41 protein-coding genes and 1 pseudogene (2 of these 42 only partly in view) are annotated in these 57,671 nt (G+C 61.1%); 21 read left to right on the top strand and 21 right to left on the bottom strand.

Features of this window, described 5'->3' with window-relative positions:
• Positions 1 to 640 carry the end of an ABC transporter substrate-binding protein gene (locus AC6H1L_RS21460; RefSeq protein ID WP_497599491.1) on the top strand. 1,166 nt of this gene lie to the left of the window's left edge, so only the last 640 of its 1,806 coding nucleotides appear in the window; its start codon lies off the left edge, out of view; its stop codon occupies positions 638 to 640.
• A 146-nt stretch (positions 641 to 786) separates the two neighbouring features.
• Positions 787 to 2,727, top strand: a complete 1,941-nt coding sequence (locus tag AC6H1L_RS21455) for a methyl-accepting chemotaxis protein (protein ID WP_497599490.1) — start codon at positions 787 to 789, stop codon at positions 2,725 to 2,727.
• Between the two features lie 108 nt (positions 2,728 to 2,835).
• On the opposite strand, the gene AC6H1L_RS21450 is transcribed toward AC6H1L_RS21455, so the two are convergent.
• Together AC6H1L_RS21450 and AC6H1L_RS21445 are read right to left on the bottom strand one after the other, a co-directional pair.
• On the bottom strand, positions 2,836 to 4,407 hold the full coding sequence (locus AC6H1L_RS21450) for a glycoside hydrolase family 43 protein (protein WP_497599489.1): 1,572 nt from the start codon (positions 4,405 to 4,407) through the stop codon (positions 2,836 to 2,838).
• Positions 4,408 to 4,484: 77 nt separating this feature from the next.
• Positions 4,485 to 6,752 (bottom strand): glycoside hydrolase family 3 N-terminal domain-containing protein, encoded by a 2,268-nt coding sequence (locus AC6H1L_RS21445; RefSeq protein ID WP_497599488.1) that lies wholly within the window; start codon positions 6,750 to 6,752, stop codon positions 4,485 to 4,487.
• A 342-nt stretch (positions 6,753 to 7,094) separates the two neighbouring features.
• On the opposite strand from AC6H1L_RS21445, the gene AC6H1L_RS21440 reads away from it, so the two are divergent.
• From AC6H1L_RS21440 to AC6H1L_RS21420, 5 genes are all read left to right on the top strand, one after another.
• The gene (locus AC6H1L_RS21440; protein WP_497599487.1) at positions 7,095 to 8,858 is read left to right on the top strand and encodes a hypothetical protein; all 1,764 of its coding nucleotides are present in this window, start codon (positions 7,095 to 7,097) and stop codon (positions 8,856 to 8,858) included.
• 136 nt (positions 8,859 to 8,994) lie between these two features.
• Positions 8,995 to 10,197, top strand: a complete 1,203-nt coding sequence (locus AC6H1L_RS21435) for a hypothetical protein (RefSeq protein ID WP_497599486.1) — start codon at positions 8,995 to 8,997, stop codon at positions 10,195 to 10,197.
• Between the two features lie 230 nt (positions 10,198 to 10,427).
• The gene (locus AC6H1L_RS21430; RefSeq protein WP_497599485.1) at positions 10,428 to 11,645 is read left to right on the top strand and encodes a helix-turn-helix transcriptional regulator; all 1,218 of its coding nucleotides are present in this window, start codon (positions 10,428 to 10,430) and stop codon (positions 11,643 to 11,645) included.
• Positions 11,646 to 12,262: 617 nt separating this feature from the next.
• Positions 12,263 to 13,387, top strand: a complete 1,125-nt coding sequence (locus AC6H1L_RS21425; protein ID WP_497599484.1) for a mannosyl-3-phosphoglycerate synthase — start codon at positions 12,263 to 12,265, stop codon at positions 13,385 to 13,387.
• A 189-nt stretch (positions 13,388 to 13,576) separates the two neighbouring features.
• Positions 13,577 to 14,668 carry a zinc-dependent alcohol dehydrogenase gene (locus AC6H1L_RS21420; protein ID WP_497599483.1) on the top strand — a complete coding sequence of 364 codons (1,092 nt, stop codon included), beginning with the start codon at positions 13,577 to 13,579 and terminating at the stop codon, positions 14,666 to 14,668.
• Positions 14,669 to 14,711: 43 nt separating this feature from the next.
• Here AC6H1L_RS21420 and AC6H1L_RS21415 read toward each other — a convergent pair.
• Positions 14,712 to 15,329, bottom strand: a pseudogene (locus AC6H1L_RS21415) (TetR/AcrR family transcriptional regulator); the annotation flags it as partial.
• Between the two features lie 470 nt (positions 15,330 to 15,799).
• Between AC6H1L_RS21415 and AC6H1L_RS21410 the strand changes: the two are divergent.
• The 3 genes from AC6H1L_RS21410 (at position 15,800) to AC6H1L_RS21400 (ending at position 20,602) form a co-directional block, all read left to right on the top strand.
• Positions 15,800 to 17,206 (top strand): solute carrier family 23 protein, encoded by a 1,407-nt coding sequence (locus AC6H1L_RS21410; RefSeq protein ID WP_497599482.1) that lies wholly within the window; start codon positions 15,800 to 15,802, stop codon positions 17,204 to 17,206.
• Positions 17,207 to 17,448: 242 nt separating this feature from the next.
• Positions 17,449 to 18,423, top strand: coding sequence for a threonine ammonia-lyase (locus AC6H1L_RS21405; protein ID WP_497599481.1), 975 nt, complete (start codon positions 17,449 to 17,451; stop codon positions 18,421 to 18,423).
• A 301-nt stretch (positions 18,424 to 18,724) separates the two neighbouring features.
• Positions 18,725 to 20,602 carry a glycosyltransferase family protein gene (locus AC6H1L_RS21400; RefSeq protein WP_497599480.1) on the top strand — a complete coding sequence of 626 codons (1,878 nt, stop codon included), beginning with the start codon at positions 18,725 to 18,727 and terminating at the stop codon, positions 20,600 to 20,602.
• A gap of 127 nt (positions 20,603 to 20,729) precedes the next feature.
• Here the strand turns inward: AC6H1L_RS21400 and AC6H1L_RS21395 are convergent, their stop codons facing one another.
• The 4 genes from AC6H1L_RS21395 to AC6H1L_RS21380 form a co-directional block, all read right to left on the bottom strand.
• Positions 20,730 to 21,866: a 3-keto-alpha-glucoside-1,2-lyase-like domain-containing protein gene (locus tag AC6H1L_RS21395; protein WP_497599479.1), complete on the bottom strand. Its 1,137-nt coding sequence runs from the start codon at positions 21,864 to 21,866 to the stop codon at positions 20,730 to 20,732.
• A gap of 189 nt (positions 21,867 to 22,055) precedes the next feature.
• On the bottom strand, positions 22,056 to 24,458 hold the full coding sequence (gene cutA, locus AC6H1L_RS21390; protein WP_497599478.1) for an aerobic carbon-monoxide dehydrogenase large subunit: 2,403 nt from the start codon (positions 24,456 to 24,458) through the stop codon (positions 22,056 to 22,058).
• A 6-nt stretch (positions 24,459 to 24,464) separates the two neighbouring features.
• The gene (locus tag AC6H1L_RS21385; RefSeq protein ID WP_497599477.1) at positions 24,465 to 25,004 is read right to left on the bottom strand and encodes a (2Fe-2S)-binding protein; all 540 of its coding nucleotides are present in this window, start codon (positions 25,002 to 25,004) and stop codon (positions 24,465 to 24,467) included.
• Positions 25,005 to 25,377: 373 nt separating this feature from the next.
• Positions 25,378 to 26,268, bottom strand: coding sequence for an FAD binding domain-containing protein (locus AC6H1L_RS21380; RefSeq protein ID WP_497599476.1), 891 nt, complete (start codon positions 26,266 to 26,268; stop codon positions 25,378 to 25,380).
• Positions 26,269 to 26,835: 567 nt separating this feature from the next.
• Between AC6H1L_RS21380 and AC6H1L_RS21375 the strand changes: the two genes are divergently transcribed.
• Positions 26,836 to 27,846 carry a lipase family protein gene (locus AC6H1L_RS21375; protein WP_497599475.1) on the top strand — a complete coding sequence of 337 codons (1,011 nt, stop codon included), beginning with the start codon at positions 26,836 to 26,838 and terminating at the stop codon, positions 27,844 to 27,846.
• A 77-nt stretch (positions 27,847 to 27,923) separates the two neighbouring features.
• Here the strand turns inward: AC6H1L_RS21375 and rsmG are convergent, their stop codons facing one another.
• From rsmG to AC6H1L_RS21360, 3 genes are all read right to left on the bottom strand, one after another.
• The gene (gene rsmG, locus AC6H1L_RS21370) at positions 27,924 to 28,679 is read right to left on the bottom strand and encodes a 16S rRNA (guanine(527)-N(7))-methyltransferase RsmG (RefSeq protein ID WP_497599474.1); all 756 of its coding nucleotides are present in this window, start codon (positions 28,677 to 28,679) and stop codon (positions 27,924 to 27,926) included.
• Positions 28,679 to 30,766 carry a vWA domain-containing protein gene (locus tag AC6H1L_RS21365; protein WP_497599473.1) on the bottom strand — a complete coding sequence of 696 codons (2,088 nt, stop codon included), beginning with the start codon at positions 30,764 to 30,766 and terminating at the stop codon, positions 28,679 to 28,681. The genes rsmG and AC6H1L_RS21365 overlap by 1 nt, the downstream gene beginning before the upstream one ends.
• Before the next feature lie 132 nt (positions 30,767 to 30,898).
• A complete protein-coding gene (locus AC6H1L_RS21360; protein WP_497599472.1) occupies positions 30,899 to 32,302 on the bottom strand; it encodes a sigma 54-interacting transcriptional regulator in 1,404 nt (467 codons plus the stop codon).
• 628 nt (positions 32,303 to 32,930) lie between these two features.
• On the opposite strand from AC6H1L_RS21360, the gene AC6H1L_RS21355 reads away from it, so the two are divergent.
• The 4 genes from AC6H1L_RS21355 (at position 32,931) to AC6H1L_RS21340 (ending at position 36,372) form a co-directional block, all read left to right on the top strand.
• On the top strand, positions 32,931 to 34,673 hold the full coding sequence (locus AC6H1L_RS21355) for an APC family permease (protein WP_497599471.1): 1,743 nt from the start codon (positions 32,931 to 32,933) through the stop codon (positions 34,671 to 34,673).
• Positions 34,670 to 34,966 carry a hypothetical protein gene (locus AC6H1L_RS21350; RefSeq protein ID WP_497599470.1) on the top strand — a complete coding sequence of 99 codons (297 nt, stop codon included), beginning with the start codon at positions 34,670 to 34,672 and terminating at the stop codon, positions 34,964 to 34,966. Before AC6H1L_RS21355 ends, AC6H1L_RS21350 begins: the two co-directional genes overlap by 4 nt.
• On the top strand, positions 34,963 to 35,682 hold the full coding sequence (locus AC6H1L_RS21345) for a universal stress protein (RefSeq protein ID WP_497599469.1): 720 nt from the start codon (positions 34,963 to 34,965) through the stop codon (positions 35,680 to 35,682). The genes AC6H1L_RS21350 and AC6H1L_RS21345 overlap by 4 nt, the downstream gene beginning before the upstream one ends.
• A gap of 219 nt (positions 35,683 to 35,901) precedes the next feature.
• Positions 35,902 to 36,372: a hypothetical protein gene (locus tag AC6H1L_RS21340; protein WP_497599468.1), complete on the top strand. Its 471-nt coding sequence runs from the start codon at positions 35,902 to 35,904 to the stop codon at positions 36,370 to 36,372.
• Positions 36,373 to 36,664: 292 nt separating this feature from the next.
• On the opposite strand, the gene AC6H1L_RS21335 is transcribed toward AC6H1L_RS21340, so the two are convergent.
• Positions 36,665 to 37,450 (bottom strand): response regulator transcription factor, encoded by a 786-nt coding sequence (locus AC6H1L_RS21335; RefSeq protein WP_497599467.1) that lies wholly within the window; start codon positions 37,448 to 37,450, stop codon positions 36,665 to 36,667.
• Positions 37,447 to 39,330 (bottom strand): ATP-binding protein, encoded by a 1,884-nt coding sequence (locus AC6H1L_RS21330; RefSeq protein WP_497599466.1) that lies wholly within the window; start codon positions 39,328 to 39,330, stop codon positions 37,447 to 37,449. Before AC6H1L_RS21330 ends, AC6H1L_RS21335 begins: the two co-directional genes overlap by 4 nt.
• 350 nt (positions 39,331 to 39,680) lie before the next feature.
• Here AC6H1L_RS21330 and AC6H1L_RS21325 point away from each other — a divergent pair, with 350 nt between their 5' ends.
• Positions 39,681 to 39,812 carry a hypothetical protein gene (locus AC6H1L_RS21325; protein ID WP_497599465.1) on the top strand — a complete coding sequence of 44 codons (132 nt, stop codon included), beginning with the start codon at positions 39,681 to 39,683 and terminating at the stop codon, positions 39,810 to 39,812.
• A 99-nt stretch (positions 39,813 to 39,911) separates the two neighbouring features.
• On the opposite strand, the gene AC6H1L_RS21320 is transcribed toward AC6H1L_RS21325, so the two are convergent.
• Positions 39,912 to 40,214, bottom strand: coding sequence for a GlsB/YeaQ/YmgE family stress response membrane protein (locus AC6H1L_RS21320; RefSeq protein ID WP_497599464.1), 303 nt, complete (start codon positions 40,212 to 40,214; stop codon positions 39,912 to 39,914).
• 269 nt (positions 40,215 to 40,483) lie between these two features.
• On the opposite strand from AC6H1L_RS21320, the gene AC6H1L_RS21315 reads away from it, so the two are divergent.
• Both AC6H1L_RS21315 and AC6H1L_RS21310 read left to right on the top strand, forming a co-directional pair.
• Complete coding sequence (locus AC6H1L_RS21315) at positions 40,484 to 41,824, top strand: TolB family protein (RefSeq protein WP_497599463.1); 1,341 nt, start codon at positions 40,484 to 40,486, stop codon at positions 41,822 to 41,824.
• Between the two features lie 78 nt (positions 41,825 to 41,902).
• Positions 41,903 to 42,085: a hypothetical protein gene (locus AC6H1L_RS21310; RefSeq protein ID WP_497599462.1), complete on the top strand. Its 183-nt coding sequence runs from the start codon at positions 41,903 to 41,905 to the stop codon at positions 42,083 to 42,085.
• Between the two features lie 219 nt (positions 42,086 to 42,304).
• Here AC6H1L_RS21310 and coaE read toward each other — a convergent pair whose 3' ends face one another.
• Positions 42,305 to 42,913 carry a dephospho-CoA kinase gene (coaE, locus tag AC6H1L_RS21305; RefSeq protein ID WP_497599461.1) on the bottom strand — a complete coding sequence of 203 codons (609 nt, stop codon included), beginning with the start codon at positions 42,911 to 42,913 and terminating at the stop codon, positions 42,305 to 42,307.
• Positions 42,914 to 43,134: 221 nt separating this feature from the next.
• Between coaE and AC6H1L_RS21300 the strand changes: the two genes are divergently transcribed.
• Entirely contained in the window at positions 43,135 to 45,006 is a 1,872-nt protein-coding gene (locus tag AC6H1L_RS21300; protein WP_497599460.1) for a tetratricopeptide repeat protein, read from the top strand.
• A 31-nt stretch (positions 45,007 to 45,037) separates the two neighbouring features.
• On the opposite strand, the gene AC6H1L_RS21295 is transcribed toward AC6H1L_RS21300, so the two are convergent.
• Positions 45,038 to 47,041 (bottom strand): ABC-F family ATP-binding cassette domain-containing protein, encoded by a 2,004-nt coding sequence (locus AC6H1L_RS21295; protein WP_497599459.1) that lies wholly within the window; start codon positions 47,039 to 47,041, stop codon positions 45,038 to 45,040.
• 1,234 nt (positions 47,042 to 48,275) lie between these two features.
• On the opposite strand from AC6H1L_RS21295, the gene AC6H1L_RS21290 reads away from it, so the two are divergent.
• On the top strand, positions 48,276 to 48,935 hold the full coding sequence (locus AC6H1L_RS21290) for an orotate phosphoribosyltransferase (protein ID WP_052889045.1): 660 nt from the start codon (positions 48,276 to 48,278) through the stop codon (positions 48,933 to 48,935).
• 134 nt (positions 48,936 to 49,069) lie between these two features.
• Here AC6H1L_RS21290 and AC6H1L_RS21285 read toward each other — a convergent pair whose 3' ends face one another.
• The 3 genes from AC6H1L_RS21285 to AC6H1L_RS21275 all read right to left on the bottom strand — a co-directional run bounded on the left by AC6H1L_RS21285 (position 49,070) and on the right by AC6H1L_RS21275 (position 52,305).
• On the bottom strand, positions 49,070 to 49,909 hold the full coding sequence (locus AC6H1L_RS21285) for a slipin family protein (RefSeq protein ID WP_497599458.1): 840 nt from the start codon (positions 49,907 to 49,909) through the stop codon (positions 49,070 to 49,072).
• Positions 49,888 to 51,333: an NfeD family protein gene (locus AC6H1L_RS21280; RefSeq protein WP_497599457.1), complete on the bottom strand. Its 1,446-nt coding sequence runs from the start codon at positions 51,331 to 51,333 to the stop codon at positions 49,888 to 49,890. Before AC6H1L_RS21280 ends, AC6H1L_RS21285 begins: the two co-directional genes overlap by 22 nt.
• Positions 51,334 to 51,804: 471 nt before the next feature.
• Positions 51,805 to 52,305, bottom strand: coding sequence for a redoxin domain-containing protein (locus AC6H1L_RS21275; protein WP_497599456.1), 501 nt, complete (start codon positions 52,303 to 52,305; stop codon positions 51,805 to 51,807).
• A gap of 443 nt (positions 52,306 to 52,748) precedes the next feature.
• Here AC6H1L_RS21275 and AC6H1L_RS21270 point away from each other — a divergent pair, with 443 nt between their 5' ends.
• The gene (locus tag AC6H1L_RS21270) at positions 52,749 to 54,227 is read left to right on the top strand and encodes a glycosyltransferase 87 family protein (protein ID WP_497599455.1); all 1,479 of its coding nucleotides are present in this window, start codon (positions 52,749 to 52,751) and stop codon (positions 54,225 to 54,227) included.
• Positions 54,228 to 54,356: 129 nt separating this feature from the next.
• On the opposite strand, the gene AC6H1L_RS21265 is transcribed toward AC6H1L_RS21270, so the two are convergent.
• The 3 genes from AC6H1L_RS21265 to ftsH all read right to left on the bottom strand — a co-directional run.
• Complete coding sequence (locus tag AC6H1L_RS21265; RefSeq protein WP_497599454.1) at positions 54,357 to 54,836, bottom strand: Hsp20/alpha crystallin family protein; 480 nt, start codon at positions 54,834 to 54,836, stop codon at positions 54,357 to 54,359.
• 235 nt (positions 54,837 to 55,071) lie between these two features.
• Positions 55,072 to 55,764, bottom strand: a complete 693-nt coding sequence (locus AC6H1L_RS21260; protein ID WP_497599453.1) for a metallophosphoesterase — start codon at positions 55,762 to 55,764, stop codon at positions 55,072 to 55,074.
• Positions 55,765 to 55,993: 229 nt separating this feature from the next.
• On the bottom strand, positions 55,994 to 57,671 hold the 3' portion of the coding sequence (gene ftsH, locus AC6H1L_RS21255) for an ATP-dependent zinc metalloprotease FtsH (RefSeq protein WP_497599452.1). The gene runs 410 nt beyond the window's last position; only the last 1,678 of its 2,088 coding nucleotides appear in the window; its start codon lies off the right edge, out of view; it ends in the stop codon at positions 55,994 to 55,996.

The raw sequence follows: 57,671 nt of genomic DNA, 5'->3' as shown, positions 1-57,671 counted from the left end.
TTCGCTCACCTTCCAGGTCGATCGGGCCCGCGCCATCCGCCTGTTAGAAGCCGCGGGCTTCGTGCGCGGGAGCGACGGCTTCTTTATGGATCGCGAGGGCCGACGTCTGGCCTTCACGATGGAGGTCGTCTCCGGCTGGACCGACTGGGAGAAGGATTGTCAGCTCATGGCCAAGGATCTGGCCGCGATCGGCATCTCGGTCTCGGTCAAGGCCCTGTCGCTCAACAGCTACCTCTCCGATCTGCAACTGGGGAACTTTGAAAGCGCGATCTCGTGGACCAATAGCGGCCCTTCTCCCTACTATTTGTACGATGCCCTGCTCGATAGTGCGAATACGGCCCCGATCGGCAAGACAGCCCCTTCGAATTGGGAGCGCTGGAGCGATCCCACGACCGATCAGCTGCTGGCCCAGTATGCCCACTCGACCGATCCTGCCGTGCAGCAACAAGCGCTCTATGGTCTGCAGCGCATTATGGTGGAGCAGTTGCCTTCGATCCCCCTGCTCTATAGCGTCAACTGGTACGAGTATACGACGGCGCGCTTTGTGGGCTGGCCTGATGAGCACAATCCCTATGCTGTGCCGTCTCCCTATAGCTATCCCGATAATGAGCAGGTGGCGCTCTCGCTGCATCATGTCTGAGCGGTCCAAGCGGTCCCTGGTGCCGCTCAGCCGCCCTCTTGTGGGCTGAGTGGATGATGCATGCCTCAGGCAGGAAGGCAGAAAGGAAAGCAAGCATACATGCAGCGCAGGTCTCAAGAAGGAAGCAGGAAGGGAATGTGAGTAGCATGGTTTCGATGCGATGGATTACCCAGGCGCCTATTGTGCGGCGCCTCTTCCTGGCGGCAATCCTGGTCGCCGTCATTCCGGGCATCATCCTCTGGCTGCTCGGGCATGCCTATATCGATGCCCTTAATAGCCGCAGCGAGGCCGTCCAGGTCAGTACCGATGCGGTCCATGTGGCCACCACCCAGTTGGCAAACCTGCAGCATATGCATGCTGATTTGATCGCCCTGCAGGCTCAGACCTTCGTCTCAACCAATATCGCTGGGGCTCCCAGTACTGATCTGGCGGCCTTGCGTCAGCGTCTGTCTGCGGAGATCAAGGCGCTGGAGGCCAACTTTGCTGAGGGGATCGCCAGCTACCAGCGTAACTATGAGTTGGCTACTTCCCCTCAGATGTCCCCCATCCGTAGTTTGCTAGAGAGCGAGAGCAGTACGCGCGGCCTCGCCAGCGACCAACAGCAGACGCTGCGGCGCATCCTTTCAGGCGAGTGGGAGCGCTACCGACAGGCACAGGATCGCGAGCTGGCAGCGTTGCAGTCCTCCCGCTCAACCAGTCAGACAACCCAATTGCTGCAGCAGGCCAATAGCGCCTATACCCCCCTGGAAAATGATTGGAAACATATCGTGGACCTGACCGAGACTGTGGGGGACAAGGTGGTCGAGGTGACCGCTCCCCAGGTCACGCAGACAGCGATTGAGATCGCGCTGGCAGCGCTCTTGATTGCCGCCGTGGTCTTGCTGGTCGGGACCTTTGTCTACTGGACGATCGCTCGCCCCTTGGGGCAATTGGCTCGCCTGACGCGTCGTATCGCTCGCGGCGACACGAGCGTCCGGGCCCCGGTCACGGGCCGCGATGAGATTGCTCTGGTGGCCCGCTCACTCAATGCGATGCTCGATCACATGGTACATCTCATACAGGAGATCCAGGAACAGCGTAATACGCTGCAAAAGCAGATTGAAGCGCTGGTGAGCGATGTTAGCGGGGTGAGCCAGGGAAACTTGAGCGGACGCGCGCGTATGACCGGTGGGACACTGCAAATTATTGCCAATGCCTTTAACTATATGTTGGCTGAGCTGAGCAGCCTGGTGATGCGTGTCAAAGGGGCAGCGCGCGAGGTGGCCATCTCGACGACGGTGGTGGTCGATGCGTTGGCGCGCCTGGTGGAGACTGGTGACCAGCAGTTGCAGCAGATCGCCCGCGCGACACGCGAGATCGAGCATATCGCGGCTTCTAGCCGCCATATCGCCGATCGCGCCAATATGCTGCAGTCGAGTACTCATGAGTCTCTCCAGCATGTTCGCCAGGGGCGACAGGCTGTCCAGCAGGTGCTTGAAGGATTGAAGCGTATCTATGAAAATGTGCAGGCAACCGCGACCAAAGTTGAGAAGCTCGACGAGCATTCACGCGCTATTAACAGCACTGCTGAGGTAATTTCAGCCATTGTTGAGCAGACGAACCGCCTGGCCCAGGACGCGGCGACTCTGGTGGCCTACGAGGGAGAATCTGTGCGGGGTTTCAGCGCTGTCGCGGCAGATATCCAGCGCCTGGCCGAGCGCGCGAATGGCCAGGCGCGCTCGATCGTGCAGATCGTCGAGGGGGTGCGTCAGGATATCAGCGCCGTGACCAGCTCGATGCGCACTACTGAGCAAGAGAGTGCTTTTGGAGCTGAGCGGGCGCAGGAGGCCGGGGCCGCTCTGGAAACTATCTCGGCGGCGGTGGAGCTGCAAGCGCGCGAGATCGAGCGCATCACCGATATGGTGGCCCGCCAGTTGCAGGCGTTTACCTCGATTGTTCAGATCATGCAGCGTCTCTCGCAGGCCACTCGCCAGATGAACGTAAGTACCCGTCAGGCGTCACAGCACGTGGAGACGCTGGCGCAGCGCGTCGAGTACCTGCGCCGCTCGGTCGAAATCTTTCGCCTGCGAGAGGGCAGTACGGCCTGACATCGCTGGGCTGGCCAGCAGTTCAGGCAGAAAGACGGGTCAGGCGCTGCCGAAAGCCCGGCCCTGGTGTTGGCCAGAGCTGGACTTTCGGCAGACCAGCCAGAGCGGCTATGGCGAGAGGCTCTCAGGCTCTGGCCGGTACTCGAACCAGTCAAAGTCGGCGGACACGCTGGCCGCTTCCCCATTGGTCGTTGCATAGAGGGCAAAGTAGACGCCGGTGAAGCCACCGGCCACCTCTGTAGCAAGATAGCGCGCCTCGCCGCGCGCCACCTCATGGGGTTCGCCGTCGTCCAGCGCGTACGAGAAGAGGTAGAGCGCAGTGGCTCCCCTGACAGGCTGCCTTGGTTGGATGGCCCTGACGCTGAGAGTGACCGGGCCGGCCTCCACCTGCTCGCGGGCGACAATAGCCATCAGGCTGCCGATGCGTCGGCGCACAATCACGCAGCGCCTGCCCTCCTGGCGAGTGAGCGCAATTTCATAGTGGTGGCGCGCATTCATCCAGACCACCAGGCCGGCTTCCTGTCCATCGGTCTGCGGATCAAATTCAAGCCGGGCCGCCGCTGTGCATTGAGCGTGCTCCTGCCTCCGGCCAATAAAAGTCACGCCGCTTCCTTGATCGAGCGTCGCTGCGCCACCGATCAGGCGAAGGAAGCCGGGGCGGGCCGTAAGCGACCAGCTTCCAGGCTGTGGCCAGCGTAGGAAGTTCCAGTCGAGGCCGAGCGTAGGCTGATCGAAGTCATCGCGAGCGGCAGAAGGAGGCCAGGGCACCGGGGGAAGCCGTGGTCCCTCAAAGGTTAGCGGGATCTGGCCATTCTCGCCAACGTGAGGCCAACCGCTGGCATCCCAGGCCACCGGAGCCAGAAAGGTTTCTCGCCCCAAGTGATGCAGCCTGGTGGAAGGCTGTGGTCTGATCCCCAGGCAGACCAGCCACCAACTGCCATCGTGGGCCTGGACCAGATCCGCATGACCGGTGGCCTGAATCGGATGGAAGAGACTGCGATGGCTCAGAATAGGATTATGCGGACAGGCCTCCCACGGCCCCCACGGTGTTGGACCCCGGGCCAGGGTCTCCATGTGACCATACTCGGTTCCACCCTCAGCAATCATGAGGTAATAGTGGCCAGCGATCTTGTAGAGATGCGGACCTTCGGGATAGGCCCCGCCAGTTCCGTTCCAGATGAGGCGTGGCTCCGTCAACAGCTTTCCTGTGACTGGGTCGATCTGGCTCTGTTGAATACCGAACCCCTGGTCGGCTGTGCTCGTGAGATAGACAGCCCCATCTTCATCAAAGAAGAGCGACGGATCGATGCCTCCCTGCTCAAGCCAGATCGGATCGGACCAGGGCCCGCGCGGATCGCTGGCCGTGACATAAAAGTTACAGCGACCTCCTCTCTCCTCGTACAGATCCATATTGGTTGTGATCAGATAGAAGGTGCCCTGATGAAAGCGGATGGTCGGCGCGAAGATGCCAAGTGATGGCTCGCTCCTCGGCAATGGAAGCTGCTCGGGACGCGTGAGACAGTAGCCAATCTGTCGCCAGTGCACAAGGTCACGACTGTGGAAGATTGGCACACCTGGAACATATTCGAAGGAGCTGGTGACAAGATAATAGTCCTCTCCAACGCGGCAAATGCTGGGATCAGGGTGGAACCCGGGCAGAATCGGATTCGTGACCTGCATGGTTCCCACAACTCCTCTCACTCATACAAAGCGATGCGAGTTGACAGCACACCGGATCGCTCGGCTTCGCGCCCGGGCTAGCCTTCCTGGACTTGAAACTCCGCGTGCAAGGAGGCCTGAGATGAGCCGCCTACCCAGACATCAAAGACGGAGGCGTCGAGTACGTAGGCTCCCGCCGCAGCACTCCAGTAGCGCCTGGCCTCCGGTCCGACGATGAAGCGGAGCGTACGCTCCTCTCCTGGCTCCAAGCTCACGCGCTCAAAGGCTTTCAGTTCACGTACAGGACGGGCGGCCCGCCCGTAGCGCTGGTGCAGATAGAGCTGAGCTACTTCTTCGACTGGGCGCGCTGAGCGATTGCGCAGGAGGACGCTCACCTCCAGCGTCTCTTGTAAGCCGATGGTAGTGGCGCTGAGCCGCAGATCGCTGTACTCCACCTCCCCATAGCTGAGGCCGAAGCCGAAAGGATAGAGGGGGGTGCTCTCCTCCTCCCAGTAGCGCAGGCCGCTGGTCTGGGGCTGGTGCGAACGCAGATGCGCGTAAATCAACGGCACCTGTCCCACACTACGCGGCCAGCTCACCGGCAATTTTCCACCGGGGGCCACCTCTCCAAAGAGCAGCCTGGCCACTGCATGGCCTCCCTCGCTGCCTGGATGCCAGGCTACCAGAATAGCTGCCGTCCGCTCAACCACGCGGCGCAAGTCCAGAGGCCGGCCACACAGGAGCACCAAGACCACGGGGGTTCCAGTAGCCGCCACAGCTTCCAGCAGCTCTAACTGACGGCCCGGCAAATCAAGCGTCGAGCGCGAGGCCGCTTCTCCACTCATATCGGAGGCTTCACCCAGGACCAGCACCGCCACATCGGCAGCTCGCGCGAGTGCTACGGCTCGCGCGAATTCGGCCTGCTCGTCGAACGTTGCCCCAGCGGACGGCGAGGCCCCAGAGATAAGCTGGTCGAGGGCGGCAAAGGGCGAAGGAATGGGGCGCGTTGGTAAAGGCACGCCGGGAGCATAGTCGACCTGCAGCGTGGCCCCAGCCGCCTGACGCAACCCCTCCAGGATGGTGACCGTACTCGCCAGGTCTGGCACAAAGACCCAGGGACCGAGCGTGGCCCGCTGATCCGTCGCCAGCGGTCCAAGCACGGCCAGCCGTCGCAGCTTCGTCCGGTCAAGGGGCAAGATGCCTGTGTTGCGTAGCAACACCGCCGAGCGCTCAGCGGCCAGACGGGCCAGTTCACGGTGAGCCGGGGCCTGCAGCACCGCTTGCGCCTGGGCCTCGTCGACATAGGGCCGCTCAAAAAGACCCAGGCGGATCTTGAGCGCCAGTACACGCCTTACTGCCTCATCAAGCAGCTGCTCATCCAGCAGACCGGAGCGCACGGCTTCTGGCAGCGCTGTAAAGGCCGCTGGACGCGCCTGCGGACCAGATTCGCCAGCGAACTGAATGCCCAGCGCCATTTCCATATCCAGACCGGCCTGCACTGCCCGCAGGGCCGCATCGCGATCATCGCGCGTCAGGCCGTGCGTGGTCAGATCGATGACGGCATTGGCGTCACTGACAACGAACCCCCGGAAACCTAGCTCTTTCCGCAGTATGTCGGTGAGCAGACGGCGATCGGCGGCTGCTGGTACGCCGTTGATCCCCACATAGGAACTCATGATGTTTTCGGCGCCCGCTTCAACAGCCGCGGCAAAAGGAGGGAGATAGACATTGCGCAGCTCGTTCTCAGAGAGATTGACCTCGTCGTAGTCGCGTCCCCCCAGCGCGGCCCCGTAACCGACGAAGTGCTTGGGGCCTGCTGCAATACGCCCAGGTGCCCCAATTCCCTCGCCCTGGAACCCACGCACATGGGCAGCGGCCAGGCGCGCTCCCAGATAGGGATCTTCACCAGCGCCCTCGACGATGCGCCCCCAGCGAGGATCACGGGCGATATCCACCATCGGCGCAAAGGCCCAGTGAATACCGACGGCGCGGGCCTCGCGTGCAGCCACCGTCTGCACCTGCTCAACAAGCTGGGGGTCCCAGGAAGCGGCCAGGCCGAGCGGCACAGGAAAGATGGTGCGCAGGCCGTGAATGACATCGAAGCCAAAGAGCAGCGGTATCCCAAGGCGGCTTTCTTCGACAGCCAGCCGCTGCAGACGATTGGTCTGCGCTGGATCGGCGACAAAGAGCAGGCTGCCTACTCGCCCCGCTCGAATCTCCTCCTCCACGAAGCTTGTCTGGGTGGTGAAACCCGGGAAGTAAAAATACTGTGTCAGTTGTCCCACCTTTTCCTCAAGGGTCATCGAGGCCAGTAAACTGTTAAGTCGCAGCTGTAGCTGTTCGGCATGGCGTTCGATTTGGCTCATCGTTGGCGCGTTCTCCTCCGTCATTAGCCTTGCTATGCAACAGTATAGCTGAACTACCCCGCCAAAATCGCGTCGTTTCCTTCCGGGCCGTCTTAGCGGTTCACGCCTCAGCTCCAGGCCCTTATTACTCAGCTCAGCTGAGAGCAGGAGAGGCCTGGGGAGAGAAAGAAGGCAGGCTGAGGCCAGTATCTTTCGTTCAATCGTCTAGGCGCCAGAGGCCAAGTCGTCTAGAATAATGAGGAAATCAGGGCAGAGAGTGGCTGGACAAAAACCTGCCTGCCTTTTGCCGGACCAGGCGTTTTTCACCGCTTACCGGGGGAAGCAATGGCCTCCTTCTCGATCTTGCGCACGCAGTCGCACAGTATAGCTCGTCAGGCCGCTGCGCCGGTGCTCATTGTCAGCCTGCTCGGGCTACGCCTGGGTTTTAGCCTCGCTGGCTGGCCAGGCACCGACAGCGAAGAAGGCACAATGGGCCTGATGGCTCTCCATATCGCCCGCGGGCAGGACTGGCCTATTTTCTACTACGGGCAAAACTATATGGGGGCTGGAGAGGCCTACGTGGCCGCCATCTTTTTCCGCCTCTTTGGCGCCTCTCTCCTTTCACTGCGCCTCGCGATGCTCCTCTTCCTACTTCTTTTTGCTCTCGCCAGCTATCAGCTCGCCTATCTGCTGTATGGACGCACGGTAGCCCTCTGCTCACTGGCGCTACTCGCACTAGCGCCACGCTATGTGCTGACACCTGAGATGCGCGCCGTCGGTGGAGCGGTGGAGACGCTGGCTTTCGGCTCGCTGGCTATGCTGCTGGCGACATGGCTAGCCCTGGCGTCCCCGGAGGCAGAAGAGCGCTCGTCGTCTACGACGCGGCTGCTGGCCTTCTTTGCCTGGGGGGTCGTAGCTGGCCTCGGCCTCTGGAGTCATTGGCTCGTCGTACCTTATCTCTGCTGTTCTCTGATCTTGCAGGCCCTCTTCTGCTGGCGCGAGTGGCTGCGGAGCCCGGCTCTGCTGCTGCTAGTGGCCGGCCTAGCGCTCGGGGCTTTCCCGTTGATTCTCTACAATCTCCATGCTCCTCCAGGTCAGGACTCGCTCAGCGTTTTTCTGGCCCTCTATAGCCAGAACCGCTATCCGGGCATTCCTCCGAGCGGGCTCTGGCTCTGGCTCAAGAAGTTGGCCGGCACCTTTCTCTACAGCCTTCCTCTGGCCACCGGGATGGCTCCAATTTGCCCGCTGGAAGCCCTGCCGTTTTATGGCTGGCACCCCGGTCAGAGTCTTGGCTGCGCCGCTCTCTATGGCGGCTGGAGCCTCGGCTATCTCTGCTTGTTCGCCAGCGCTCTGATCCTGACCCTCGGCTCCCTGGGCAAGCGGTGGCTGCGCTCCAGGGAGGCCACCAGAGATGCTGGCACTGCTGCCTGTGAGACCCCCCCTTCCCGGAGGATGCTGGCGCTGCAGAGCAGTCGCCTGCTCCTGTTACTGGCAGGAGGTATGACATTGCTGGCTTACACAGTCAGTCTGACAGCAGCTCAGCGCCCCCAAAGCACACGCTATCTCGTGGGGCTGCTGATCATCACTCCAGCCCTCATCTGGCCTTTGCTGCGCGCCCTGCGGCGCCTCGAGCACAGTCCTGGCAGCCTCCCCCTTTCGCGGGTCCGCGGCCTGTCCTGGCGCGGGCTCACTCAGCGCTGGCTGGCGGGGGCGGCCCTGGTGCTCATTTTCCTGGCCTTTCTTGGGGGCACGCTCGCCAACCTTGGTCAGATCGCCGGCGCGGCTCACCGCCAGCAACAGTACATCGCCCTGGCGGCCACGCTTGAGCGCTGGGGCATTCGCCATGTCTATTCCGGCTACTGGATTTGCGACCGCCTGACCTTCGTCAGCCAGGAGCAGGTGATCTGCGCCACTATCAACCAGTGGCTCGCCCGCAATGAGCTGGTGCGCTATCCTCCCTACTATCAGGAGGTCAGAGCCGATCCTTGGGCCGCCTACCTCTTCAGCGATGCCCAAAACGGTGAGTTTCCTTTATTGAGCGACCAGGCCCGGGCTTTAGCTGCCCGCCACTATCGGCGTGTGAACCTCCCTGGCTTTGTGCTCTATCTGCGCCAGGGGTACCCTTGACCAGGCCGCCTCTGCCTGCGTCTGCCCCAGCCCGCCAGTCGCTCTCCCCCCTCGTCCTTTTTGACAGGGGGGCTGCTTTTCGTGAGCGAAATGGAGTATCATTAGAGGAAGAGAGGTCATAACGAAAGGCAGACGCATGCAGCGAATTAGCAAGATTCTAGCCGTTAGCCTTTTGCTTCTCCTCTTCACTTTTGCCTCATTTGCGGCGGGGAATACGACGCTGCGCGCCGCCCCGCAGCCAGCCAGCGCCTATGTCCTTGCAGGTCCCCCCACTGTCAGCCCCGCGCTGATCGACCTTGTGCTGACCAGCTACCATTCACCAGCCGCAGGGAAAGGCCAGGCCCTCTATGACGATGGAGTCGAGTATGGGATCGACCCTGTCTACGCCCTGGCTTTCTTCTTCCACGAAAGCACCTTTGGGACAGCAGGGATTGCCCGCGTGACTTTATCGCTGGGTAATCTGCGCTGCATTCCAGATGCCGCTTGCATCGATGGATTTGCAGCCTTTCCAAGTTGGGAAGCCGGCTTTGTCGCCTGGTACCGGCTCATTCGCACGGTCTACATCGATAGCTGGGGGCTAAGGACCGTTGAGGACATCATCCCGCGCTACGCACCAGCCTCTGATCACAACGATGTGGCGGGCTACATCCGAGCTGTTGAGACAGCAGTCGATACCTGGCGCAGCGAGCAGCTACGCCTCTTCGGCCCTGTGAGCGGCACCGGCTCGACCGCCAGCGGCACACCCCAACAACCGACACCGGTGCCTACTCCCACGACGATCGTGCCCTCGGCGAGCGGCAGCGCGCTAGCCACTCCTTACCCCGCGGATGGCTACCGACTCCAGGGGACCCCAACGGTCACCGTTGATTTCATCGCCAGCCTGCTGAGGCAGTATCAATCACCGCTGGTCGGCGACGCCCAGCTGATCTACGAGAGCGGAGAGCGTACCGGCCTTGACCCCGTCTACGCCCTGGCTTTCTTTCTGCACGACAGTACCTTCGGTACCGTAGGCCTGGCGCGCGTGACTCATTCGCCCGGACTGCTGCGCGCACCAGTGACTGCCGCCTGCCGCTGTCGCTCGCTGAGCGGCTACCGGCGCTATGAGAGCTGGGAGGACGGTATTCGCGACTGGTTTCGCTATGTGCACGATTATTATGTGGGACAGCGAGGCCTCGTTACCGTCGGTCAGCTTGTACCAGCCTATGCCCAGAGTCGTGACCCCTTGGTCGTGAAAACCTTTATCCAGATGGTTGAGCGTCAGGTAACGCTCTGGCGCCAGCAAAGTAAACAGCAGGCCGAGCAGGAGCAGCCAGCGCAAACCGTAACTCCCCAGAGCTAGCGAGCAGCTTGCGCTGGTTGCTCCTTTTTCTCTTTTGCTTCTTTTGTATTCTCATCAGGTTATGAGTTCAGAACGTCTCATTCCAGCTACTCTGCCAGACGACCTTCTCCTGTTGAAACTCAGCTAACCACTCGTACTAGTCGGCATGTACTCCCAATCTCGGGCTGTTGACGCCACCCCGCTGGCAACATATACTGAAAACCAGCGGATAGCTGGAGGCAGTTGCTTTCATGTTCGAAGAACGCATGCAGGAAGACGCTCCTGCAAGGACAGACGAAGCAGTGGAGCAGGAACATCTCATTGACGAGCTGGCTGGTGCCGAAGATCGCTGGTTAACCGTGAGCCAGGCTGCCCGCGCCAGCGGGCAGAGCGAGGCGACGATTGAGCGCTGGATCAGTCAGGGTCTCTTGCCGGTGCACCGCCGCTCGCTGGAAGGAAACAGCTCCATGCGCCTGGTGCGCGCCAGTGATTTGGCCTTGCTGAACGCCAGTGCTGCCGTCCCCAGTACGGCGGTCCAGGCCGCACCTGCTCCCGCCAGACCCGCTCAGGCAGGACAGCTTGAGCAGCGCTCCCAGCCGGATACGGCGCGGGATGTCCACCTCGCTTCTCCTGAGTTTTTTTCCCATGAGGTGGCAGCCCTGCGCAAGCTCGTTCGTGAGCAGGCCTTGCGCCAACACGAAGCCCTGGAACGCTTGCGCAGCCGGCTAGAGGCGCGGTTTCAGCAACAGCAAGAGGTCGCCGCACAGCAGCGCCTCGCTCTTGATGAGGCCCTGACCCGGCTGCAAACTTCCTTTGAAGATGAGATTGCCGCCCTCCAGATCCAGACCAGCACGCGCCAGACTGAGCTGGAGCAGCAACTTGAAGAGCTGACGGCGAACCTGGAGCGAATTCATGACCAATGGCAGCAGACACTGACATTGCTGCGCCAGCAGATCGATGCTCTCACGACCCATGTGCAGCAGGAGGTCGAGACTCACGAGCAGCTGACCCGCGAAGTGCTGCACCTCACTACTCAGTTGGCCGAGCAACGCATTCAGCAGGAGCACATGACCCACACAGTGGGGCAACTCACGCAGCAGCTGACCTTCCTGACCGCCCAGGTGGCCGAGCAGCGCCAGCGCCTGGAGCAGCAGCACGAGAGACAGGATCAGCATGATCTGCAGCTCAGCCGCATCGAACGCGAGCTGGAGGAGCGCCGCCAGGCTCATCAGGAGGCTCAGCAGGAGATGCTAGGTGTATTAGCCGGTCAACAGGAGCAGCTAGGTACTCTCCTGCTGCGGCTCAATGAGCAGACTCAGCGCTACGAGCTGCTCTCACAGCTGTATTTGAATGTTGAACAGCAACAAGGAGAACACGAGCGCCAATTACGACGCCTCTACCGTTTTCTAGAGCACTTCTCTCCCAGTCCCCCCTCCGTCGGCTTCAGCGGTCACGATGACCCATTCTGAGCGGAGCAAGCTGGGAAGGAAGGAGGGAGGGAGCTGAGGCAGCGCCTGCCCTCTTCCTCCTGATCCCGCCACAGCACGGCGAGCGCGCCCACACGTGCAGGTGGATCGTTGTCTCGTCTTGTTCTCCCTCGGTTACTCCGCGGCGCGCGCCTGTGGGGAGCCTGTTCCTCTCCTGGAGGGACACACACAGAGCAGGCAGGAGTAGCCTGCGTTTTTCAGGCCTCCTGCCTGCTCTGCCTGGCTGCCTGTTTGTCATCCGTGCGCCTTGCTCCCGGAAAGCAGGCGGCAGTAGTACTTTGAGCCGACAAGCGGCGCGCGTTGAAGAGGGCGAACGTATTATTGTACGGCAGAGTTCCCCACTGGCTGGCGGCTAAGCTGGCCAGGGTGGGGGTCACCGCCCTCGCCTCTGAAGCAGAACGGCGGTGCCTGGTGGAGTGGCTCACTCTCTGGCTGGTCGCGAGCGGAGCCGGTTCCGGTTCAGTCCGTGCCTCTCCGCCTGGTTGGCGACCCCGGTGAGATAAAAGCCCTCCTCTGTGCGTCTTTTCTCTACAGATGGTCGAATCTTTCCGGTCGCGACAGACGCAACTCCTCTCGATTAGAAAGGAAAAGCAAGCGATATGCTCATTGACACCATCCGATTTGCCCATCTTCTCGAAGAGCATAACCTCCACGATCTGTCCCATTTCCTGGCCCACACCGCCTTCATTATCTCCCACAAGTCTGAGAGCCTCGACACGCTGGCCGGAGTGCTCTGGTATCTGCCGGTGAACAGTCCGATCATTGTCGTGACCAACTGCCCCCTGGAAGAGTATGAGATACTCAGGTTGGGTCTGCGGGCCCGGTTGGCCTCCCATCGTCAGCTGTTTGTGGTGCATCAAAAAGATGGCGCCCTGGCAGCCTTGCTGCGCGCCCACGGCGTCGCTCAGATCCTGGATAGCAGCGGTTCCGTTCGCGATGGGAAGGGAGAGGGAATGTATCTCGGGACGCTGCTGGCACACCTGCTGCGTTATCCCCGCTGGCTCGCCTTCTACGATGCCGATAACCTGGTCCCGTGCGCTCTGTTAGAATACACGCTGGCTATGGGCCGCCTGTTCATGGCGGCGCATACTACGTATGCCTACCATGCCAATGGAACCTTGCATAATATTCGCATCTGTTGGGCCGCCAAGCCCGGCCTGCGCAACGGAGAGCTGGTCGTGGCCAGTGCAGGCCGTTGCACAAGCGTGGTCTCGCCTCTTGTTTCCTTGCTTTGCCAGACCTGGTCTGGCCTCCAGGAGCCGATTACGTCCTCTAACGCTGGCGAGCAAGGTATGACGATGGCAACGGCGCGAGCCTTGCGTTTCGCTTCCGGTTTCTCTGTGGAGACTTTCCTCCTGCTCGATTTGCTCTTCAAGGCCAGTCCTTTTCATCCCGCTCCTATGACGGCTTTGCTTCAGCAATACCATTCTCACAGTCCCCACTTTCATACCAAGCGCGATGATGAACATATTCGTGAGATGATTGCGGCCAGCCTCGGTTCGTTCCTGCTTTTTCAGGAGCATCTTCCGCTCCAGGTGGAGGACGCACTGCTGCGTGTCTGCGACGAGCTGGAGCTGGCTTTGCATCCTCCTCTGGTCTACCCCGCGCTGCAGGAGCTGGACCTCAGCGGTGAAGAGGATCTCCCCGATCGCTATCGCTTAGTGGAGGGTGTCGCTCGCCCCGGCCGCGACACCGATAGTCTGCTAGAGACGTCGCTGAGCTAGCTCCCGGTCTCGTTGCGTTCAAGGGAGGCCTGCTAGTCTGGTGCCCGGCGTTCATTCGTGCTTGTTCTTACGCCCGCGCCTGCTTGGGGTGGGAGAGCTGGCCCCCATCCACCCCTTGACAGGCTCCCACCTACAGGCCACAATGAAGGGAACGAGCTGCAATGTGAGAGGTGAGGATAGCTAGAGACTATGTCTAGGCAGATGTTGGCGGCGCTGTTCTATGCGCCAGGCGATGTGCGCCTGGAAGAGCGACCGGTGCCGGAACCAGGTCCCGGTGAGATCGTGCTGCAGATTGCCGCGGCTACGACTTGTGGCACCGATGTTAAAACCTATGTGCGCGGTCACCCTCTTCTCTTCAAAAACCCGCCCGCGGGCTTCGGTCACGAGGCTGCTGGCTTTGTGGCCGCCGTCGGAGCTGGGGTGCAGGGGTGGAAGGAGGGTGACGCCGTGGTCGCTGCTAATTCGGCTCCCTGTGATCACTGCTTCTACTGCCGCCGCGGTCGCTATAGCCTGTGTGAGGACCTGCTGCTCCTGAACGGAGCGTACGCCGAGTATTTGCTGATTCCGGCGCGTATCGTCCAGCGCAACCTTTATCGCCTTCCGCAAGGTCTCTCTTTTACAGCCGCGGCGCTCACAGAGCCGCTGGCCTGTGCTTTACACGGGGTAGAGGCCAGTGCGATTCAGCCGGGCGATACGGTGCTCATTATCGGGGCTGGTCCGCTGGGCCTGCTGCTCACGGCAGTCGCTCGCCTGGCTGGGGCCAGGGTCCTGGTCAGTGGGCACGGCGAACAGCGGCTGGCTCTTGCTCGCGAGTTCGGGGCTGAGCAGACCTTTGAGACCGGTCCTCTTTCTCTAGAGGAGCAGCGCACCTTGCTGCGGGATGCCACTCCCGAGGGCCGTGGGGCCGACGTGGTGATTGAGGCCGTCGGCACGCCTCAGACCTGGGAGCTGGCAGTCTCGTTGGTACGCCGCGGCGGCCTGGTGAATTTCTTCGGGGGCTGCGCCTCCGGTACGCGCATCTCGCTGGAGACGCGCCCACTGCACTATGACGAGCTGACCCTTAAGGGGGTCTTCCACCATACACCGACTTACTTCGCGCGCGCGCTGGAGCTGATCGCCAGTGGTCAGATCCCCGTCGAGGCCCTCATCACCGCTCGTCTTCCCCTGGCTGAGACCGTAACGGCTCTGCAGCTCCTGCTCCAGAAGCGGGGGGTGAAGTATGCTCTGATCCCGCCGGCCTTTGCCCAGGATCTCCCTGGCAGAGCAGACCCTGCAGAATGAGCTGACTGTAGAGGTCAATGACTTGCTGCACGCTGAGTCGTCCGCCTGGACGGAACCAGGTGGCGACTTCGGTGCACATGGTGATCAGGGCGTATGAGGTGACTTTGATGTCACTCTGCTTGAAGATGCCCCGCTCCATGCCTTCACGCAGGATGTCTTGGATAAGATGCTCGTAGTGGTCGCGCAGAGCCATGATGTAGTCACGGTTGGCCCCTTCCAGCGCCCGGATCTCGGTGTCGATGATAAAGAATTCATTTTTGAAGTTGGTATGAAGGCGGATGTGGTTGGCGATGGCCTCGCGCAGCCGCTCTAGCGGCCCCGGCTGCTCGCGTATGATTTGCTCCAGGTTGGCGTTGAGACGGCGCATGTAGGTCTCCATGATCTCTACCAGCAGCGCCTGCTTGTTGGCGTAGTGGTAGTAGATGCTGGCCGCCTGGATGCCAGCCATGCGCGCGATGTCGCGCAAGGGGGCCGCATGGTAGCCGTAGCGGGCAAAGAGTTCCACGGCAGCGGCAAGAATGGCCTCCCGTACAGAGCGGGGCTCGCTCTGTACGGCCCCAGTCTGGCCGCCGAGTGCTTCACTGCTGTGTCGCTTGAGTTGGCTGTTTCTCACGTTGCTTTGATCCTTCCTCTCTGGCTGCTGACGACGAGATGGCTTCATGCCCTTCTCTCTGCCTGTTCTGTCCTGTCCTGTCCTGCTCTGGTACAGCCATCCGGCAGGAGCGAAGCTGCCGGATGGGCCTACTCGCTGTTGCCTTTGTTGTTTGCGGCAGGCTTCGCCCCTATTCTAGCAGAGCAATCTTTGCCTGCCCAGTGCGCAGGTGAGAGGGAAGACTGCTATGATCTCGCATTCGAGGCCAGAATAGGGTATAATCTAGGAAAATAGGCCCTGCCTGCTCGGTCGCCAGCGCTCTGCTCCTGACCTGCCGGGCAGGTGTCAGAAAGGAGGCCTTCGTTAGCGCTCACATCTACTTTGTTGCTCCTGTGACAGCTCCTGGTGCTGGCATCTCAGAGCCTACTCAGTGTACTCCCAAAAGTAGGTGAGCTTTGCGCTACCCTCTTTTTCTCTCGCGTCCTGGCGACCAGGCCTGGCATCTACTTCGGCCACTGTTTCTATGAGGAGGTTTCCGCATGGCAACAGGCGAGACCGCGGAGAAACGCGGTTATTTCACAGGGTGGACCTTGAAGACGGAAGGGGTCATCGCACCCGATGAGCGCCTTCCTTGGGGGCAGAGCATTCTGGTCGGCCTGCAGCACGTGCTGGCTATGTTTGGCTCAACGGTGCTCGCCCCTATCTTCATGGGCTTTGACCCGAATACGGCAGTCTTTTTCTCGGGCATTGGAACCCTGTTGTTCTTCGTGATTGTAGGCGGGCGGGTGCCCAGCTATCTTGGCTCCAGCTTCTCTTTTATCGCTGTCGTCTTGGCCGCCACTGGCTTCGCCAGCGGCTTTCACGGTTCGGGCCTCAATCCTCATATCGGGGTGGCGCTGGGTGGCATTATCGCCGCTGGCGTGGTCTATGCTCTCATCGCGCTGGTTGTCATTGCTACCGGTTACCGCTGGATCGATCTCTTGATGCCCCCGGTCGTGACCGGTGCTGTTGTCGCAGTCATTGGGTTGAATCTGGCCCCGACGGCGATCAGCGATATGAGCGTTTCGGCCTTCGATACATGGATGGGCCTGGTCACCGTCCTGGCAGTCGCTTTTGTGGCTGTTTTCCTTCCTGGTCCCCTGCGCCGGCTGCCAATCTTACTCGGTGGCATCATTGGCTATCTGATCTATTTGCTGCTCGCTAACGGCGCGCATCTTGGCAAAGCGATCGATTTCTCGGGGGTGGAAAAGGCGGCCTGGCTTGGTCCTCCTCATTTCTCCACTCCCACCTTCTCGCCTGGCGCCATAGCCTTGATTGCGCCAGTGGCGGTGATCCTTGTGGCAGAGAATACCGGCCATGTGAAGGCGGTTGCCGCTATGACAGGGCGCAATCTGGATCGTTATCTGGGACGCGCTTTCTTGGGCGATGCCTTGGCGACGATTGTGGCCGGCTTTGGCGGCGGCACGGGCGTGACAACCTATGCCGAGAATATCGGGGTTATGGCGGTCACGCGTATTTACTCTACGTTGACCTTCATTATCGCTGCCATCGTGGCCATCGTGTTGGGATTCTGTCCCAAGTTCGGCGCGCTTATCAGGACGATTCCGCCGGGGGTGATCGGCGGTCTGGCTATTGTGCTCTTCGGACTGATCGCTGCCACCGGTGGACGGATCTGGGTGGAGAATCGCGTGGACTTTTCGAAGAGTCGTAATCTGATTACGGTGGCTTTTGCGCTCACTGTGGGAGCCGGCAACCTGGCGCTCACTATTGGGAATTTCCAGTTGAGCGCCATCGCGGTGGCAACTTTCGGCTCGATTATCCTCTATCAGATTCTGCGCGAGCCAGCTCCCCAGCCGGAGGAGGCTGTGACTGCCGATGCTGCGGTCGGCTTGAATCCGGCAGGGGCAGGTCAGATGGAAGAAGACAGGCCTCACCAGCGCTCCTAACCTGTCGGCGCTGGTGGTCTGTTGTCTCAGCCGCCGTGTAGGGAGAGGAGGAACCAGGTGGGCCTTGAGCAGGCCCCTTGTGCCCCCAGCTCTGCAATGGTACAATGAGCGAAGGAGCGCCGGCGATAGACTTTGCTGCGATCCGTTCCTGCCATCCCGGTGGGAAGGGAAGGCCAGTCAGACCGCGCTCCTTTTGCCTCCTTTGATCGGATGGGTTCCCCAGGAAGGAAGATCGTTGGACTATGCGCAGTTACGATCTGGCTCCCGAGCTGACGCCCACCTATGTTGAGGAGGTGTGGCAGCGACTACCACCTCATGTGCGTCCGACGTTGCTGCTGCCATCTCCCCGCCTCTCGGAGGAATTGGGCTGTCAGTTGCTGCTCGCCAGCGAGACCTTTCAGTACACGGGCAGTTTCAAGTTCCGGGCTGCTTACCACCTGCTAGCTAGCGTTCCCCATCAGCAGATCATCGCGGCCTCTTCTGGCAACTTTGGCCAGGCGGTGGCCTATGCTGCGCGCCTGCTTGGGAAACAGGCCACGATCGTTATGCCCTCAACAGCGGCTCAGGTGAAGATTGAGGCTGTGCAGGCCTACGGGGGCCGAGTGGAGCTTACCGATGTGCGCCGGGTGAGTCGTCAGGAGCGTGTGGCGCAGCTCGCCCGGGAGCAGCCCGAGGCTTTCATCGCTCCAGCCTATGATGATTACCGGGTTGTGGCGGGCAACTCGACGCTGGGGCAGGAGATTCTCAGGCAAGCCCAGGTCGATGTGTTGTTGGTGCCAGTTGGCGGCGGAGGGCTGATTTCTGGCCAGGTCATCGCCCGCGATTTGCTCGCTTGCCCGACGCGCATTGTCGGGGCAGAGCCGCTAGCTGGCAATGATGCGGCCCGTTCTCTACGCAGCGGACGGCTGCTTTCCAACGACATGGAGCCGGAGACGGTCGCTGATGGGGCCCGTACGCTCTCGCTCGGGCGCCTCAACTGGGAGATCATCCGTCAGGGAGTGGAGGAAATCATCGAGGTCCCGGATGAGGTAACGCTGGAGGCGCTTCGTCGCCTCTTCCTGCAGGCGAATCTGAAGGCTGAGCCAACAGGAGCCTTAGCTCTGGGCGCTCTGCTCCTACACCCAGAGCGCTTTCGCGGTCAGCGCGTCTGTTGCATTGTCAGCGGTGGCAATGTCGACGCGGCGCTCTATGCTCAGGCGCTGAGCAGCCCGTCCTAAATCGCACCACCCTTGCTGTATGATAGGCACTACGAACTGTTGTGGTCAGGATGAGATCGGGCCTGGCCTTTCTCCTTCTCAGGCCGGGACGTGACCCGTCTCCAGGCAGGTTCGTTTCTCCTTTCTTGAGAAGAGGTCTGCCTGAGAGGCTGCCTTATTCCCTCAACATTATTGCTCCTGCTCGCTGGCCTGACTGCTTTGGCGAGGGCCGGACTGGCCGGTTTGAGTGATGGTTGGCCTGGCCAGGCATGCGCTTGCGGCGACCTCTTCCGCCTGAGAACAATGGATGCATGGGAGAACGATGCTCACAGACCAGCTCGCTGCCCCTGCTCAGCGCATCGCGCGCCGTCCCCATCTTGTCTTCGAGTGGTTCGCTGTCGCCCTGTTGCTGGCGCTGGCTTTGATCCTGCGTCTGCTGCTCATCCGTGCCCCCTGGCCCATTACTAATAGCGATGAGGCTAACATGGGGCTGGTCGCGCTCCATGTCGCCTATCAGGGCGACCATCCTATCTTCTTCTATGGCCTGCCCTATATGGGGCCAGTTGAGGGCTACGTTGCTGCGCCGCTCTTTCGCCTCCTCGGCCCCTCGCTCTTCACGCTGCGCCTGGCGCTGCTGCCTTTCGTCTGCGGTTTCCTGCTTAGCAGCTATGGCCTGACTCGCCTCCTCTATGGCAGAGTCTTCGCTCTCGCCTGCCTCCTCTTGTTCACCTTTGGCTCGGGCGATGTGCTGTTCCTGCAGCTGCGCGCAGTAGGGGAGTACCCCGAGATGCTGATGTTTGCTCCCCTTATTTTGCTGCTGACCACCTGGCTGGCCCTCTCTTTTCGTCCCCAGCAGGTGCAAGGCCGGTCCTGGGGACGAGTACTTGTCTACTGTGTGCTTGGGCTGAGCATCGGTCTGGCGCTGTGGATTGACTTCCTGATCGGCCCGTTCGTGCTGGCGGCGCTGCTGCTGCTGGCCCTTTTCTGCTGGCGCGAGCTATGGGGACGCGCTGGCCTGGGCCTCCTGCTGGGGATGATGGTAGGCGCTGAGCCCCTGCTCTACTACAATCTGACGGCTCCCTTTAGCCAGAACTCGCTGGCTGTGCTGCTCTCTATCCACCACGGCGGCGCTGACCAACTAGCCGCTCACCATTTGACCTGGTTGCATCAGCTCAGTGGGGCCTTCTTTATCGCCCTGCCGTGGGCCACTGGCTACCAGCCACGCTGTCCCCTCGATGCCCTCCCCCCCTGGGGGCTGCCCACTCCAGCGCTCTGGCCCTGTGTCCTGGCTCAAATGGGCTGGGGAGTAGGCTATATGCTGCTGGCCTTGCTGGCTGCGGCCTTCAGCCTGCGCCGCTTGCATCGACTTCAGATGGGTCGCTTCATCCCTCAATTGATCCGTCGCCCGGGGCAGCTCACCGTGACACCCGCCAGGCCGATGCCGCCAGAGGAGGAACGCCGAGAGGCAGTGCGCCAGTGCGCGCAACTGGCTATGTTAGCAAGTGTTGGTTTGACGCTCTTCCTTTACGCGATCGCACCGGTGGCCGCCGTCTCACCGGAGACCACCTTTCGCTATTTGACCTGCGCCCTGGTGGCGCTGCCAGTTTTGCTCTGGCCACTCTGGCAGCGCGCAGCCCGCGCCCTGGGACAGCTGCGCCCACCCAAACAGCAGTTGGCCTTTAGAGGCGCTGGTGTCCGTCAAACTGCGGTCAGCACGGCCACGGCCCTCGCTTCGGCCTTCCTCCTGCTCCTGGTTGCGGCGACCTTTGTGCTGGGCACTGTCCGCACCTTTGCGGCCATTCCCGCGGCCCAGGCCGACTACCAGCGACGCCTGACTCTGATTCGCGAACTCGAACGCATCGGAGCCACACGGGTCTACTCCGAGTACTGGACCTGCAATTGGCTCGTCTTCTTGAGCCAGGAGCGTATCATCTGCAGCGTCCTCGATGCCGAGCTACGCCCGGGCTTTAATCGTTACGGGCCATATCGGTCAATCGTCGATCGCTCTCCAGCACCTGCCTATGTCTTTCCCGTGGCCGCCGGCCTGCTCGATGCCACCACGGGCCGCCAGCAGGCCAGCTTTTTCCAGCAGCATGTCTTGTCTTCCCCCGAGGCCAGGAACGCCTATCGGCTCTACCAGTTTGTCGGTTACCTTGTATACCAGCCGCGGGCCTTGACCTCGCCGCCGTCCTCACCGTGAGCGGTCTGGCAGCCTTCAGAGGCCAATAGGCTGCCAGCCTTCCCCCCAGCGCAGACAGGCCACCTCCCTACCCGGCTGCCCCTCTGTCTGCCGTCCTGACTACCAGTACCGAGCCAGGACGGCCAGCTCACGGCGCAGGATAGATCGCCAGATTCGAGAAGGCCACTATCACGCCTTTAGGTGTATCGGGCAAATTCGAGACATAGAGGGCAATTGAGCCGCTCTTGTAGCTGCTATCGGTTATGCTGTTGAGGGTCTGACCATTCACGGAGAGCGTCATGGTCGACCCCTTGGCGACGATCTCGATATGGTTGACTTGTCCGATGGGTTTGAGCGCTGTGGTCGACAAGTAGCCAACGAGCTTCTGATCGTCAAGTGGTTGGCCTGATGAGTCAACCACTCCCTTGAAAATGGCATAGGTCGAATCGCCATACATCGCGAAGCGGTAATAGGTGGCCAGCTCCGTATTCTGGTTGGCTGAAGCCCGAATATAGACGCCAAAGCCACTATTCTCCTGCGTCCCCTTCGTGATCGTGGCATCAACATCTAGTCTGAAATCATCGAAGGTTTTGCCAGGCACGAATTCAGGCAGAATACGATTGTTATCCTCTTCAAGGAGGAGCTGCCCGTTGCCAAGCTTCACAGAGTAGCGACCCGGCACGCTGGTGAGATCCCAACCGTGGTTGTTATTGGTAAAGGTATCGCTGAAGAGCGGCGCCGCCGTAGGACTGCTCGTACTTTGAGCGGGTGTCGGGGTCAGCGTTCCGGTGGTTCCCCCACCGCGGTGAGTGAGGGCAAAGACCCCAATTCCACCCAGTACCAGCACTAAGACGACCACCGCGACCAGGGCCAGAAGGCCCAAATTTCTGCCGCGCGGTCGCTCTGGCGGTTGGGGCTGAACCGGCGGCAGCGGTGGTACCTGATAGCTACCCGCCTGGGGATAGCCGCCTGGTGCCGGGGGAGCGTAGGAGCTGCCTCCCTGTTCAGGATAGGTATAGCCTGGCGGCGGTGGGGTTGAGGAGACCGGCCCTCCATAGTAGCCTGGAGAGGCTGGCGGCGGCGGGGTCGGAACAGGAGTGACCGACTGCCCCCACTGCGAGGCTCCTCCCCCTCCTGAATACGGCTGACCGTAGGTCGTCGGAGGATACCCTCCGGCTCCTTCTCCCCAGGGCGCGCCCGAACTCGATAGCGTCGGCTGATTGCCAGCAGGCGCATTATAGTATCCACAGTTACTGCAGTACACCTCGTTGGGCGCCAGCGGCATTCTACAACGCTGGCAGAACCGACCTGCGGCCCCACCCTCATACGGAGGATACATTGAGGACATGTAACAGGACCCTCCACTCTTCTTGGCATACTCGGCTCACAGAGATAGCTAACCAGGTTGAGTATCGCATATCGCCGCCTGAATGTCTACCAGTAATTTCTCACAAATCGCAGTATGTCAAACGGCTCATGCGCTTTGAGCGTGCTGAGATTCTCTGAGCAGCTTATGCAGGCGACACGGATCAAGCGGCATTTCGCGGATGCGCACGCCGAAGGGAGCAAGTGCGTCATCGAGGGCGGCGGCAAACAGCGCCGCCACAGGGATCGTGCCGGCCTCGCCCGCCCCTTTGACCCCCAAGGGATTCAGTGGCGAAGGGGTCTCCACATGCTCGACCTGCAGAGGGGGGATCTCCTCGACCGTAGGCAGCAAATAGTCCATGAAGCTGCCGTTGAGCAGCTGCCCCTCCTCATTGAAGACGAGGCGTTCGTAGAAGGCCCCACCAATGCCTTGAGCTACCCCACCGTGGACCTGTCCCTCAACTATCAGCGGATTAATCACCCGTCCGCAATCGTGAACCGCCACATACTTCAGAATGGTGACCATCCCAGTGCGCGGATCAACCTCAACAATGGCCCCGTGGGCGCCGCTAGCGAAGGTACCGCGCGGGGGACTATAGAACGCCGTGGCCTCCAGTCCAGGGCCGCCACGCTCCTCCGGTAGCGCCGGGCCGGGCCGCGGCCCCGCTAGCTGCATCTGCATTAACTTGCGCGCATTCTCTCCATAGGAATAGCGCAGTGGATTGGAGGCAATGGCCACCTGACCAAGGGTCAAAGCCCGATGCGGCGCATCACGGACAAAGACTTTGCCGTCCGCCAACTCGATATCTTCTGGCGACGCCTCAAAGAGGTCCGCCGCCACCTTTTTAGCCTTCTCACGCACCTTGACCGCCGCCAGGTGGATCGCTGAACCGGCGACAGTCGCGGCGCGGCTGGCGAAGGTGCCAACGCCCCAGTAGAAGGCCTGTGAGTCGCCGGTAGTCACCAGAACATCCCGCGGGTCAACTCCCAACTGATCCGCAACAATCTGAGCGAAAGTCGTCTGATGGGCCTGGCCCTGGGTTGTCACGCCCGTCGAGACATAGACACGCCCGTCCGACTCCACGCGCACCTGAGCCCCCTCATAGGGACCGATACCGGTTCCTTCAACATAGCAGGCCACTCCCACGCCCAGATAGCGCCCCTGCTCGCGCGCTCGCCGCTGCTCTTCGCGAAACTGCTCATAGCCAAGGGCTTCCTTCAGGCGCTCCAGGCCCGCCTGATAGTTGCCGCTATCGTAGATGGTCGGCCCACCGTCCTGATAGACCAGACCGACATCCCAGGGGAATTCGTCGGGCCGAATAAAGTTGCGGCTGCGTACCTCCAGCGGATCAAGCCCTAGCTCTGCCGCGATGCGGTCCATAATGCGCTCCATCACAAAGACCGCGTGGGGACGGCCCGCGCCGCGGTAGGGGCTGACTGGCACTTTGTTGGTATAGAGGACCGTGAACTCACTATAGTAATGGCGCAAGCGATAGGGACCAGGCAGCGTACAGGCCGTGATAATGGGTACAATGATACCATAGGGTGTATAGGCCCCAGTATCGTGCAAGAAGATATCGCGCACGGCCAACAAGATCCCGTCATCATCAAAGGCATATTCTACATCGTGAATCTGGCCGCGCTCCTGATTAGCCGAAACAAAATGCTCAGCCCGATCTTCGATCCACTTCACCGGGCGACCCAGCCGCAGGGCAGCGAGAGGAGTAAGGATCTCCTCGGGATAGAACATCATAATCTTCGTCCCGAAGCCGCCACCCACATCGGGAGCTACCACACGTACCTTGTGCTCTGGCAAGCGGAACATCGCCGCCAGGCCATTGCGGATCGGAATCGGCCCCTGCGTTGACATCCAGCAGGTCAGCATTCCTTCATGCGGGTCCCAGCGAGCCACCACGCCGCGGCCTTCCATCGGCATAGCCGAGCCGCGTTCCATGACGAAGCGCTCGCGCAGCACATGCGGAGCCGAGGCAATCACCCCCTCGGGATCACCGACGCGCTGCACCAGGTGCGCTGCGACATTGCCAGGAACATCAGCATGCACCAACGGCGCGCCCACTGCCGCCGCCTGCTCCAGGCTGGCCACCACCGGCAGTGGCTCATAATCCACATCGATCAGCTCAAGCGCATCCTCGGCCAGATAGCGATCTTCAGCCACGACAAAAGCCACGGCGGCCCCAGCATAGTGCACCTCATCACGGGCCAGGGGCAGTTGGGTGCGTGGCTGTGTCAGCGCCGGATGGGGTACGAGTAGCGGCGACGGCTCCAACAGCTCGCCCAGATCCTCCGCAGTCAGGACCAGGTGGACGCCAGGGAGGGCGCGAGCCGCCGAGGCGTCAATCCGCTTGATGCGGGCATGGGCATAGGGACTGCGCAAGACGGCGGCATGCAGCATCTCTGGCAGATCGATATCATCCACATAGGTTCCTCGCCCCCGCAACAAGCGCGGGTCCTCAGAGCGCTGAACGGGAGCCCCAAACCAGCGTGTTGTCATGGGCGCTTATGCCTCCTCCCTCTGAGACTGCGAGCTGCGCAGATAGTGGGCGGCCAGCTTGACCGCCTCGACAATGTTGTGATAGCCTGTGCAACGACAGAGATTCCCCGCCAGCCCCTGGCGGATCTCTTGCTCATCCGGCTCAGGATTCTCATGCAGGAAGGCATGGACCGACATAATGAAGCCTGGGGTACAGAAACCACACTGCAGCGCATGCTTCTCCTGGAAAGCCCGCTGAATGGGATGGAGCTCCTCAGAGTTGCCGGCCAGCCCTTCGATCGTTGTCAGAGCCATGTTATCGACCTGCGCAGCCAGCAGCAGGCACGAGCGCACAGCCTCCCCGTTGAGCAGGACCGTGCAGCAGCCGCAGACGCCATGTTCGCAGCCCACATGTGTGCCCGTTAAATGCAGCTCATGGCGCAGGAAATCTGACAAGAGCATGCGCACCGGCACACGGCGCTGATAGAGATGGCCATTGACCGTTACTGTCAGATCATATTCCTCGCAGAACTGCGGAGAAGATCCAGGCTCTTCGAAGGCATACATAGGCAACAACCCCTTTCTCGTTGCTAGCCCGGCTGCCCACTGGTAGGCGCTCCTGCCCTTGTGACGGGACGTAGATGGATAGGGCAAGCGGACAGCCAGGCTGCTCGCTGTACCGCTGACCTGCTTTTCCCAGCGGTGCTACGCTCGCTCTCACGCAGGCTGCGCGTGGGCGCTTGGGAGGCGAGCCAACCTCTGTCGTCGATGCTGATCACTTTTGCATTGCCCCTGCCCACAGGCGAGAAGGATGAGGAACGGCCCCATGACGGGGCCCGTGAGCTGGCAACAGGCAGAGCTGCGCTGCGACGTGAGGAGGGATGGCCTGCCTGCTTTGCTTTGGACGTCGGCGCTGCCCCTAACGCCCATACGCCTCAGCTCAGGCAGATCCAGAGCGAGCTGAGAGGCAACGCGACCAGGCCAGCGGCAGCAGGCGGCGTGTCAGTTCCGCGACCAGCTCGCGGCGATACTCGGCAGTGGCGTGAATGTCCTGCATCTCTTCGCTAACCAGGGTGCGTGCCGCCTCCGCCGCCTCCTCTAGCGTTGCGGCGTCGAGCGTGCTGCCCACGAGTAGCGCTTCCACAGCAGAGGCCCGCTGCGGCACTGGGGCCACACCCAGATAGCAGAGGCGAGCCGAGCGACAGCGCCCATCAGGCCCGGCAGTCAGCACCACCACCGCCCCCGCAAGGGCGTAATCGCCAGAGCGACGCGCGAACTCCGCAAAGGCCCAGCCGGCAGCCGGCGGGAGCCAGGGGAAACGCACCTCGGTCACCATCTCATCGGGCCGCAGCTCGGTGGTCAGATAACCGTGGAAGAAGTCCGCCGCCGGCAGGAGCCGCTCTCCGCGCACACTCTGCGCGACTACCGTCCCGTCCAGGCAGCGCAGTAAGGCAGGCAGCTCTGCCGCCGGATCAGCATGGGCAATGCTGCCCACTACCGTGCCCCGATTGCGAATCTGAAAATGGCCAATATGGCGAATAACCTCAACCAGAAGCGGGTGTTTCTGCTGCACAGCGGGCGAGCGTTCAACTTGCCGCTGGCGTGTCACCGCGCCAATCGCAAGATAGTCCGTTTCTTCCTCAAGGTAGTGCAGCTCTGAGAGACGATTAATGTCGAGGAGATAGGCCGGCCTGGCCAAACGCATATTCAAGAGCGGCATCAGGCTCTGACCTCCCGCCAAGATCTTGGCCTCCTCGGCATGACGGTCCAGCAGCTCAAGTGCGTCATCCAGGAGACGCGGCGCGCAATATTGAAAGCGTGGTGGTTTCATCGCTGCTTGCTCCGTATGTTGTGCGCGTTTCGCGCCCTCTTCTTCGGTGTCTGCCCCCCGCAGAAGGCTCGCGGCTTCTTCCCCGCGCGTCTCATCTGCAGCACAGGGAAGCTGTGCTGCCTGGCTCGCCCCCGTGCTCTTCCCTCTTGCGTCAAGACGCTCAGCCCAGCGCTCTGGCGTGCCCTGTCACAGGCCCGCTCGCCTTCAAAGCGACCAGCCTTTTGCTTTCTTTTTCATTAGCTATTTAAGAATGAACATGAAGAGGAATGCCAGGCTCAAGGGTGATGTCTGCGCTTGCCTCGCTTCCTGTGCTGACCCGGTCTTAAAGGGTGAGGGAATACCCAAAAGAGTACCCTTCTTGGCCGCCCCTGTCAAGCCTCCTGGCTCAGCCGTCCTCGCCGCCCTCAGTCCGACGGCCCATGCCTTTCTCTCTGTATCTTCCTTTCTCTCTGTTTTCACTGCTTTTGCATATGTATATGTTTGCGAATCAGTACAATAGAATAAGAGAGTATTTACATTTACGTGGCGCGGCTGCTTGCCTAAGCATTAGAAAAAGGAGAACGAGCGGTGGATAGCGTTATCGTCTGTGTGCATGGAAGAAGCGAACAGTGGCATTTGAAGGATCAGCTTCTCGCCGACTTCCAGGGGGGAATCCTGGAGGGATTGGGAAGGCTGCCCGCGCCGGTCGCGATCGGGCGTGAGCGCATCCTGTTAGCGTTCTACGGCGACCTCTTTCTCCCGGATGCCGTCCTCAGTGCGACGGCTGGTCAGCGGCTGAGCGCAGCGGCAAGCTGGTCAGGAGCGGCGGGCAGCTATCGCGGGTCAAGCGCCCAACGAACAGCGCAGACAGCTGCCGATCCACTCTATCAGATCAATGTTGCGCGAGCCATTCTACGAGAAGCCCACCGCCGGGGCTTGATCGAGAGAGGGAGCGTCAGCGGGGAGCAGAGTTCGCAGCGGGAAATGCCCCCCTACAGCGGTGGTGGCCTCGTCTGGCTGCACTCCCTGCTAGTGCACATTCTGCAGGGACTAGAGCGCATTTTTGGGGCCCCGCGCGAGCTGCTGAGGCTCTTTGTCAGTGACGTCGACCTTTACCTCCACAACGCCGCGCTACGGGCCCAGGTCATGGGACGCGTACTTGCTCTGCTGCGACAGCAGGCAGACCGCTCGATTATCGTCGTGGCGCACAGCCTGGGAACGGTCGTTGCCTATGACGTGCTCAACACCCATCGCGAGATACCGATCGCTGCTTTCATTACGCTGGGGTCGCCCTTGGGGCTAAGTCCTTTCATTTATCAGGAGCTGCTGCCCCCGGTACCGCCTGGGCAAAAGCATCCATTTCCTACCAATGTAGCCACCTGGCACAATTTCTATGATCCCAACGACATTGTTGCCCTTGTTTCTGAGCTTGCACCGCTTTTTCCTGGACCACCTGGGCAAGCGGTGATTTGCACGCCGGTCCAGAATAATCCGTCAGATCCGCACTCACTGACCGGCTATCTGATTCAGCGGGCGGTCGCGCAAGCGATCAACAACGCGCTTTTGTGCAAGACACCCCTCCCTTCAAAGCTCAAATGAGCTTTTGCTTGCGTTTCTGCGTTTCCTTTCCTTGTACCTCTTGTGGGAGCTGAGGGAGCGGTCAGCCAGGCTGCCCCTCAGCTCCCACCGAGACAGCCGCCGGCGGGGCGCTTGAGAATCGCCGCGTTGTGACGAGGGAACTGTGGAGGACAGGGCTGGCGCTGGCGCCAGAGGAGCAGATAGCGCCCATCGTTGAGGCCTGGCAAGGTCACTGGCAGTCTAGCCTCAAGCGTCAGGCCAAGCTGTTCCGCGGCCCGCAGTCCCTGGGTCATCTCCGCGGGACTATCTCCTTTGCGTGGCAGGACAATAGTTCCTCCGACGCGGCAGTAGGGAGCAGCATACTCAAGCACAACGGGCAGGGCAGCTACAGCCCGCGCTGTGACCACATCAAAGGTGCCGCGGTAGGCCTGGTCATGCCCCAGTAGCTCGGCGCGCCCATGCACGACAGTGACCTCCTCCAGCTCCAGCACCTGGCACATGTGGCGCAAAAAAGCCACTTTGCGCGCCGTTGCCTCCAGCAAAGTCACAGCCCAGGCCGGGCGCGCGATCTTGAGCGGCAGGCCGGGGAAGCCCGCGCCGCTCCCAATATCCAGCAGACGGCAGGTCGGCGGATCAACCGCGGTCAGGATCGCTAACGAATCGAGGAAGTGCCGCGTGAGCACTTCCTCGGGATCGACAATAGCGGTGAGATTGACACGCTCGTTCCAGCGCAGGAGCTCCTCACGGTAGCGCAGGAAGCGGGCTAAGGCCTGGCTAGCCTGCGCAGCGGCCTGGGGAGTCTGCGCATAGAGCTGCCGTACGAAGGCTTGCAGCGTCTCCTCTGCCTCGCTCATCACGAGATCCGCTTACGCTTACTGTTGAGATAGTCGATGAGCAAGTATTCGCCCAGGTTGTTCTTATCGGCGTAGAAGGTGCGTCCGCGATTAATCTCAGCCATCTGGTTGACAAAGCTGACCATCCAGCGGTCGTCTTCGAGCATGAAGGTGTTGATCGTGATCCCCTCGCGCGTGCAGCGCTGGACCTCCAGAAGGGCCTGCTGCTCAGCCCAAGGGTTGGGTGGATAGGCGAACTGCCAGCCGCCCAGCTCTTCCTCATACCAGACCGTGGGGCCGCCGTCGGTGACCAGGATAATCTGCTTGTTGACTCCACGGTGGCGTGAGAGCAACTGACGCGCCAACATAAGCCCATGCGCCAGGTTGGTCCCCTGGCTATGGTCATAGCGCCCGATCTCGATCAGCTCCTCTGGCTTGTATTCGCGCGCCACGAACGAGAAGCCCACGATATAGAGATTGTCACGTGGGAACTGCGAGCGAATCAGGCTCTCCAGCGCAACCGCTACTTTCTTAGCCGCCTGCTGGCAGCCATTGTAGATCATGCTCATACTCATATCAAGCATGAGCACAGTTGACGATTGCGTCGTGAATTCCGTGCGATAGACCTCGAAATCTTCCTGAGAGAGCCTGATCGGCGTGCCCGTGCCGTTGCGGTAGACGGCGTTCATAACCGTCTTCTGCAGATCGAGCAGGAACGGATCGCCGAACTCGTAGCGCTTGCTCTCATCGGTGCGCTCGCCACCAGGGCCGCGGAAGGGACTGACATGGCGTCCGAAGCCATCGCGCTTCAGTTTGTCGAAGATGTCCTGCAGAGCCTTCTGGCCGATCTTACGGATAGCGCGCGCCGTCAGCTCCCAGCGGTTTCCCTTCCTCTGGATATAGCCGGCCTCTTCGAGAATCTTCATCAGGGCCTTCAGCTCCTCCAGGGAGCGGTACTCCTCGGAGCCGAGCAACTCACGCACCTTCTCGCTATCGATGGCCTCCAGGTCATCCAGGCGCCGGGCCTGCTGGAGCTGCTCCTCCAGGCCCTCCATCTGCTGCAGACGCCCCATCATACGCAGGGCCTCATTGAAGGGCAGCGCTTCGCTGCCGCGGAAGGGGAAGCGCATGCGGTAGTCATCCAGGGGGGCCAGGGCCTGCAGATTCTGGGCCAACTCCATCAGATCGACACGGATGCGATCGTCGCCAATGAGCTGCTCCATCAGGTTCTCCAGCTCCTGGCGCTGCTCCGGGGAGAGATTCTCTAGCAGAGCCTGCATTGCAGCCATGCGCTGCTGCATCTGCTCGATAAGATCATCGAGGGTATTAACCCCTGGGAAGTACTCGCCATACTTCTCCATGAAGGAATCGAAGTCTGGATTGAGGCCCTGCTGCCGTTCGCGCAGCATGCGATTCAGCTCGCGGATCATCTCGCGCAAACGGGCGATGTCCTCGGGCGTCATGCTTTGCAGCGACTGGCGCATGCCCTGGAAAAACTGCTGCATCATCTGCTGACGCAGGCTTTCCAGCAGCTCGTTGAACTTTTCGCGCGCAGCCTCCTCCATGAAGTCATACTCGGAGAGCGCCTTGATCTGCCCAGGGAGATCGCGAGGCAGGTTGTCCAGATACTGTTTTTTACGCTGGGCGATGGTCTCCAGCATGCGGCGTTTCTGCTCAGGCGTCAGCTCGTCGCTGCCAGCAGCCTGCTCGCCCGGGCCAGCCTCTGTCTGCTGGGCTTGGGCGGCCTCGGCGAGTTCACGCGCCTCCTTAAGGCGACGTTCGATTCCTTCGCGCTCTAGCTGCTTGATCTCCTCCAGTTTCTGGCGCAGATCATCCATCACGCCGGAGGCCATATTGTAGCGATTGAGGAGTTGACTACGCTGAGCGCGCAGCCGCTCTAGCAGTTCGCGCAGACCGAGATTGCGCCGTCCATCAGGCAATTGTATTCCTTCCTGCATCAGGCGACGGAGGGCCTGCTGCAGATCGCCCCGCTCCAGGTAATCATCGGCGAGGGCGCGCATGATATCATCAGCATCAAGGCCCTCGATTTCTTGAGTCCCGTCCCAGCGCGAATAGCCGTAGCGGGTTCGAAAAAAGCGCTTCAACATGGGAATCTCCCTCTACTCCCCGCTGCACCTCAGCTCCACCCTCGCTGGACCGAGGCCGCCGCCGGCAGCGGTGAGCCAGCGACGGAAGGCCCAGACCAGAAGAGCACAGGTGAAGCAGCTACAGTGAGCCGCTTAGCGTCGATAACGGATCTTGCCACTCATCTCATCCTTATTGAGGCGGCGATTCAGATGGAGACCTTCAAGGATGAACTCAACCGCTGAGGCGATGGTCGCGGGATGGCCGCGGGCCTGCAATTTATCGATCGCCTTGCTCAGCCCACCGACACGCGAGAGTTGATTGACATATTCCATCGCCGGCAGGTCGTCGCCGACTTGCACACTCAGGCCGCGCTCGAAGCCGGCCAGCAGCTGCTCAAATTCGCGCGGCTCAAAGTACTGGCCAAAGACCTCGGCTACAGCACCGTTGATCAAGCGACCAATGACGCGCTCCTCCTTGACCTCGCCCACTGTATCCAGCTCGATTTTGCCGCTCGTCGAAGCAATGATCGCCGAGAGGTCGCTCACGCGCGGAGCAGCCACGCGCTCACCTAGCCGCAGGGCCCGACGGCAAGCGTTGCTCACCACGTTCTCGTAGTTCGTAATGGAGACACGCACGCTCACACCGGAGCGCTGGCTGATGTCGTTGCTGCGCCGGGCCAGGTGGGTGACTGTGGCGATGATCTCTTTCATAAAGCGCGGCACCACGACCTCCAGCCCGTCGGTGGGGAAGCGGCTGCTTTCCGCTTCCATGATCTGAATCTCGTGCTCGATATCGAGTGGGTAATGGGTCCGAATCTCAGACCCGATGCGGTCCTTGAGCGGCGTGATGATCCGCCCGCGGTTGGTATAGTCTTCAGGGTTGGCGCTGGCCACCACGTAGACGTCAAGTGGCAGTCGGATCTTGTATCCCCGGATCTGGACGTCGCGCTCTTCCATGATGTTGAGCAGTCCGACCTGGATGCGCTCGGCCAGGTCAGGCAGCTCATTAATACAAAAGATGCCGCGATTGGTCCGGGGGATCAGGCCGTAGTGAATCGTCAGCTCGTCCGAGAGATAGCGCCCTTCGGCAACGCGCACAGGATCGACCTCGCCGATGAGGTCGGAGATGGTGATGTCTGGCGTGGCCAACTTCTCGCTATAGCGACGATCCCGCGGGAGCCAGGCAATTTCCACCTGGTCACCCTGCTCAGCCACCTTATCGCGGCAGGCCTTACAAATCGGCGCATAGGGATTATCGTTGATTTCACAGCCAGCAATGACTGGGATCTCCTCGTCGAGTAGATTGACCAGACTGCGCGCCATGCGCGTTTTGGCCTGGCCACGTTCGCCGAGAAAGATGATATCCTGGCCGGAAAGGATCGCATTCTCGATCTGGGGGATCACCGTATCTTCGTAGCCGATGATCCCGGGAAACAGTTCCTCTCCCTTGCGGATCTTCTCGATGAGATTTTTACGCATCTCTTCTTTGACGGAGAGGACCTTGTAGCCACTTTCTCGCAGTTCTCCGATTGTGCGCGGTTGTGTTGTGATGGTCATTCCGCTCTAAGCTACCTTTCTCGGGGGTGGTTACGTGTGCGATCTGCGCCTCCGGCGCTCTCCCCTGCGCCTGGGTTCAGCGCTGGCCGTTTGTCGAACCGAGCCGGCAAGTGGCACGGCAGGTGCCTGCGCTCCTTGAGCGCAGGGACAGTGCCGCTGCGAGCAGGCGGTGGGAGGCAGCCGCTACGTTGCCGCCGCTGAGGCTGCGCTGGCCTGACTGGGTGGGTCAGACCGGCAACGGGCAGACCCCCCGTGCTGTACCGCTCCGTGCTGGGCTGACCAGCCAGCAACGGGCATGGGGGTCTCCAGACGCCCACTCACCAGGAAAACGTGTGGAACCTATCCTATTCTATCTTCTAGAGAAAGAAAGCGCAAGGGCAACGGCAGCGAGCAGACTCCGCCGGCGAGTGAGCAGGCTTTGAGGAGCTTTTGAGCAGACTCTGCCTTTTCTTGAGGGTTCCTTGAGGCTGCCGCTTCTATAATGAGGATAACGCTCACAGAGTGAAGCCGCGGGGGCCGCGCCTCTCCCCCCTCGCTCGCCCCCGCCGTTCAAACGAGCGGGCAGGAGGCAAGGGAAGGGAGAGGAGCACTGCGGCCATTCCGTTCTGCAGAGAAGGAGGGGAAGTTCATGCCCGGCAAGCAGTCAGCGCGAGCACCGCTCGCCTCTGCTGAGGCCGATATGCAGAGGGCTTTGGCAGATCAGGAGAGCCTGGGGCCGGGGCTGAGACGCGCCGTGGGGGTCTGGGGGTCCTATACCTGGGGCTACGCCGATGTGGGGGCCGATGTCTACGTGGCGTTGGGCATCGTGATGGCGGCGGCCCAGGGCGCGACCAACGTGGCTTTTCTCTTCGCCGGTCTGGTCTATGTGATGGTCGGACTGGCCTACACCGAGCTGGCGGCAGCCTACCCAATGGCCGGCGGGGGACAGTTCTACGTCCTACGTGGGCTGGGCGACTTCTGGGGCTTCGTGGCCGGTTGGGCCGTTCTGCTCGATTTTACCATTGACATCTCACTGTTCGCTCTTGCCTCCGCTGGCTATATCAATTTCTTCGTGCCGATTCTGAATACGCGCGTCGATCTCCACCTGGGAGGTCTGACGCTACCTGGCGTTCAGCCGTGGCTCATACTGGAAGCGACTTTCTTTGTGGTCCTGCTGACCGTTCTGAATATCATCGGCGTGCGCGAGTCCTCGCGCTTCAACGAGATCCTGGGCGCTCTCGACGTGATCAGTGAGTCAACGATTCTCTTCTTTGGCTTCCTTTTCGCCTTCGATCCACAGCTGCTGCTGCGCCAGATGACGCAGGCGTGGCCTGATCCCTACCATCTGGCATATGGGGCCTCGTTGGCCATCATCTCTTTCGTTGGCCTGGAGTCAATCAGCCAGGCCAGCCAGGAAACGATCCGGCCGGGCAAGGTAGTGCCCCGCACGTCGCTGGCCTTGATCTTGACGGTGCTCATCTATGCCCTGGCCTTCTCGAATCTGGGATTGGCCATGCTGCCCTGGCAATCCTTTGCTGAGCACAATGGCGATCCAATCGCCTGGCTGGCCAGCCATATTCCGTTTCTCGGCCTGGTGGCTGGTCCCTATGTCGCTATCCTTGGGGCGACGCTGGTCCTGATCTCGTCGAACGCGGGTGTTTTTGGTTCTTCGCGCATTACCTATTCCATGGCCCGCTACGATCTCCTGCCCCGACAATTAGCCCGAGTCCATCCGAAATTTCGCACGCCTGTGCGCACGCTGGTGGTCTTCTCGGGCTTTGCTCTGCTCGAGCTGTGGCTCGCTGGCCTCTCGCCCAACGCCTACGATGTGCTGGGCAATATGTATGCCTTCGGAGCAGCAACGGCCTACATTCTGGTCTTTATCTCGCTGCTGGTCCTGCGCTTTGTCGATCCCTGGACGCCGCGGCCATTTAAGGTGCCGTTGAATATTCGCTTCCGGGGAAAGGATGGAGAGAGCCGCTTCTTGCCAGTTGTAGGGATCTTGGGCCTGCTGGGGATCAGCAGTATGCTGGTCATGGTGGTCCTGACGCACGCCATCGGACGGATCGCCGGGCCAGGCTGGTTGCTGTTAGGCCTGCTCATCTATATCCTGCATCGGAAGCGCTCGGGCTTGCCGATCTTCAGAAGTGTGCCCCGCGACTGGCCACAGGAGCAGCTCGCGGTCTATGCGGATGCTGAGGAGTATGACTTGGTTGAGGAGCTGCGCGAGAACCTGGCGCGCAAGCGTCATCTCTCTGGCGAAGAGCCACGCCTACGTCCGGCTACGCCACCAGCTCGCGTGGTCTCTGTGCCGGTGCCAGCCCAGGAGAGGCGGGGGAATGGCCGAAGAGAGGCAACGGCTCATGAAGAGGATTCAAGGAGGGAGGTATGAGCACGCGTAGAAGCCGCACGGCAAGTCGAGACGGCGGGCCTCAGACCGCTGAGGTGGGGCAGCGGCAGGGACGGGGAGGCGGCTCCTGGCGGGAGCGCTATCGCCAGGTAGTGAGTTTTCTTCTTATTCCGCTGGGGCTGATGATTAGTCTGCGGGCGCTCGGGCTGGGCTGGCAGGCGTGGACGCTGTTGCTGCTGGGTCTGGCTTTTGTGGCTCTGGGAGTCGTGCGTCTCCAGTTGTTGCCGCCCTGGCACCTGATCCCCTTGCGGGCCCGCAAAGGAGAAGAGCCGTGAAGCTGGTGGCTGCAACCAATCCGCTCTTGATCACTCCGGCTGGGGTCGTGATCGCGCTCCTGTTCGCGGCGTCGATTATCGGCGTGCTGGGCTGGATGCTCCGCCTGCCGCCGGAGAACGAGCTAAGCCGGACGGCAAGCCGGGCTGTACGCACCCTCAATAAGATGACGCGCATTCTGGTGCCGCTGTTGCAGTGCAGTGAAGAAACCGATCGCGCGCTGGCGCTGGCGCTCCAGATGGCCCGCCATCGTAACGGGAGTGTCTGGGCGCTCGCCGTCATCGAGGTGCCGTTTATGCTGCCCCTGGATGCAAGTCTGGGCGAGGAAGAAGAGCGCGTTCAGACCCTGGTCGAGCGGGCGCGCTCAGTGGCGCGCCAGACTCCTTCTGAGCTGACGGTGCGCGTATTGAAGGCTCGTCAGGCCGGCCCCGCCATCGTGTATGAGGCGGAGCAGTCCGCTGCTGATCTGATTATTGTCGCCAACTGCCCCGTGCGCGTACGCGGCAGCTTGCAGCAGATTGATCCTGCTGTCGAGTATGTCCTGAAGCACGCACCGTGCGAGGTGCTGGTACTCAGCGGTGCACGTGTTCCGGGCGCGCGAGAGCAGGAAGCTGAGCCGCGCCCGCTAGCGCATTCCGCCGGAGAGGCTGCCGAAGCCCAGCCGGGGGCCCGCGCCGTTCCTGCTGCTACAGAGGAATCGCGTGGCCCCAGTCGCTAAGCTCCCAACGCATGTCGTTCCTCTGTCTTCTGGCCCACTGTGCCTGATGCCGGTGGGCTTCTTACTTGCTTTTTCTTGTCAAGAGTATAATGCTATTTTTAGATCTATTTTCTTGTCAAGACATGTTATAATTATACTAGTAGTTCTCTGCTCAGCAGGGGCTACAAGCTCTGGCAGATACCGCAAGCTAGCTGGGAATGCTGGAAAGGAGTGCAGTTGATGAAACGCTGGTTTCTTGCCTTGAGTGTTGCTCTGACGATGGTCGTCTCCTGCTGGCTCTTGACGCCGGCTCATGCTCAAGCCGCAGCGCTGGCTCATAAGCCAGCCGCGGCGACGCGGGCGCAGTTGCCGGTTCTTCGCTCACGGTTCTACTATAACAGCCCCGATCAGCGCTACAGCTTTGGTTACAGTTTTTCGTTTGTGACGCGCAGCGACGAATATTATTTGGATGCAGGGACACACCAGTGGGTTTTCACTTCCTACAATTACCGGCCCGGCTACACCATGATGCTGACCCTCTATCTGAACGATGTTCCTATTGGGACGGTCTGGCTGCCGGAGGCTGGCGGCACGGTGACAGTGACCGGCGGGGCTGGCTACTATTCCTTCCTTCTGCAGAAGGCTAACGATGGCTTCTATGTGCAGGGAAGTGTTCAGAACTTCTGGCCCCTGATCTGGGTCAGCATCTGAGCTGCTCTCAGACCCTGGGGGCTTTCAGCTCACTCAGCAGGACGCTGTTCGCCGGCTGACCCTGCCGTCGCCTCCTTTGAAGCGTCTCCCTTTTGTCTCCATTCTGCCCCGCGGGGAGGCGCGGATGCGGGTCACCGGCCCAGCCGGTCCAGAACTAGTCTCTGCCTTCGTTCGTGCCCTCTCTGACTTTGCTGCTTCTCCCTTGCTCGTCCGCCTGCAGTCTACAGTGTGAGCCTTGCTCGCGAGCAAGGCCACAGATACCGCCGGTCTGGCCAGCCGGGGCGTCCTTCCTCTACTCGCCGGGGCGCTCCTGATCAGCGCGCGCGCTTCTTTCCTGCCGGGCGAGTGCCGAGGAATCAGGCTGCCCCATGCCGGAGGCCTCTTCTTCAGCAGAGAAGCGGTAACCGACGCCGGAAATGGTGAGAATAAAGCGGGGATGAGCTGGATCAGGCTCGATTTTGCGCCGCAGCTGACCAATGTAGACGTGCAAATAGTGGGCCTCCCCTCCATAACCGCTGCCCCAGACGCGCGTGAGCAGCATCTGGCGCGTCATGATCTTGCCTCTGTTCTGCACCAGGACCTTGAGCAGCTCATACTCTGTTGGGGTCAGCTTGACCTCCTTACCGTTCAACTGGACCAGGCGCCGTTCGAAGTCGATCCGCAGTGGGCCGGCGCTAAAGACGGCGGCTGTCCCTCCCTGCAGTGGCGCGGCATGCCGTAGCGCGACGCGGATGCGCGCCAGCACCTCATTCATCCCGAAGGGCTTGGCCACATAATCATCGGCTCCTAAATCGAGGGCGAGCACCTTGTCGCGCTCACTGTCCTTGACCGAGAGAACGATGATCGGCAGATTGGAGTGGGCCCGTACGCGTTTGCAAACCTCCAGGCCACTCATGCCCGGCAAACCGAGATCCAGGAGCATCACATCAGGGCGGAAGTGGCCAAGAGCTTCGAGGGCCTCTTCACCGCTGCTGGCAGCGTAGACCTCATAGCCATAGGCACTCAGACTACGCTGGAGCGCCCGAACAATCTCGATCTCATCGTCCACAACCAGGATACGTGCTCCTCCTGTATTCATGAAAGTGGTCGTTCCTCCTCCCTCCGCTCTCTCTGAGCAACATGGGCCGGGCTGCTGCTCCCTATCTCAGTTGGCTGATCCGCCGGGGAGGCCTGGACAGGCAAGGCGGCGGCTGTCGCCACAGTGGACGGTCCAGTCGATAGAGCTCGCTCGCCAGCGCTCTCCCCGGCCTGGGGCTGATCGCTCAGGGGCAAGGTAAAGGAGAAGATGGCCCCTCCACCTGGCCGGTTCTCGGCCCAGATCCGGCCTCCGTGGGCCTCGATCAAGCCTTTGCAGACAGCCAGTCCCAGACCAGTCCCACCGGCTCGCCCGCCTCCCACTCCCGCGCCGCTTCCTCGCCTGACGCGATAAAACTTATCGAAGATACGCTCCAGATCCGCGGGCGGAATACCAGGTCCGCGATCAGCCACGCTGACCAGGACATAGCCATCGCAGCGCCTGGCTGCGATCTCGATCGGGCTGTCGGCAGGAGTATGACGTACAGCGTTCTCAATCAGGTTGGTGAGAACTTGGCTGAGCTGCAGATAGTCGATTGGCACCGGTGGCAGGTCTTCCTCAAGCTCAACGCGTACCGGGCGCTGCTGCAGCAGCGGTTGTAACTGCAGCAAGACATCATGGACCAACTCGTCCAGGGGATACCACTCTTTCTCAGGCTTGAGGGCTCCGCCCTCGATACGCGACATGTCCAGTAGATTTTCGACGAGGCGGTTTAAGCGATCAGCCTCGCGCTCAATGGTGAGCGCAAAGCTGCGCCGACTCTCCTCATCCCAGACGATGTCTTCTTGCAGGAGGCTGCTGGCTGCCGCTTTGATGGAAGCCAGTGGTGTGCGCAGATCATGCGAGACGGAAGAGAGCAAAGCCGTGCGCAGGGCATCAGTCTGGCGCAGCAGCTCTAGCTGCAAGCCCTCGCGCCTGAGGCGGGCCCGCTCGATGATGGCAGCAGCCTGGTCGAGAAAGGCGGCAAAGAAAGGCCCCTCAAGGGCAGTCGCGACCTGGCCCTTGAGGCGCTGCTGCCAGCTCCGGGCCCTAGCCAAGTGCGGCCACTCAGTTTCCTCCATAAGGAGCAGAAGGACGCCAAGCACGCGCTCGCCTGTTTTGAGAGGCAACAGTCGGATATAGCGGCGTCGACTCCACCGGCGCAGCGAACTCTGCAAGGTAGCGCGCAGGCCACGCCCATACGGTCCACTGCCTTCGAGGGGAACATCGTGCAGCTCGGCAGCCTGTCCATTGGTCATGACCCAAGCGGCTGTCGCCTGCTCGTCTGACGAGAGTTGCAGCCGCTCCCCAGGCAGCCGGGCATCGGCAAGGATTTCCAGCTTACCCTGCTCATTGGGCAGGAGCAAGGCGCAGTCACTGACGCCCCAAGGAGCAAAAACCTGGACCACCGCCTGCGTGACGATAGTTAGCTGACGCTGGAAGTCCTCCTCGTGGTTCGCCGCTCGCACCAGATCATACAGGATGCGCGTCTCCCGCTCGCGGCGCCGCGCCTCATCTGCCTGCCTGCGCAGGGCGTTGGTCATCTGGCCGGTGATGATGGCAGCGGTGAGAAAGACGAACAGGGCCAGCCATTCCTCAAAACGATTGACCGTCAGACTGTAAAGCGGCTGGACAAGAAAGTAGTCAAAAAAAAGGAAGGCCAGAACGGAGGTCAGCACGGCAGAGTAGAGGCCACGCGTGCTGGCCAGCGCCAGCACGACGAGTAGATAGAGCAGGGAGATGTTCGGAATGCGCGGATAGAGCGCAAAGATATAGATGACGGCCGTGACCAGGGCAGCCGCAAGGAGCGCCAGCAGCGTATCGACGAGCAGACGCCCCCAGCTGTGCCGTGGTCGCGCAAGCAAGGGCGGGAAATGGTTGCCCTGATGGTATTCCTCTCTCATAGTCGCGATTCCCCTCTGTCCTGTGCCCGGTGCGGGTAGAACCTCGTTGCCCGTGCTTCGTGGCACTGAGCCAGTCGTGGGAGACAGTTCCCGTCCCTCTCCCCTTCTGAAGCTTCCCTTTATTATAATTCTTTGCTTGCTTTCCTGCTAACAGGCAAGGGGGTGCCGGTTCACAGGTGCACAGGTTCACGGCTCCCATCACCGCGTCCTTTAAGGAAGGAGGAGCCAGCGGCCAAATTCATCTGCGAGATCACGCCGCTGAGTGCGTCTTCCTCAAAAGAGATTGACCAGTCCCCATCTCTCGCGACTCGCATCACAGCTACTCAATAAATAAAAAAGGAGTAACGCTTATGCGGCGATCCCAGTGGGATGGCTATCGCGTGGGTGGCATGGGTATGGGTGTTCTTATGGCAGCCTGGCAAGCTCACTTGATCGCTGGGCAAGGAGGCCCTGACCGAGGCTGGTCAGGCCTCCCCCTCTGAAGCAAGGTGAAGGCCCCGAAGAGCCAGCAATGGACTTGGCAAGCAGCAGGCGCCTAAGAGGAGCGCCTCCTCTGCACTTGCCTGGTTGTAAGCGCCAAGCTAGACGGTGCTGCCCCGTCCACGGGAGAAGAGACGCAGGAGGAAGATGAGGATAATGGCCCCAATCAGGGCTACGCCAAGGCTGCCCCAGAAGCCGAAGCTCGCACCCGGCGCCAACAGATCCATCAGGAGGCCGCCCAAGAAGGCCCCGATCAGGCCCACGATGATATCTCCAATGGGATTGAAGCCGCTCCCTTTGACCAGGAAGCCGGCCCCTGCACCAGCCAGCAAACCAATGATAAGCCAGGCAATGATACCTCCAGGGTTCAAAGCGGCAGCAAGCACAAGCGAAGCTGCTGTCATAACAAGTATCCCTCCTTTAAAGGGGAAAAAAGAGATGTAGTACAATTCGCAGGCAAGTTGTACCAACGACGACCTTTGCTTCTCCATTCAACGGCTGGTACAAATCACACTCGCCACTCTTAACACGGCGAAGAGATCAAGAAGAGATACAAGCCAGTCCGCCTCTTGGAGAAGACGGAAACATGTTCACCTTCTCAGGAGCCATTGCTAGCGGTCTAGAGCCGCAAGCGAGGTTGACGAGCAAAGGAGGGAGCGCTATACTCAGGAGCATGAATAGCAGCAGGCAGCGTAGCTTGACACTGGTCCTGCTGAGCTGCATCGTGCTCGCGCTGGGGGCAAGCGCCTGCAGCCCGGGCTACAGCGGCACAGCCAAAATCGCCTTTGTCCGCGATGGCCAGTTGTGGACGATCTACCCCGATGGCAGCGGTGCCTATGAAGTGGCGGACAACACTCCCCCTGTCGTAGGCGTAGGCTGGTCACCCGATCACCATCTCCTGGTCTTTCGCACCCTGGATAGCGATTACGCGGCGAGTGCAGCGGGGCGCCAGCTCAAGCCAGATCCCTTGACCGGGCTGGTGACCGATGCGCCTGCTGGACTGAATACGGTGGGTGTTGACGGAGGCTTGCCCATTCCGATCTTGTTCTCCAGCAGCGCCGTGCGCATCAGTGATGCCTGGTGGAATCCCGCGGGCAACCGCCTGCTGTATCGACTGACCCTCAGAGGGAGCACTTCCCTGCTGCGCTGGGAGCTGGCGCAAAACGATCAGCCGGGCGGCATCGCCACGCGTACCCTGCCGGCCAGCCTGGCGATTCCCTCACTGAGCGCGGGAGCTGGGAACATCCTCGGCATCGATCAGCGCGGCCTCTTCACAGCGACTCTCAGCGGCGCTGATCAGCGCTGGCTCACGCACGGGCTGCCCGCTGGCCATCCGCTGCCAGCAAGCCTGGAGCGAGTCCTCTGGCAGCCTCGCCAGAGCCAGCCAGCTTTTCTGTACGCGGCCTCGGCCCAGCCAGACGGCTCCGCGGCCAAGATTGCCCTGCTGCTCCAGAACGCCACAGGAACGGCGCGCACGCTGCTCACCTGCAGCTGCCAGCAGTTTGCCTGGTCAAGCGATGGCCAGCACGTGCTTGCGCGCACAGCCAACGGGGACTATCTCATTATCAGCCTTGATGGAAAGGTCCGCCAGACGATTCGGGCGGAGATAGACAGTATCCCGTTCTGGTCGCCCGATGGGCGCTTCCTGCTGCTCGATGGGCGCCATGCGCTCTGGCTTATCGATATTCAGACAGGGCATCAGCAGCTACTTTTGAGCGACCGAACCCCGCTGGGAGAGTCCAGCAGCACTCACGACGCGTTGCCAGCGGTGGGGGCGCTCCTGCAGCCGGTGCCTAATAGCCTGTGGGGGGCTGATAGTCGGGCTTTTGTCTTTCTCACACGCGGACGACTCTGGTGGCAGGGAAACAGCTTGCTGCGCGAGGGCAATGGTCTGTATCTGGTGACGCTGGATACCCGTGGTCAGCCTCTGACGGCTCCACGTCTGCTGGCCAGCGGCGCGATCACACAAGTGGGCTGGACCTATCAAGATAGTGCCGCCTCTTTTCTCTTCTAGGGTCCATTGGCTATAATGGGCAAGTGGTTCGCCTGCTACCGGCTGAACAGGAAGAGCACTACTCAAAGGAGAACAACCATGACTGATGATATTGAGCAGGATGAATTTGATCCTGAAGAGTATGACGATCTTGAAATGCTAGAGATCCTGGAGACCATCCGGGAGGACATGGAGGAGCTGGGACTGCGAACCCTGGATGAGGTCATTGAGCGCATCGAAGAGCTGCACCGAAAATTGGAGAATCAGCATAAGGAACTCTAGCGGGCACCGTCCTGGGTCTCTGAGTCCGGGTCTGACCTGGCTGCCAGCCTTCCCCTCGTCTCTGAGCTGACAGCCCCCGACCTGGTTGGGGAAGCGGGTACCCCATCTTTCCAGCCAGGGAGAGGGCTGAGCCGTACCCCAGGGGACAAAACGGACGAATCAGGAGCATGGCCAGGCGCCCTGGCCGTCAGCGAGCGCGCCGGTCGAGGTAGCCTGCTCTCAGGACGAGGGGAAGCGCTGGCAGAAGCGAGCGAAGGCGCTGGTCACTTGTCTGCGAGTCTCTTCCAGTGAGCCACTATTATCGATGACCTCATCGACCAGCGAAAGACGCGGCTCAACTGGCGGCTGAGCGCGCAGGCGAGCCTGAGCCTCCTCCTCGCTGAGCTGGCTGCGCTCGATCAGGCGACGCAGCTCTTGCTCAGGCGAGCAGATAACGAGCCATTTGCTCTGGCAGAGCGCGGCGCTTCCACTCTCCAGGAGCTTGACAGCATCGATGATCGCGATCCCCGAGGGACTGACTTGACTCAGCTCCTGCAGGATGGCCATGCCAACCGCAGGGTGAACGATGCCTTCCAGGCGGCGCAGGGCCTCGCGATCATGAAAGACGATCTTACCAAGGGCCTGGCGATCGACCCTCCCTTCAGAAGTCAAGACGGAGGGGCCGAAGGCCTGAGCGATCGCGCGCGCGACCGGTTGGCCGGGTTCATAGAGGGAGTGGACCAGCGCATCCGCATCGATGTAGCGCTCTGCTCCCAGCTCCAGTAACATCTTGCCCACGGTAGTTTTACCGCAGGCGATATTGCCCGTCAGACCAATGACACGAGGCATACGAGAACAATGCTCCTCTCGCAAGATAATCATAGCAAGCAGGCCTCTGCCAGGCAGCCTTGCCACTCCAGCTCAGGCGGGCCTGACTGTTCCTACCCTATCCAGCCAGTAGCCACCATCGCCCCCGCCAAAAGTACCGACGTACACCATTTCTTTTCAGGCTGGCGAAATTTATCGTACAATAACTCCGCAATCTTTGCTATGTGCAGTAAGGAGCGTGCATGGGCAGACGCCTGGGCCTTCTGATCGGCATTAATCAGTACCAGGATAGCAGTTTTCGACCACTTCGTTACGCCGAAACAGACGCCAGGGCCATTGCGCACTGGCTGGTGAATAGCCGGGGAGGGCGCTGGAATCCTTCAGAGGTACAACTCTTGCTTGGGCCACAGGCCACGCGGCAATGTGCCGAGCAATGGCTAATGCGGCTCTGTCTCCAGACGGCAGGTCCCGACGATACGCTCTTCGTGTATTTCGCCGGACACGCTTTTCTTGATGAGGGGCGAGCCGAGGGTTATCTCGCGCTGGCAGATACCTTCTACCATCAGCCTGCAAGTGGTCTGCCGCTAGCCCCGACACTGCTGCAAGTATTTGGACGCAGCCCGGCGCGCGCGATTGTCTGTGTCCTTGATTGTTTCCAGACAGGGAGCCTCTGGGGACAGCGGCGAACTTCGCCTTTCGATTGCAGGCCCTTGCCAGGTCCAACGCTGCTGGCCACGCTGCAGCAGCTCCCTAACCGGTTCCTGCTCTGTTCCTGCCGAGGGAACGAGTTCGCCGCAGAGCAAGGGGAGCAGAATGTAGGCATGCTTGCCCATCGCCTCCTGCTCGGGTTGTGTGGGGGAGCAGCTGACCCTACCAGTGGACAGATCACTTTTCAGCGTCTTTCCCTGTATTTACAGCAAAACCTTGGGGAACAGCAGCGTCCGCAGCTCTTCGGCCAGGGACTGGGGCCAGTCGTGCTGGTCGGGGAGGAGCCCCCTCTAGAGCTTTCTCCTTCAGCCGCGACGGCAACAGCGGGGGGGAGCGGCCAGCCTGGCCTGCAGCAGATGCCGGCAGCTCCAGGACTGGCCCCGCCGCAGGCCGGCTATCAGGTTGGTCAATTGTCACCGTTGGCTCAGGCTTCGACTGGCATTGCGCAGCTCTCTCCGCAGCAGCCGGCCACGCCCGCGGCAACGCCGACGGCTGAGCAGCAAGCTACTCTCCTACTCCAGCAGGCCCGCTTTCTGCTTCAGCAGCAGCGGCCTACCGAAGCCCTCAATTGTCTGGAGAGGGCGCTGCAACTCACCCCGACGAATGCCGCGGCGCTGCTGCTGAAAGGACAGCTGCTTGGTAGTGCAGGCCGCTTTGCTGAGGCCATGCAGGCTGTCGAACAGGTCCTTCGTCAGGAGCCGGGCAACGCTCTGGCCTGGAGCACGCGCGCAGCGCTCCTGGCCAATATGGGGCAGTTTGAAGAGGCCCTTCAGGCCATCGAGCGTTCGCTGACCCTCGATCCGCATAATAGCGAGACGCAGACGATCAAATCAGCCATTCTTGTCAAGATGGCTGTTGCCCAAACGCCGGCGGCGCCGCCCAGCGCCCCGCTGCCCGGTGCTAGCGCCGGGCAGGCAGCGCCAGCGGCTGGAGGTAGGGAAACCAGCGCCGGCCCGGCCACACCCGACAGTCGACAAGGAGTAGCGCGGCGGGGGCGGGCCTTACTGACGAGTCTGGCACTGCAGATAGTGGGTCTGGGCCTCGGACTGGTAGGGGCCTGGCTTGCTATCAAGCATCCAGGTGCGCCAACGGTGGTGCCTTTGACTATCGAGGGCCTCGGCCTGGCTCTGCTCTGCGCCAATGCGCTCTCCGGCTGCTACTTCGACGGACTCTGGCGCTTCGTGCCGATCTCGTTGACCAGCCTGTTAACAGCGGCGGTGCCGGCCTACCTGCTCCTGACCCAGAGCGGACGGGCGCGGCTGGCAGGGCTGGTTGAGGCTAATCCACGTGGCTTTACAGCTATCCAATTCATCTTGCTCTGGTTTGGGCTGGTTGCCGTCTTGCCTTTGCTGCTGGCGCTGGTCGGGCTAGTGAGTGGCTGGCTACGCGGCGCGCGCCGTCGCTGATGCCAGCCAGCCTGATGCCGCCCGCCTTGCCTCAGCTGCCTGGGCGAGCAGCCCCAGCCTGATCTGCCGCCGCGAGCTGCTCCCATTCTCCAAGGAGCTGCTCCAGCTCTGCTTTGATCGTTTCATAGGCACTGGTCAGTCGCTCTAGCTCGGCGACCTCTCCCTTGCTGGCAGCCTCGTTCAGGGCCGCCTCCAATGCGCGGGCACGCTGTTCATGCTCTTCGATCTCCTGCTCAATCTCGGCCAGGCCGCGCCGGCGAAGCTGCCCAGCGCGCCGAGGTTGCCGTTGGCGCGCCGCGCGTCGCCCATTCTGCTCTCCCGTTGCGATCTGCGCAGGGGGAGGCTCTGCTCTGTCGGCTGCCTGTTCTGCTCTGGCGGCCCGCTCATGGCCAGGCGCAGGCGGGCGAAGCTGCCCGAGCTGCAGACGGGCGCGGTAGTCGCTGTAATTGCCGTCGTATGACTGCAGCACCCCTTCGGCGATCACCCAGACTCTGGTAGCCAGGCGATCGATGAAGTAGCGGTCATGGGAGACGAAGAGCAGGGTTCCGCTAAAGGTGCTCAGTACCTCCTCCAGGAACTGCCGGGAGGGCAGGTCGAGATGATTGGTTGGCTCGTCGAGAACCAGGAAATTCGGTTCCTGCAGCACTAGCTTAGCCAGCACAACACGGCTGCGCTCGCCCCCGCTGAGGCTGCCAATCAGCTTAAAGACCTCGTCGCCCTCAAACAGGAAGCGCGCTAGCAGGGCACGTGCGCTTTCTTCGCTCAAGGCCGCGACCTGGCAAATCTCATCCAGGATGGTGTGCTCAGGGTCCAAGTCCTCATGGGTCTGGGAGTAGTAGCCGATACGCACGTTGTGTCCGAGGAGCACTTTGCCCTGTAATGGCGGAAGCTGGCCGATGAGGGTGCGCAGCAGGGAGGTTTTCCCTGCCCCATTGGGGCCGAGCAGACCGATGCGCTCGCCACGCGTGATTTCGAGATCAGGCACCTCGACCAGGGCACGGGGAGCACGGTCCGGCTGGCGGTAGCCAACTATCAGGCCACGGGTGGAAAGCACGACGCGCCCGCTTGCCAGCGAGGGCTTGAGTTCAAAGCGCAGTTCTTGAAACTGCTGAGGACGGTTGAGCCGCTCCAGACGGCTCAGGAGTTTCTCTCGCCCCCGCGCCTGGCGGCTGCGCTGGCCAGCTTTGTAGCGACGGATAAATTCTTCAGTCCGCTGGATAAACTCCTGCTGCTCTTCATATTCCTGCAGGCGACGTTGAAAGCGTTCTGAGCGTAATTGTAGATATTTGCTGTAGTTTCCGGGATAATCCTCGACACGTCCGAAAGCCAGCTCAAGGATGCGCGTGACGATCTTGTCGAGAAAGTAGCGGTCGTGCTCGACGACGACCAGGGCCCCTTTCCAGGCCTGTAAGTAGTCTTCTAGCCACTCCAAAGCCTCTAGATCAAGATGGTTGGTCGGCTCATCGAGCAAGAGGAGGTCTGGCTCCTGGAGCAGGAGCCGAGCCAGGGCCGCGCGCCGCTGCTGACCTCCGCTGAGCTGGGCAATGGGCATGTCATGCAGCTCGCGACTGAAGCCCAGCCCATCGAGCACCTGCTGGACACGCTGCTCGTAGGTATAGCCGCCGGCGTGTTCAAAGCGCAATTGGAGCTCAGCATAGCGCTGCAGCAACTGCTCACGCTGGAGAGCATCGCCATGCTCACTGGCGGTGGCGATAGCAGCGGCCAGCCTTTGCAGCTCTTGCTCCCAGGAACGCAGGTCATCAAAGACCGCCAGCAGCTCTTCGCGCAGCGTGCGCTCTAGCCGCAAATCGAGAGTCTGGGAGAGGTAGCCGATACGGGTGCCGCGGGCAACTAGAATGGTGCCCTCGTCAGGCTCCTCCTGGCCGGCCAGGAGCTTGAGCAGGGTTGACTTGCCAGCTCCGTTCGGGCCGACCAATCCAATGCGATCGCGCTCATTAATATGGAAGGTTACATCGGCGAAGAGACGCTCTGCGCCGAAGGCCTTTCCAAGGCTATTGACGCTAATCAGCGGCATAAGGCAGGGTACGTCAGGGCAGTCACTCCTGAGTCAGCGAGAAGTCCAACTACAAACCGGCTGTGAACCAACGCGCGCCGGGTCGCAGCACAGCGGCTCGCTCTGGGCCTGAGACCGGTAGTACCAGTAGCATGCTCCGACGAGGTCAGGCCTGCCAGCCAGACACACAAAGGCGCATTCCTTGAAGACAGGCCGTCTCAGGTCGGCGAGCAGACAACAGGGTATCATAAAAGCGAGCCTGGCGCAAGCACCGCTGCGCTTCCCGTTGCCAGCGGTCAGCGCCAGGAGAAGGGTCTGCTCAGGCGTTCTGAGAAGGGCATCGAGCCAGAGGAGACAGAGCAGGCGGCTGACCGGGGATTGGGAGGCCTGTGCTTACTGCAGAGAGCCTGGCCCAACGATACCCGATCAGCCGCCTGTTGGAGAGAAGATTGCCCGTGGGCAGCGCCACCGATCCTCACACTCTTCTCCCTTGCCATCCCCCAATTCCCTGTTCCCCTCCTCTGTCCCTTCGCAGCGGTAGCACCGAGGAGCTGCCTCAGCCACTCAGCCCGTGTCCCTTCCATCCTCCCACTCAAGGCCCTCCTCTCTCCACCCGTTCCTCCCCTCTTCCCCTATTGTGCAGCTCGCCCCAGCCCAGCCCTATACAGCTCATCTCACCTGCACGCTCTTCGTTCAGCGCTGCTCCGTTGAGGATCAGCTCAACGGGGGACAGCTTTTGAGGGCAGTTTCGTCCTGGACGCTTTCACTCCTCACGGCCCTGCGCTCGGTCGGTTGATTTGCCGCGGGAGTCCTTTCCCTGTCCCCTCCTACCCTGCTCTGTCCTCCCATTCCTTGACTGCTGCTGCCCTGTTCTCTGCCCGCTCTCCACATCTCCCCACGTATCCACGCATATCCAAAGATGCATGTGCTTGCATAAGGCACGAGCAATCCTCTACGCCACAGAGTATAGCCTGGAGCCATGAACTCTGCATGAACTGCGCGTCCAGTTAAGTGAATATTTTTTCATAGAACGAGCGGACTTATCGAAGGAGTCCGGCTATTCTCTATGACAGTTTTTTCATGATGCAGAGAAGGGCAAAGAAAGAGAGGGGAGATCTTGCCCCTCTCCTGCAGAGGCGCGGGCAATCCCGCGCCCCTGCCTTCCTATTTCAGCAGTATGGTATACTGTGCTCAAGCGAGAGGCCTATCGTATCCTCCTACCACCCAACTCTTTCGTCGCAAGGAAGGATGTCACGTGGTCAAAGAGCAGTCTCTTGACAACCTCTGGCTAGCCCAGGCCCTGTTTGATCTTAATGGTGTCCAGTTCGGGAACTTCACGGTCAGCGAGTCGGCGGTGAGTTCCCCTGTCTTTGTCAATCCCAAGGTGCTGATCAGCAATCCACTGGCGTTGCGCGTGGCCAGTAAGCTGATGCAGCAGGAAATCAGCCTTGCCCAGTCATTGCGGCGTCCGCGCGTTCACCCGTTCAATGTGGTTGCTGGCGTGCCGGTCGGTGGGCTGCTGCTAGCGACGGCCTATTCGCTGGAAACCAACACGCCGCTGATCTACGCGCGTATTCGCCCCGAGGGGACCGGCCAGCGAGGGATCGAGGGCCGCTACACGCCGGGGGATACCGCTCTCATCATCGATGACTTGATCACGCGTGGCGGCAGCGTGCTGGAGACGGCGGCTCTGCTCGAAGAGCATGGCCTCAAAGTGAAGGATGTGATTGTCCTGATCGATCGCGAGCATGGAGCCACGGAGCGCCTTCGCCAGCATGGTTATAATCTGATCAGTATCCTCAAGCTGGATGTGATGCTCAATCACTACATGTCGCGGGGCCTGATCTCAGAGGAGACTTATCGGGTCTGCTCTGAGTATCTCCAGAGCAAGCGAGCAGAGCTGCGGCAGTCGTAGCCAGGTCCTTTCTCTTTGCTTGGCAGTCTCCCGCAGTGGGCGGCAGCAGAAGGCCAGACAGGAAGAGGCCAGCGACTCCCATGAGCATGGGAGTCGCGGCCTGTTCTCTTTTGCTGCGGCGGGCACTGGTCTGTTCAGCTCTGAGGATAGGGTGAGGTTGGCGCAGGACGTGGGCCATCCTGGGGGAGTGGAGCGGTCTGGCTCTCGCGGGTGGCGTGCAGCGTTTTCAGCAATGGCTCGATCAGATCGAGCGGAAGCGGGAAAATGATGGTCGAGTTCTTCTCGACGGCGATCTCGGTCAGAGTTTGCAGGTAGCGCAACTGGAGCGCGCCAGGCTCGGACGCGATGATATTCGCCGCCTGAGCGAGCTGCGTCGCGGCTTGTAGCTCGCCTTCGGCGTGGATAATTTTGGCGCGCTTTTCGCGCTCGGCTTCAGCCTGCTTGGCCATAGCACGCTGCATCGTCGTTGGCAGCTCGACATCCTTGATCTCGACGGCAGTCACCTTCACTCCCCAGCGCTCGGTGAACTCGTCGATGATGGCCTGCAGCTCGCGATTGATTTTGTTGCGCTGAGACAGTAACTCATCCAGTTCTGACTGTCCCAGGACGTTGCGCAGCGTCGTCTGTCCGATCTGCGTGGTGGCCTGCAGATAGTTCATGACATTCACCACTGCGGCCTCGGGATTCACCACGTAGAAGTAGATGACGGCGGTCACCTTGACAGTCACATTGTCCCGCGTGATGACCTCCTGTGGGGGCACGGTCAGCGTTACGATGCGCAGGTCGACTTTCAGGAGGCGCGCGATCACGGGGGGAATCCAGCAGAGGCCAGGGCCACGCGTGCCGCGCAGGTTACCAAGCACAAAGAGGACGCCGCGCTCATACTGCTGGATGACACGCAGGCCGGAGAGCAGGAAGAGCACGACAATCAGCGCGATAACGACAAGAGCGCTTATAACGATAGGGTCTCCCATTGGGAATCCTCCTTTTCTGAGGGTGGGATAGTCGATCGATGATCGCTAGACGGAGCCGGTGGCTGGCCTGGCCGCACGTAGAGGCGGAGCCCCTCGACAGCGACGATGGTGACCTCACAGCCCTCGTCGAGCGAAGTGTAGGGTTCGACCAAGCTGGCCGCCCAGTCCTCGCCGCAGTACTTGACTCTGCCACTTGGAGTGAGAGGAGTAATGGTAACGGCGCGGGAGCCGATCATGCTTTCGATCCCTGAAGGCCGGCGCTGACGCTGGGCTCGGACGACGATGCTCACCAGGAGCAGGCTGAGCAGGCCCACTACCGCCGCCATGAGATAGACGATCCAGGGATTGACCCCCGGTCCATGCTCCGCTTGATCGCTATTGAAGAAGAGTAATGAGCCGACTACCAGTGAGATGACCGCACCCACAGTCAAGATGCCATGCGAGGGGAGGCGGACATCCAGGACCAGCAAGACGAGGGCCAGGCCCATGAGCAGTAGCCCCGTCCAGTTGGGAGAGAGCGATCCCGCCCCGAGGAGGAAGAGGAGGAGGGAGATGCCGCCGACAACGCCAGGTACAATGGCGCCAGGGTGGGAGATCTCCAGGTAGATACCGATGAGCGCGACGATGAAGAGGAGAAAGACTACATTGGGATTAAGGAGGAAGCCATAGAGGGCCTCAAAGAGCCCAGGGTTGAGGGTTGTGAGCGTTGCTCCGGCGGTGTGCAGGACGAGGCTGTGCCCAGAGGCCAGGGTGATGCTGCGTCCATCCACGCTCTGGAGCAGCTCCGGAAGTGAGCGAGCACCAAGATCGACAATGTGCTCGCGCAGGGCCGTCTGATCATCGTAGGAGGCGGCATCTGTGACCATCCTGGCGGCCAGGGCCGCATTGCGCCCGTAGCGATTCTGAGTGCCAGTGATCTGAGCAACAAGGTCATTCTCGATTTTCTTGAGGAGGGTGGAGTCGAGATTGCTCCCGGTGCTGCTCACAGGGCTGGCGGCCCCGATGCGAGTCGTGGGCGCCATGGCGGCGATCGGAGCCGAGAGGGCAACGAAGGCGCCCGCCGAGGCCGCTCGGGCGCCCGGTGGATAGACGTAGGTGATGATGGGGACCGCGCTGGTCAGCTCAGCCTGGGTGATCTGCTTCATGGAGTCCAGGTCACCGCCAGGCGTGTCGATGACGATGATGAGAGCCTGGGCTCCGTCGCTGGCCGCAGTGGCAATGGCCTCTTGGAGGAAACGCGCCGCGCTTGGGTTGATGTCGCTGTTGAGATTGGCAACATCAACGTGGGAGGAGGCAGCCCAGGCCGGTTGCGCGCTCAGGTGAGTGATCCCTGCCCAGGCCAGAAGGGCCATGATGACGGGGATAAGCCCAAGCGCCCAAGCCCGCACACCCTTCCGTGCCGGTCGATGCTGGCTCGTGTTCATGGCTTCTGTCCTTTGGAGTGGAAGGCAGCTCGCTCGCTGCCCGCTTGACTGCTGATGAGCTGGATGCTTGTTGGCCTTCTCTCTGGGATGCCGGTCTCAGGCCGCTTCCATCAGAGAGCGACCCATTACCAGCCAGGGCGTGACACCGTGACCAGCGCTTCGCTTGCCGTGCTTCCTTTCTTCTCTTCTCGGCTTCTCTGCCTCCGGCCAGGACTCCTCTGGTCATGGTTCTGTCTCTCGCTGGCTTGGCATATTGCTTATTGCTATACGAGATGATAGCGCAAATTTTGCTCAGCGTCAATGCAGGCTGCATGACTGCCCCTGGGGGCTATGGGGCTGATCGTGACCAGCCAGTCAGGCCATCCGCTAGTCTTGCTGGCGAGGGGGACACTCACCATCCCGGTCCGCCGAGAGGAGCTGACTGGCTGGCTGGTAAGTGGGTAGGGGGTAGATTTCGCCGGGGCAAGCAGGCTAGCTAGACTGCGTCTGCAGTGCGCGCAGGACCTCAAAGAGCCTCTGGTTATCGGGCAGATCGGAGGGGCTAGCGGTGACCTCGATGTGGCGGATGATGCCCTCTTTATCGATCACGATGACAGCGCGCTCTGACATGCCTGCCGGGTGACGCACGCCGTACAGGTCAACAACGGCCCCCTGGGGGTAGAAATCCGACAGCAGAGGGAAAGAGGTGCGCATCGCCTGCGACCAGGCATCGAGGGCGTAGACGCTGTCCATGCTGATCGCCACTACTTCGGTATCGGCGCTGCGGAAGCGCTCTAACTCGCGCTCGTAGGAAGGAAGCTGCGCTGAGCAGACGCGACTGAACGCGAAGGGTACGAAGGCGAGCACGACGTTTTTCTTGCCGCGAAAGTCGGCAAGATGCCAGTCTTCACGGACATGACTTTTGAGGGTGAAGTCAGGCGCAACATCGCCGATCTTGAGTGTTTTGGTGTAGGAACGAGCGGACTCAGCCATGTGATGTGGGTCCTCCTCTCGCAAGCGCTATCTATACATCGTGCCTGTAGTTCTGTGGTCTGGCTCGCTGCAGGTCTGAATCGGGGGGTGGGCAGTCTGTTTGCCTGTCCCCCCATCGCGTTCAAGCCTGGGCTGCTTGACAGGCCGGAGCCGTTGCTCTATCCTTGGTGCGAGCTGCCTTTCTCAGCTCGGTCCATTGGCCCGGCTTCGTTCCGACTGGCCAGTGCCGTGGGCGCAGGACCGGTTCGAACCGCGCGCTATTGCAGGCCGGCCCGGCGGGGCGTTGGGCGCACCCTGGGCCGGGCAGGGTCCTTGCTGGCCGTTTCCCAGTGGGGTAAGGCGGGCAGTCGTCCGGCGTGATCAGGAAGCGAACCGCACAACAAGGCGGTTCTGCTCTTAGCTTCACCCATGCTGTTCTGAATTGTAGTCCTGGTGAGGAAGGTATGTCAAATGTGCGCAGTGGTTCAAGGGGCCTGGCGACTCTGGCGCCCCTAGGTTCGGCGCTGTTTTCGGCCCTGTCGGGGGGCAGACGCTGGCTAGAGCGTCTGGCTGATCCCGCCGGCGGCGTGTTCTCCTTTTTCCCTCTGGCCCTGGCGCTCCTGGTGATGCTGGCGCTTTCGTCCTGGCAAATGGTCTGGGCCACTTCCGATGTCACACGCTATGAGTGCTACGCGCTAGCCTTCTGGTTCGGAGGGCAGGCGCGTGCCCTGGCCCCTCACATCGACTGCTCGTTTTTTCCTGCCCAAGTAGAGAAGCTGCCGCCTCTGCATGCGCTGCCTATCGAGTACCCACCGCTGACGCTCGTGCTTTTTACACCTGGTTTGCTTGTCCCCTCGGCCTACTATCCTCTGCTCTTCGGGCTGCTGATGGCGCTCGCAGCCCTCCTGATTTATTGGCTGCTGCTGCGCTGGGGACCGCGTGGGGCGGCGTTGGCTTTCATCCTGTATTTGTTTTTGGGAGAGTGGGGCCTGGCTCTCCTGCGCTTCGATCTTGTCCCGGCAGCTCTGACCTTGCTCTGTGTGCTGGCAGCCGAGCGCCGACGCTGGTCAGCGGCCTACTGCGCTTTGGCTTTTGCGATTCTGCTGAAGATTTATCCGCTACTGCTCTTGCCCCCCCTCTTTTTCGCCGAGCAGCAGGCCGTTGTGACAGCGGCGAGGGGCACCGCGGCAGATGGCGGGGAAAGGACAGCTATGGGTCCCAGAGGGCGGTTGGCGGAGGCCATCGCAGGCCTGCGGCGCTGGCGTTGGAGAAATGTGCTGCTCTGTCTGGCGTTGGTCGTGGGGGTGACGGGGGCTTTCGCGCTCCTGGACTTTCAGGGGGCTGTGGCCAGTCAGCTCTCTTACTTTGCTCAGCGGCCAGTGCAGATAGAGTCCAGTGGCTCGCTGGTGATCTGGCTGGCGGCCCTGGCCGGGCAGCCCGTGCGCGTGGTATACACCTATGGCTCTATTAACCTGTTGAGCCCGCTGGTACCGGCTGTTTCTACTGGTAGCACGCTTGCTCTTCTAGCTGGCTATGGGCTGGTGCTCTGGCAGAGCGCACGGGGGCGCCTCACTTTCGCGGAAGCGGCGCTGGCGGCCTTGTTGGTCTTTGTGGCGACGGGCAAGGTATTTAGTCCGCAGTATCTGATGTGGCTAATGCCGCTTGTGGCCTATCTGACGGCAACGCGACGGCGCTGGCTGCTGCTGTTCGGACTGATCTCCCTGCAGACTTCGCTCATCTATCCTTTTCTCTATACCCGCGTTCAGGATGCTACTCAAGTCTGGCGTGTTCCGGGCTTCGTTCCCCTGGTAGAGCTGCGTAACATGCTCTTTCTTCTATTAACGGTGGGCTATCTCTTGAATCTGCTCGACTTGCGCACGCGTTGCGAGCCTCCAGATCTGGCCGCTGCTGGGGCCGCGAGAGAAGCAGAGGAAGGCGCCTGAGATGGCTGCTCGCTGGCAAGAGCGAGTCAGGCCCCTGGGTCCTTGGCGGCTCCTTTTTCTCCTCTGCTTCTGGCTCGCAGACCGGACGTGTACGGCGGGGCGAATGCCGGCTGTGGTGCCGGGAGAGGCTCAGGGCGCCGTGCCGGCTGAAACCGGTGCCCCTGTTCGGACAGCGATGCGACGCGGGCGGCTCCCTTCGCTTAAGGGGACCAAGAGGGTCAGGCGCCCGTGCTCGTAGCGCGCCTCGATTTTATCGGCATCGATCGGACGCTCGAACGTTAAGGTGCGTTCGAGGGTGCCGTTCCCGATTTCGCGCAACAACCAGGTGCCTTGCTGCTGCTCGCTCTCGTCGCTGCCGCGGTATTTGGCTTTGAGCGTCAGGCTATGCTCGTGGGCCAACAGCTCGATGTCTTCGGGCCGCGTACCAGGCAGGAGAGCGGTAATCCGATAGCCCTGTTCTGTCTCCAAGACATCCATCGGAATGGTGTGCATGCCTGTCCCCAAGAGGGCCGAGCCTGGCCGTACGAAGCTCTGCTCTAACAAGCGGTTCATCGCATCGCGCAGGCTGAGCATTTCGGCAAAGGGGTCGAAGCCTCGTGTTAGCGCCATGCTTGTGACCTCCTCTCAGTTCGGTTCAGCCAAGACGAGTGCCGGTTTTTGTACGCTCTACCGGTGGTCTCTTTTCGCTACGTTCCGGTCCCTGGCAGGGTCAGGCAAAGCGAGAGCAAGATAGCTCGCCGCCCTCTGCCGGGAAAGACGCCCGACCGGGGCGAAACGGGGCAGGCAGATGCCACCTGTCAGATGATCTCGCGGATGCTTCTATCCTTTTGTGCTCTCTTTGGCGCTATTGTAGCGTACGCCCTTCGATGGTCTGATGCTGCAGATCGATAAGGCTGTACTCGCCTTTGGCCAGGGAACCGGGGGCGATGACAGCCGAGGTGCCAAGCAGCTCGCGCTTGCGCTCGGGGCCGCTGACCAAGACCAGACGCGGGTTATAGCTCTTGATCAGCTCGGCCAGGGTATGGCTGCCGGATTCGTGGAAACCTTTATGGTAAGGTGGAGTATAGAATAAGAAAACCTTCTCGTAGTCTTTCAGCTCCGAGAGGAACTTCAGGCGGTAGACCACCTCCCAGGCAGGGTAGCGGAGCGTTTCCTGCTCCTCGCGCATCAGTTGCGGATCATCGGTAATCGTCCCGCCCATGCCAGTAAAGACCACGTAGCCCGGAGCCAGGGCAAACGTGCCATGAACGCCGTGCAGGTACGGATAAATGACCTCGATCTGAGCCGCCTCTTGCAAGTAGAGGCTCAGGGGCCCGTCCTCTGGTCCTGGGACATAGAAAGTCGGCAGGCGAGTCTGAGCCAGCAGCGAGAAGAAGCGGCCGTAATCGCGCGGGTTGGCGCTGCGGGCCGCCAGGTTCCCCAAGACAGCCACTGCCTGGATATCCAGCTCCTGTGCTTGCCGCATCAGACGCTCTAATGACTCGAAATGTCCAGAAGGCTCAGCCGTTGCCAGAATGGTAGTCACATGTTTGCGCATTGCTCGCTCACCTCCCTTTCAACAGCAGCGACACGACGACAACGAACGCCCAGCGGCATCATGCCTGTTCAGCCGGTTTACAGGCAGGTCCGATCTCAGCGAAGAGAGGCAGCCCGATCGCGCTGCTTGCGCTGGTCAGGGGCTTACTGGGGAGTGCAGCGGTTGCCTGGTCCGAGCGAGCGAGGCGGACCGGGAGCCACCCACTCCCCCTTTACTAGCCAGGCCTCTTTTACTCCAGCAGAGGCGGGCGCGCCGGGTAGGCCTCTCCGGCTTCAACCTCAACTGTGGCGGTCCTCAGAGCGGCGGCCTCGCGGATAATCTGCAGCACCTGCTCGCGTTCCAGTACCTCTTCACGGAGGAGCGCTTCGGCCAGGCGATCCAGAGCGGCGCGGTGCTCAGTGAGCACGGAGCGGGCCTGCTGGTGGGCCTGCTCGATGATGCGCTCTACCTCGGCATCAACGCGCTGAGCTGTGGCCTCGGCATAAAGGCGCTGGTGCTCCCCGGGCAGGCCATTTCCGAGGAAGCCATCGCCCTGCTCTAGCTCATAAGCCACCAGGCCTGTGCTCTCGCCCATGCCCCATTCGGTGACCATGCGACGGGCGAGCCGTGTAGCCTCTTTGAGGTCGTTCTCCGCACCCGAGGTGATCTCTCCCAGTGCGACCTCCTCGGCGGTGCGTCCTCCCAGGGCCACCGCCAGACGCTGCAACAGGTAAGAGCGCGGATAGTTGTGGCGATCATCCTCGGGTAAGAACTGCGTGACCCCCAGGGCGCGCCCACGCGGCACAATCGTCACTTTGTAGAGCGGGTCGACATCTGGTAGAACCGCAGCTACCAGGGCATGGCCGGCCTCATGGTAAGCGACCGTGCGCCGCTCGCGCTCATCCATGAGGGCCTCACGCTTGCCGCCGAGCAGCAGCTTGTCGAGGGCTTCCTGAAAGTCCTGGCGATCGACCTGGGACTTGCCTTTGCGCGCAGCCGCGAGAGCCGCCTCGTTGACCAGATTGGCCAGATCAGCCCCCGAGAAGCCAGGTGTACTGCGTGCCAGCTCCTCCAGATTGACATCGGGTGCCAGAGGCACCTGACGCGTATGGATGCGCAGGATGGCCTCACGTCCGCGCCGCTCGGGGCGGTCAACAACGACCTGGCGATCAAAGCGACCGGGGCGGAGCAGCGCGGGATCAAGGACATCCGGCCGGTTCGTAGCCGCCAGCACGACGATGGCCTCATGCGGCTCAAAACCATCCATTTCGACCAGGAGCTGTTCAAGCGTGTGTTCACGCTCATCATTGCTCGCCAGGGTGCCAGCGCCGCTGCGAGCGCGTCCGATGGCGTCAATTTCGTCGATGAAGATGATGCAGGGAGCATGCTTGCGAGCCTGCGCGAAGAGGTCGCGCACACGGCTGGCTCCGACGCCGACAAATAGTTCCACAAAGTCGGTCGCGCTGCAGCTGAAGAAGGGGACGCCAGCTTCGCCGGCGACAGCGCGTGCCAGCAGCGTCTTGCCGGTGCCGGGTGGGCCAACGAGCAAGACCCCCTTGGGAATATGGGCCCCGATCTGGAGGAAGCGCTGAGGATCGCGCAGGAAGTCGATGACCTCGCGTAGCTCGGCCTTGGCTTCTTCCACGCCGGCCACGTCAGCAAAGGTGGTCGTTGGACGCTCTTCGGTATAGAGCTTGGCGCGGCTCCGCCCAAAGCCGAAGAGTCCACCGCCCTGCATGTCCTGGAGTTGGCGCATGCCTCTCCAGCTCATGAAGGCAAAGTAGAGCAGCAGGAGCACTGGCAACAGATTGACAAACCAGGAGAGGGCGGTCTGCCACCAGGATGGCTGGACAGGCTCAGCACGCACCTCGACTCCCTTCTGCTCCAGCAGTGGGAGCAAGTTGGGATCGCCGGGGGCTGGGACATAA

Source organism: Thermogemmatispora argillosa (assembly GCF_059696725.1).
Note: the sequence above shows the minus strand (reverse complement) of the source record. Positions and strands in the feature narration are given on the sequence as shown.

Excerpts from the sequence above, each read along its gene's own strand:
- AC6H1L_RS21455 (WP_497599490.1), top strand. The coding sequence starts at position 787 with ATGGTTTCGATGCGATGGATTACCCAGGCGCCTATTGTGCGGCGCCTC.
- AC6H1L_RS21450 (WP_497599489.1), bottom strand. The coding sequence starts at position 4,407 with ATGCAGGTCACGAATCCGATTCTGCCCGGGTTCCACCCTGATCCCAGC.
- AC6H1L_RS21445 (WP_497599488.1), bottom strand. The coding sequence starts at position 6,752 with ATGAGCCAAATCGAACGCCATGCCGAACAGCTACAGCTGCGACTTAAC.
- AC6H1L_RS21435 (WP_497599486.1), top strand. The coding sequence starts at position 8,995 with ATGCAGCGAATTAGCAAGATTCTAGCCGTTAGCCTTTTGCTTCTCCTC.
- AC6H1L_RS21430 (WP_497599485.1), top strand. The coding sequence starts at position 10,428 with ATGTTCGAAGAACGCATGCAGGAAGACGCTCCTGCAAGGACAGACGAA.
- AC6H1L_RS21425 (WP_497599484.1), top strand. The coding sequence starts at position 12,263 with ATGCTCATTGACACCATCCGATTTGCCCATCTTCTCGAAGAGCATAAC.
- AC6H1L_RS21420 (WP_497599483.1), top strand. The coding sequence starts at position 13,577 with ATGTCTAGGCAGATGTTGGCGGCGCTGTTCTATGCGCCAGGCGATGTG.
- AC6H1L_RS21410 (WP_497599482.1), top strand. The coding sequence starts at position 15,800 with ATGGCAACAGGCGAGACCGCGGAGAAACGCGGTTATTTCACAGGGTGG.
- AC6H1L_RS21405 (WP_497599481.1), top strand. The coding sequence starts at position 17,449 with ATGCGCAGTTACGATCTGGCTCCCGAGCTGACGCCCACCTATGTTGAG.
- AC6H1L_RS21400 (WP_497599480.1), top strand. The coding sequence starts at position 18,725 with ATGCTCACAGACCAGCTCGCTGCCCCTGCTCAGCGCATCGCGCGCCGT.
- AC6H1L_RS21395 (WP_497599479.1), bottom strand. The coding sequence starts at position 21,866 with ATGCCGCTGGCGCCCAACGAGGTGTACTGCAGTAACTGTGGATACTAT.
- cutA (WP_497599478.1), bottom strand. The coding sequence starts at position 24,458 with ATGACAACACGCTGGTTTGGGGCTCCCGTTCAGCGCTCTGAGGACCCG.
- AC6H1L_RS21385 (WP_497599477.1), bottom strand. The coding sequence starts at position 25,004 with ATGTATGCCTTCGAAGAGCCTGGATCTTCTCCGCAGTTCTGCGAGGAA.
- AC6H1L_RS21380 (WP_497599476.1), bottom strand. The coding sequence starts at position 26,268 with ATGAAACCACCACGCTTTCAATATTGCGCGCCGCGTCTCCTGGATGAC.
- rsmG (WP_497599474.1), bottom strand. The coding sequence starts at position 28,679 with ATGAGCGAGGCAGAGGAGACGCTGCAAGCCTTCGTACGGCAGCTCTAT.
- AC6H1L_RS21365 (WP_497599473.1), bottom strand. The coding sequence starts at position 30,766 with ATGTTGAAGCGCTTTTTTCGAACCCGCTACGGCTATTCGCGCTGGGAC.
- AC6H1L_RS21360 (WP_497599472.1), bottom strand. The coding sequence starts at position 32,302 with ATGACCATCACAACACAACCGCGCACAATCGGAGAACTGCGAGAAAGT.
- AC6H1L_RS21355 (WP_497599471.1), top strand. The coding sequence starts at position 32,931 with ATGCCCGGCAAGCAGTCAGCGCGAGCACCGCTCGCCTCTGCTGAGGCC.
- AC6H1L_RS21350 (WP_497599470.1), top strand. The coding sequence starts at position 34,670 with ATGAGCACGCGTAGAAGCCGCACGGCAAGTCGAGACGGCGGGCCTCAG.
- AC6H1L_RS21340 (WP_497599468.1), top strand. The coding sequence starts at position 35,902 with ATGAAACGCTGGTTTCTTGCCTTGAGTGTTGCTCTGACGATGGTCGTC.
- AC6H1L_RS21335 (WP_497599467.1), bottom strand. The coding sequence starts at position 37,450 with ATGAATACAGGAGGAGCACGTATCCTGGTTGTGGACGATGAGATCGAG.
- AC6H1L_RS21330 (WP_497599466.1), bottom strand. The coding sequence starts at position 39,330 with ATGAGAGAGGAATACCATCAGGGCAACCATTTCCCGCCCTTGCTTGCG.
- AC6H1L_RS21325 (WP_497599465.1), top strand. The coding sequence starts at position 39,681 with ATGCGGCGATCCCAGTGGGATGGCTATCGCGTGGGTGGCATGGGTATG.
- AC6H1L_RS21320 (WP_497599464.1), bottom strand. The coding sequence starts at position 40,214 with ATGACAGCAGCTTCGCTTGTGCTTGCTGCCGCTTTGAACCCTGGAGGT.
- AC6H1L_RS21315 (WP_497599463.1), top strand. The coding sequence starts at position 40,484 with ATGAATAGCAGCAGGCAGCGTAGCTTGACACTGGTCCTGCTGAGCTGC.
- AC6H1L_RS21310 (WP_497599462.1), top strand. The coding sequence starts at position 41,903 with ATGACTGATGATATTGAGCAGGATGAATTTGATCCTGAAGAGTATGAC.
- coaE (WP_497599461.1), bottom strand. The coding sequence starts at position 42,913 with ATGCCTCGTGTCATTGGTCTGACGGGCAATATCGCCTGCGGTAAAACT.
- AC6H1L_RS21300 (WP_497599460.1), top strand. The coding sequence starts at position 43,135 with ATGGGCAGACGCCTGGGCCTTCTGATCGGCATTAATCAGTACCAGGAT.
- AC6H1L_RS21295 (WP_497599459.1), bottom strand. The coding sequence starts at position 47,041 with ATGCCGCTGATTAGCGTCAATAGCCTTGGAAAGGCCTTCGGCGCAGAG.
- AC6H1L_RS21285 (WP_497599458.1), bottom strand. The coding sequence starts at position 49,909 with ATGGGAGACCCTATCGTTATAAGCGCTCTTGTCGTTATCGCGCTGATT.
- AC6H1L_RS21280 (WP_497599457.1), bottom strand. The coding sequence starts at position 51,333 with ATGAACACGAGCCAGCATCGACCGGCACGGAAGGGTGTGCGGGCTTGG.
- AC6H1L_RS21275 (WP_497599456.1), bottom strand. The coding sequence starts at position 52,305 with ATGGCTGAGTCCGCTCGTTCCTACACCAAAACACTCAAGATCGGCGAT.
- AC6H1L_RS21270 (WP_497599455.1), top strand. The coding sequence starts at position 52,749 with ATGTCAAATGTGCGCAGTGGTTCAAGGGGCCTGGCGACTCTGGCGCCC.
- AC6H1L_RS21265 (WP_497599454.1), bottom strand. The coding sequence starts at position 54,836 with ATGGCGCTAACACGAGGCTTCGACCCCTTTGCCGAAATGCTCAGCCTG.
- AC6H1L_RS21260 (WP_497599453.1), bottom strand. The coding sequence starts at position 55,764 with ATGCGCAAACATGTGACTACCATTCTGGCAACGGCTGAGCCTTCTGGA.